This window comes from Aurantibacter sp. UH7 (genome assembly GCF_056839165.1).
In genome coordinates this window covers 3,560,933-3,618,603 of record NZ_CM166388.1, presented here as the reverse complement: position 1 = coordinate 3,618,603, position 57,671 = coordinate 3,560,933, and the positions used below count along the sequence as shown (strand labels likewise).

At 33.6% G+C, this 57,671-nt stretch carries 61 protein-coding genes and 1 other RNA gene (2 of these 62 running past the window's edge); 30 read left to right on the top strand and 32 right to left on the bottom strand.

Annotated elements, in window-relative coordinates; genetic code table 11:
* Together UH7x_RS15435 and UH7x_RS15430 are read left to right on the top strand one after the other, a co-directional pair.
* Nucleotides 1-436, top strand: the 3' portion of a protein-coding gene (locus UH7x_RS15435) for a WbqC family protein (RefSeq protein ID WP_482360817.1). The gene continues 197 nt to the left of window position 1, outside the view; only the last 436 of its 633 coding nucleotides appear in the window; its start codon lies beyond the left edge, outside the window; the stop codon is at nt 434-436.
* Nucleotides 429-740, top strand: a complete 312-nt coding sequence (locus UH7x_RS15430; protein ID WP_482360816.1) for a DUF6122 family protein — start codon at nt 429-431, stop codon at nt 738-740. Before UH7x_RS15435 ends, UH7x_RS15430 begins: the two co-directional genes overlap by 8 nt.
* On the opposite strand, the gene UH7x_RS15425 is transcribed toward UH7x_RS15430, so the two are convergent.
* The 7 genes from UH7x_RS15425 to UH7x_RS15395 form a co-directional block, all read right to left on the bottom strand.
* Entirely contained in the window at nt 732-1,760 is a 1,029-nt protein-coding gene (locus UH7x_RS15425; RefSeq protein ID WP_482360815.1) for an endonuclease/exonuclease/phosphatase family protein, read from the bottom strand. The two genes, UH7x_RS15430 and UH7x_RS15425, sit on opposite strands and share 9 nt — an antisense overlap.
* Nucleotides 1,761-1,764: 4 nt before the next feature.
* On the bottom strand, nt 1,765-2,646 hold the full coding sequence (locus tag UH7x_RS15420) for a rhomboid family intramembrane serine protease (RefSeq protein ID WP_482360814.1): 882 nt from the start codon (nt 2,644-2,646) through the stop codon (nt 1,765-1,767).
* Between the two features lie 63 nt (nt 2,647-2,709).
* The gene (locus tag UH7x_RS15415; RefSeq protein WP_482360813.1) at nt 2,710-3,459 is read right to left on the bottom strand and encodes a rhomboid family intramembrane serine protease; all 750 of its coding nucleotides are present in this window, start codon (nt 3,457-3,459) and stop codon (nt 2,710-2,712) included.
* A 3-nt stretch (nt 3,460-3,462) separates the two neighbouring features.
* The gene (gene mutL / locus UH7x_RS15410) at nt 3,463-5,304 is read right to left on the bottom strand and encodes a DNA mismatch repair endonuclease MutL (RefSeq protein WP_482360812.1); all 1,842 of its coding nucleotides are present in this window, start codon (nt 5,302-5,304) and stop codon (nt 3,463-3,465) included.
* Nucleotides 5,304-5,603, bottom strand: a complete 300-nt coding sequence (locus tag UH7x_RS15405; protein ID WP_482360811.1) for a riboflavin synthase subunit beta — start codon at nt 5,601-5,603, stop codon at nt 5,304-5,306. Before UH7x_RS15405 ends, mutL begins: the two co-directional genes overlap by 1 nt.
* Before the next feature lie 124 nt (nt 5,604-5,727).
* Complete coding sequence (gene ribH, locus UH7x_RS15400; RefSeq protein WP_482360810.1) at nt 5,728-6,207, bottom strand: 6,7-dimethyl-8-ribityllumazine synthase; 480 nt, start codon at nt 6,205-6,207, stop codon at nt 5,728-5,730.
* Between the two features lie 5 nt (nt 6,208-6,212).
* Entirely contained in the window at nt 6,213-6,980 is a 768-nt protein-coding gene (locus UH7x_RS15395; protein ID WP_482360809.1) for a tetratricopeptide repeat protein, read from the bottom strand.
* Between the two features lie 113 nt (nt 6,981-7,093).
* Here UH7x_RS15395 and recF point away from each other — a divergent pair, with 113 nt between their 5' ends.
* The 3 genes from recF to UH7x_RS15380 are packed head-to-tail and all read left to right on the top strand — an operon-like array spanning nt 7,094 to nt 8,902.
* Nucleotides 7,094-8,173: a DNA replication/repair protein RecF gene (gene recF / locus UH7x_RS15390; RefSeq protein WP_482360808.1), complete on the top strand. Its 1,080-nt coding sequence runs from the start codon at nt 7,094-7,096 to the stop codon at nt 8,171-8,173.
* Between the two features lies 1 nt (nt 8,174).
* Nucleotides 8,175-8,606: a hypothetical protein gene (locus UH7x_RS15385; RefSeq protein ID WP_482360807.1), complete on the top strand. Its 432-nt coding sequence runs from the start codon at nt 8,175-8,177 to the stop codon at nt 8,604-8,606.
* Nucleotides 8,606-8,902: a DciA family protein gene (locus UH7x_RS15380; protein ID WP_482360806.1), complete on the top strand. Its 297-nt coding sequence runs from the start codon at nt 8,606-8,608 to the stop codon at nt 8,900-8,902. The genes UH7x_RS15385 and UH7x_RS15380 overlap by 1 nt, the downstream gene beginning before the upstream one ends.
* Nucleotides 8,903-8,987: 85 nt before the next feature.
* Here UH7x_RS15380 and UH7x_RS15375 read toward each other — a convergent pair whose 3' ends face one another.
* Complete coding sequence (locus UH7x_RS15375; protein WP_482360805.1) at nt 8,988-9,407, bottom strand: nucleoside-diphosphate kinase; 420 nt, start codon at nt 9,405-9,407, stop codon at nt 8,988-8,990.
* Between the two features lie 177 nt (nt 9,408-9,584).
* On the opposite strand from UH7x_RS15375, the gene UH7x_RS15370 reads away from it, so the two are divergent.
* The 4 genes from UH7x_RS15370 (at nt 9,585) to UH7x_RS15355 (ending at nt 13,513) form a co-directional block, all read left to right on the top strand.
* On the top strand, nt 9,585-10,598 hold the full coding sequence (locus UH7x_RS15370) for a DHH family phosphoesterase (protein WP_482360804.1): 1,014 nt from the start codon (nt 9,585-9,587) through the stop codon (nt 10,596-10,598).
* Entirely contained in the window at nt 10,595-11,149 is a 555-nt protein-coding gene (gene gldI, locus UH7x_RS15365; RefSeq protein WP_482360803.1) for a gliding motility-associated peptidyl-prolyl isomerase GldI, read from the top strand. Before UH7x_RS15370 ends, gldI begins: the two co-directional genes overlap by 4 nt.
* 79 nt (nt 11,150-11,228) lie before the next feature.
* Complete coding sequence (locus UH7x_RS15360; protein ID WP_482360802.1) at nt 11,229-12,371, top strand: peptidylprolyl isomerase; 1,143 nt, start codon at nt 11,229-11,231, stop codon at nt 12,369-12,371.
* Nucleotides 12,372-12,445: 74 nt separating this feature from the next.
* Complete coding sequence (locus UH7x_RS15355) at nt 12,446-13,513, top strand: DUF3810 domain-containing protein (protein ID WP_482360801.1); 1,068 nt, start codon at nt 12,446-12,448, stop codon at nt 13,511-13,513.
* A 75-nt stretch (nt 13,514-13,588) separates the two neighbouring features.
* Here the strand turns inward: UH7x_RS15355 and UH7x_RS15350 are convergent, their stop codons facing one another.
* On the bottom strand, nt 13,589-14,599 hold the full coding sequence (locus tag UH7x_RS15350) for an XdhC family protein (protein ID WP_482360800.1): 1,011 nt from the start codon (nt 14,597-14,599) through the stop codon (nt 13,589-13,591).
* Between the two features lie 98 nt (nt 14,600-14,697).
* Here UH7x_RS15350 and moaA point away from each other — a divergent pair, with 98 nt between their 5' ends.
* Both moaA and UH7x_RS15340 read left to right on the top strand, forming a co-directional pair.
* Nucleotides 14,698-15,681: a GTP 3',8-cyclase MoaA gene (moaA, locus tag UH7x_RS15345; RefSeq protein WP_482360799.1), complete on the top strand. Its 984-nt coding sequence runs from the start codon at nt 14,698-14,700 to the stop codon at nt 15,679-15,681.
* Between the two features lies 1 nt (nt 15,682).
* A complete protein-coding gene (locus UH7x_RS15340; RefSeq protein ID WP_482360798.1) occupies nt 15,683-16,903 on the top strand; it encodes a molybdopterin molybdotransferase MoeA in 1,221 nt (406 codons plus the stop codon).
* Between the two features lie 4 nt (nt 16,904-16,907).
* Here UH7x_RS15340 and UH7x_RS15335 read toward each other — a convergent pair whose 3' ends face one another.
* The 8 genes from UH7x_RS15335 to UH7x_RS15300 are packed head-to-tail and all read right to left on the bottom strand — an operon-like array spanning nt 16,908 to nt 22,031.
* Nucleotides 16,908-17,687, bottom strand: coding sequence for a sulfite exporter TauE/SafE family protein (locus tag UH7x_RS15335; RefSeq protein ID WP_482360797.1), 780 nt, complete (start codon nt 17,685-17,687; stop codon nt 16,908-16,910).
* A complete protein-coding gene (locus UH7x_RS15330; protein WP_482360796.1) occupies nt 17,678-18,745 on the bottom strand; it encodes a ThiF family adenylyltransferase in 1,068 nt (355 codons plus the stop codon). The genes UH7x_RS15335 and UH7x_RS15330 overlap by 10 nt, the downstream gene beginning before the upstream one ends.
* Nucleotides 18,742-19,338 (bottom strand): NTP transferase domain-containing protein, encoded by a 597-nt coding sequence (locus tag UH7x_RS15325; protein WP_482360795.1) that lies wholly within the window; start codon nt 19,336-19,338, stop codon nt 18,742-18,744. The genes UH7x_RS15330 and UH7x_RS15325 overlap by 4 nt, the downstream gene beginning before the upstream one ends.
* Nucleotides 19,322-19,795, bottom strand: coding sequence for a cyclic pyranopterin monophosphate synthase MoaC (gene moaC / locus UH7x_RS15320; protein WP_482360794.1), 474 nt, complete (start codon nt 19,793-19,795; stop codon nt 19,322-19,324). Before moaC ends, UH7x_RS15325 begins: the two co-directional genes overlap by 17 nt.
* Before the next feature lie 11 nt (nt 19,796-19,806).
* Nucleotides 19,807-20,514, bottom strand: coding sequence for an aspartate/glutamate racemase family protein (locus UH7x_RS15315; RefSeq protein WP_482360793.1), 708 nt, complete (start codon nt 20,512-20,514; stop codon nt 19,807-19,809).
* A gap of 9 nt (nt 20,515-20,523) precedes the next feature.
* Complete coding sequence (locus UH7x_RS15310) at nt 20,524-20,943, bottom strand: molybdenum cofactor biosynthesis protein MoaE (protein WP_482360792.1); 420 nt, start codon at nt 20,941-20,943, stop codon at nt 20,524-20,526.
* The gene (locus UH7x_RS15305) at nt 20,943-21,185 is read right to left on the bottom strand and encodes a MoaD/ThiS family protein (RefSeq protein ID WP_482360791.1); all 243 of its coding nucleotides are present in this window, start codon (nt 21,183-21,185) and stop codon (nt 20,943-20,945) included. Before UH7x_RS15305 ends, UH7x_RS15310 begins: the two co-directional genes overlap by 1 nt.
* A 42-nt stretch (nt 21,186-21,227) precedes the next feature.
* Nucleotides 21,228-22,031 carry a DUF6503 family protein gene (locus UH7x_RS15300; RefSeq protein ID WP_482360790.1) on the bottom strand — a complete coding sequence of 268 codons (804 nt, stop codon included), beginning with the start codon at nt 22,029-22,031 and terminating at the stop codon, nt 21,228-21,230.
* A 62-nt stretch (nt 22,032-22,093) separates the two neighbouring features.
* Between UH7x_RS15300 and UH7x_RS15295 the strand changes: the two genes are divergently transcribed.
* The 5 genes from UH7x_RS15295 (at nt 22,094) to UH7x_RS15275 (ending at nt 28,318) form a co-directional block, all read left to right on the top strand.
* Nucleotides 22,094-22,903 carry a TrmH family RNA methyltransferase gene (locus tag UH7x_RS15295; protein WP_482360789.1) on the top strand — a complete coding sequence of 270 codons (810 nt, stop codon included), beginning with the start codon at nt 22,094-22,096 and terminating at the stop codon, nt 22,901-22,903.
* Nucleotides 22,904-22,931: 28 nt separating this feature from the next.
* Nucleotides 22,932-24,158, top strand: a complete 1,227-nt coding sequence (locus UH7x_RS15290; RefSeq protein WP_482360788.1) for a M48 family metallopeptidase — start codon at nt 22,932-22,934, stop codon at nt 24,156-24,158.
* A 99-nt stretch (nt 24,159-24,257) separates the two neighbouring features.
* On the top strand, nt 24,258-26,462 hold the full coding sequence (locus UH7x_RS15285; protein ID WP_482360787.1) for a RelA/SpoT family protein: 2,205 nt from the start codon (nt 24,258-24,260) through the stop codon (nt 26,460-26,462).
* A 115-nt stretch (nt 26,463-26,577) separates the two neighbouring features.
* Nucleotides 26,578-27,033 (top strand): Fur family transcriptional regulator, encoded by a 456-nt coding sequence (locus tag UH7x_RS15280; RefSeq protein WP_482360786.1) that lies wholly within the window; start codon nt 26,578-26,580, stop codon nt 27,031-27,033.
* A gap of 13 nt (nt 27,034-27,046) precedes the next feature.
* Complete coding sequence (locus tag UH7x_RS15275) at nt 27,047-28,318, top strand: adenylosuccinate synthase (protein WP_482360785.1); 1,272 nt, start codon at nt 27,047-27,049, stop codon at nt 28,316-28,318.
* 111 nt (nt 28,319-28,429) lie between these two features.
* Here UH7x_RS15275 and UH7x_RS15270 read toward each other — a convergent pair whose 3' ends face one another.
* The 5 genes from UH7x_RS15270 to UH7x_RS15250 form a co-directional block, all read right to left on the bottom strand.
* Entirely contained in the window at nt 28,430-28,849 is a 420-nt protein-coding gene (locus UH7x_RS15270) for a CBS domain-containing protein (RefSeq protein ID WP_482360784.1), read from the bottom strand.
* 137 nt (nt 28,850-28,986) lie between these two features.
* Nucleotides 28,987-30,555 (bottom strand): ribonuclease Y, encoded by a 1,569-nt coding sequence (gene rny / locus UH7x_RS15265; RefSeq protein WP_482360783.1) that lies wholly within the window; start codon nt 30,553-30,555, stop codon nt 28,987-28,989.
* 126 nt (nt 30,556-30,681) lie between these two features.
* Nucleotides 30,682-30,792, bottom strand: a non-coding RNA gene (gene ssrS, locus UH7x_RS15260) — 6S RNA.
* A 55-nt stretch (nt 30,793-30,847) separates the two neighbouring features.
* Nucleotides 30,848-31,144 carry a cell division protein ZapA gene (locus UH7x_RS15255; RefSeq protein WP_482360782.1) on the bottom strand — a complete coding sequence of 99 codons (297 nt, stop codon included), beginning with the start codon at nt 31,142-31,144 and terminating at the stop codon, nt 30,848-30,850.
* Between the two features lie 18 nt (nt 31,145-31,162).
* Nucleotides 31,163-31,453: a hypothetical protein gene (locus UH7x_RS15250; protein ID WP_482360781.1), complete on the bottom strand. Its 291-nt coding sequence runs from the start codon at nt 31,451-31,453 to the stop codon at nt 31,163-31,165.
* A 203-nt stretch (nt 31,454-31,656) separates the two neighbouring features.
* Between UH7x_RS15250 and UH7x_RS15245 the strand changes: the two genes are divergently transcribed.
* From UH7x_RS15245 to UH7x_RS15235, 3 genes are read left to right on the top strand one after another with little or no spacing between them, the layout of a single operon-like run.
* Entirely contained in the window at nt 31,657-33,348 is a 1,692-nt protein-coding gene (locus tag UH7x_RS15245) for a M23 family metallopeptidase (protein WP_482360780.1), read from the top strand.
* A 60-nt stretch (nt 33,349-33,408) separates the two neighbouring features.
* The gene (locus UH7x_RS15240; RefSeq protein WP_482360779.1) at nt 33,409-35,823 is read left to right on the top strand and encodes a carboxypeptidase-like regulatory domain-containing protein; all 2,415 of its coding nucleotides are present in this window, start codon (nt 33,409-33,411) and stop codon (nt 35,821-35,823) included.
* A gap of 22 nt (nt 35,824-35,845) precedes the next feature.
* Nucleotides 35,846-36,514, top strand: coding sequence for a hypothetical protein (locus UH7x_RS15235; RefSeq protein ID WP_482360778.1), 669 nt, complete (start codon nt 35,846-35,848; stop codon nt 36,512-36,514).
* A gap of 10 nt (nt 36,515-36,524) precedes the next feature.
* Here the strand turns inward: UH7x_RS15235 and UH7x_RS15230 are convergent, their stop codons facing one another.
* Nucleotides 36,525-37,673 (bottom strand): cysteine desulfurase family protein, encoded by a 1,149-nt coding sequence (locus UH7x_RS15230; protein ID WP_482360777.1) that lies wholly within the window; start codon nt 37,671-37,673, stop codon nt 36,525-36,527.
* A gap of 102 nt (nt 37,674-37,775) precedes the next feature.
* On the opposite strand from UH7x_RS15230, the gene UH7x_RS15225 reads away from it, so the two are divergent.
* Nucleotides 37,776-38,279: a hypothetical protein gene (locus UH7x_RS15225; protein ID WP_482360776.1), complete on the top strand. Its 504-nt coding sequence runs from the start codon at nt 37,776-37,778 to the stop codon at nt 38,277-38,279.
* A gap of 4 nt (nt 38,280-38,283) precedes the next feature.
* Here UH7x_RS15225 and UH7x_RS15220 read toward each other — a convergent pair whose 3' ends face one another.
* A complete protein-coding gene (locus tag UH7x_RS15220; protein WP_482360775.1) occupies nt 38,284-38,832 on the bottom strand; it encodes a Smr/MutS family protein in 549 nt (182 codons plus the stop codon).
* Between the two features lie 58 nt (nt 38,833-38,890).
* On the opposite strand from UH7x_RS15220, the gene UH7x_RS15215 reads away from it, so the two are divergent.
* Together UH7x_RS15215 and UH7x_RS15210 are read left to right on the top strand one after the other, a co-directional pair.
* Nucleotides 38,891-39,208: a DUF2752 domain-containing protein gene (locus UH7x_RS15215; RefSeq protein ID WP_482360774.1), complete on the top strand. Its 318-nt coding sequence runs from the start codon at nt 38,891-38,893 to the stop codon at nt 39,206-39,208.
* Between the two features lie 5 nt (nt 39,209-39,213).
* Nucleotides 39,214-39,546 (top strand): CCC motif membrane protein, encoded by a 333-nt coding sequence (locus tag UH7x_RS15210; RefSeq protein WP_482360773.1) that lies wholly within the window; start codon nt 39,214-39,216, stop codon nt 39,544-39,546.
* 80 nt (nt 39,547-39,626) lie between these two features.
* On the opposite strand, the gene rocD is transcribed toward UH7x_RS15210, so the two are convergent.
* Nucleotides 39,627-40,871: an ornithine--oxo-acid transaminase gene (gene rocD, locus UH7x_RS15205; RefSeq protein WP_482360772.1), complete on the bottom strand. Its 1,245-nt coding sequence runs from the start codon at nt 40,869-40,871 to the stop codon at nt 39,627-39,629.
* Nucleotides 40,872-41,129: 258 nt separating this feature from the next.
* On the opposite strand from rocD, the gene UH7x_RS15200 reads away from it, so the two are divergent.
* The 4 genes from UH7x_RS15200 (at nt 41,130) to UH7x_RS15185 (ending at nt 45,139) form a co-directional block, all read left to right on the top strand.
* Nucleotides 41,130-42,302 (top strand): mechanosensitive ion channel, encoded by a 1,173-nt coding sequence (locus UH7x_RS15200; protein ID WP_482360771.1) that lies wholly within the window; start codon nt 41,130-41,132, stop codon nt 42,300-42,302.
* 175 nt (nt 42,303-42,477) lie between these two features.
* Nucleotides 42,478-43,887 (top strand): 23S rRNA (uracil(1939)-C(5))-methyltransferase RlmD, encoded by a 1,410-nt coding sequence (gene rlmD / locus UH7x_RS15195; RefSeq protein WP_482360770.1) that lies wholly within the window; start codon nt 42,478-42,480, stop codon nt 43,885-43,887.
* A gap of 3 nt (nt 43,888-43,890) precedes the next feature.
* Nucleotides 43,891-44,388, top strand: a complete 498-nt coding sequence (locus tag UH7x_RS15190; RefSeq protein WP_482360769.1) for a DUF6452 family protein — start codon at nt 43,891-43,893, stop codon at nt 44,386-44,388.
* Nucleotides 44,369-45,139, top strand: coding sequence for a DUF6048 family protein (locus tag UH7x_RS15185; RefSeq protein WP_482360768.1), 771 nt, complete (start codon nt 44,369-44,371; stop codon nt 45,137-45,139). Before UH7x_RS15190 ends, UH7x_RS15185 begins: the two co-directional genes overlap by 20 nt.
* 16 nt (nt 45,140-45,155) lie before the next feature.
* Here UH7x_RS15185 and UH7x_RS15180 read toward each other — a convergent pair whose 3' ends face one another.
* Nucleotides 45,156-46,307 (bottom strand): THUMP domain-containing class I SAM-dependent RNA methyltransferase, encoded by a 1,152-nt coding sequence (locus UH7x_RS15180; protein ID WP_482360767.1) that lies wholly within the window; start codon nt 46,305-46,307, stop codon nt 45,156-45,158.
* A gap of 78 nt (nt 46,308-46,385) precedes the next feature.
* Here UH7x_RS15180 and UH7x_RS15175 point away from each other — a divergent pair, with 78 nt between their 5' ends.
* The gene (locus UH7x_RS15175) at nt 46,386-47,057 is read left to right on the top strand and encodes a ZIP family metal transporter (RefSeq protein ID WP_482360766.1); all 672 of its coding nucleotides are present in this window, start codon (nt 46,386-46,388) and stop codon (nt 47,055-47,057) included.
* On the top strand, nt 47,057-47,485 hold the full coding sequence (locus UH7x_RS15170; protein ID WP_482360765.1) for a DUF4268 domain-containing protein: 429 nt from the start codon (nt 47,057-47,059) through the stop codon (nt 47,483-47,485). The genes UH7x_RS15175 and UH7x_RS15170 overlap by 1 nt, the downstream gene beginning before the upstream one ends.
* A 105-nt stretch (nt 47,486-47,590) precedes the next feature.
* Here UH7x_RS15170 and UH7x_RS15165 read toward each other — a convergent pair whose 3' ends face one another.
* The 3 genes from UH7x_RS15165 to UH7x_RS15155 all read right to left on the bottom strand — a co-directional run bounded on the left by UH7x_RS15165 (nt 47,591) and on the right by UH7x_RS15155 (nt 51,695).
* Nucleotides 47,591-48,973 (bottom strand): putative oxidoreductase C-terminal domain-containing protein, encoded by a 1,383-nt coding sequence (locus UH7x_RS15165; protein ID WP_482360764.1) that lies wholly within the window; start codon nt 48,971-48,973, stop codon nt 47,591-47,593.
* A 97-nt stretch (nt 48,974-49,070) separates the two neighbouring features.
* The gene (locus tag UH7x_RS15160; RefSeq protein WP_482360763.1) at nt 49,071-50,447 is read right to left on the bottom strand and encodes a Gfo/Idh/MocA family protein; all 1,377 of its coding nucleotides are present in this window, start codon (nt 50,445-50,447) and stop codon (nt 49,071-49,073) included.
* Nucleotides 50,448-50,462: 15 nt separating this feature from the next.
* On the bottom strand, nt 50,463-51,695 hold the full coding sequence (locus tag UH7x_RS15155) for a DUF6807 domain-containing protein (protein ID WP_482360762.1): 1,233 nt from the start codon (nt 51,693-51,695) through the stop codon (nt 50,463-50,465).
* Nucleotides 51,696-51,831: 136 nt separating this feature from the next.
* Here UH7x_RS15155 and UH7x_RS15150 point away from each other — a divergent pair, with 136 nt between their 5' ends.
* Nucleotides 51,832-52,752, top strand: a complete 921-nt coding sequence (locus tag UH7x_RS15150) for a ThuA domain-containing protein (protein ID WP_482360761.1) — start codon at nt 51,832-51,834, stop codon at nt 52,750-52,752.
* Between the two features lie 33 nt (nt 52,753-52,785).
* Here the strand turns inward: UH7x_RS15150 and trhA are convergent, their stop codons facing one another.
* The 3 genes from trhA to UH7x_RS15135 are packed head-to-tail and all read right to left on the bottom strand — an operon-like array spanning nt 52,786 to nt 57,289.
* Nucleotides 52,786-53,418 (bottom strand): PAQR family membrane homeostasis protein TrhA, encoded by a 633-nt coding sequence (trhA, locus tag UH7x_RS15145; protein WP_482360760.1) that lies wholly within the window; start codon nt 53,416-53,418, stop codon nt 52,786-52,788.
* A gap of 28 nt (nt 53,419-53,446) precedes the next feature.
* A complete protein-coding gene (locus UH7x_RS15140; protein WP_482360759.1) occupies nt 53,447-55,393 on the bottom strand; it encodes a sulfocyanin-like copper-binding protein in 1,947 nt (648 codons plus the stop codon).
* An 18-nt stretch (nt 55,394-55,411) separates the two neighbouring features.
* The gene (locus UH7x_RS15135; RefSeq protein WP_482360758.1) at nt 55,412-57,289 is read right to left on the bottom strand and encodes a 3-keto-disaccharide hydrolase; all 1,878 of its coding nucleotides are present in this window, start codon (nt 57,287-57,289) and stop codon (nt 55,412-55,414) included.
* A gap of 208 nt (nt 57,290-57,497) precedes the next feature.
* On the opposite strand from UH7x_RS15135, the gene thrS reads away from it, so the two are divergent.
* On the top strand, nt 57,498-57,671 hold the beginning of the coding sequence (thrS, locus tag UH7x_RS15130; RefSeq protein ID WP_482360757.1) for a threonine--tRNA ligase. It continues 1,764 nt past the right edge of the window; only the first 174 of its 1,938 coding nucleotides appear in the window; the start codon lies at nt 57,498-57,500; its stop codon lies beyond the right edge, outside the window.

Sequence of the window (57,671 nt, the reverse complement as noted above, 5' to 3'; positions counted from 1 at the left end):
GAAATATAAGGACATAAAAATTGAAAATAGTTATGCTTGGCAAAGGCAACACTGGCGTACTTTACAAACCGCATATCGTACTTCTCCGTATTTCGAATTTTACGAAGATGATATTGCTCCGCTATACAACAATACCTTCAAATTTCTATTAGATTTTAATTTAAAGACTATCGATGCAATTTCGGAATGTTTACAAATTGAACCTTCAAAAAATAAAACCGAAAACTATAACAAAACACCTACTGATTACTTAGATGCAAGATCTTTAGTAAGCACTAAGTTAAAAATCGATTTTGATCAAAATGAATATGAACAAGTTTTTAGCGATAGACACAACTTTATTGCCAATACTAGTATAATCGATTTGCTTTTTAATGAAGGCCCTAATTCGGTTCAATATTTAAAATCGCAAAATTTAGGCTTTCTAAATGCTTAGGTTTATTCTACATTACGGTATTCACTTTTTAGTTCCGATAGCAATAGGATTTCTTTTTTTCAAAAAAGAAGAAAGGCTTAAAATCATATTAATTTTACTTTCTGGGATTTTAATAGATATTGATCACTTAGTTGCAAATCCGATATTTGACTCAAATAGATGTAGTATTGGTTTTCATCCACTGCACTCCTATTGGGCAATTACAGCTTATGTAATCTTATTATTTTTTAAGAAAACTAGAATTATTGGTTTGGCTTTAATAATTCATATTATAGCCGATATAACAGATTGTTGGCTAATTTGATTTTATTCGAAATGATGCCAATATAGGAAAGTGATCTGAATATACTTGATCAAAGTTTTTATGTGAAGTAACTTCAAAACTTGGTTCAACAAGCATAAAATCTATACGTACAGGAACACGATGAAAATTAAAGGTTCTTCCATATCCATAACCCTGCTCATCAAAACTATCGAGCCTATTCCCCTTTAATATATTATAAGTTCTTGAATATTGATTATTATTAAAATCGCCAGTAATAATCGTTTTATAGGCTGTGTTCTTACTATGATCAGCTATTAACTTAGCTTGTGTCTCTTGCTTATTAAATTTAGTAGTCAGTTTTTTGTAAAGTTTTTGAGAATCACTATTTCTTATTATTCCAGTACCAGGAGTAATACCCAAAGATTGCATATGAACATTGTATACCCTGATAGTGTCTTTGTCAATTAAAATATCCGCATAACAAGCATTATTAACCGATTTTTCAAAAAGAATTGTTTCAGCATTAATTATAGGATATTTTGAAAATATACTTAGTCTAGTTTTTATATAATCCTTATACCTCTCAGAAATATATTTATAAGGATAATCAAAAGATTTCATCTTATGTTTATTAGATGCTTCCTGAAAGCATATAATATCAGCTTTACTAGCTTCCACTAAATTCTTAATATCATCAAAAACTGTCTTACTCTCAAGGTTTTCATTCGAATTAAACTGTCTTACATTATAACTGAGAATAGTTAAATCATCTTCTAAAGCTTCATTTTCAGAATTGAATTGAATAAATGTACCAAGTGTAAAAAAACTACAAACTAATACAATTAAAGACAGTAAGAATTGTCTTTTACCCTTTAAAATCCAATAAAGAAAAAATACCAAATTAATTAAAACGAGCACAGGGGTTGCCAAAGCAAGGAAAGGTAAGAATGAAATAGTTGTGACATCTACATGCGGACTCAAATAAACAAAAAGTAATAAAAATGACACCAGTATATTAAAGGCATATATGATTTTGTTAAAAAAAGACAATTGCTTCATTGCATTAATCTTCTTTTCCAGCCTTGAATAAAAAATCTTTTTCAGCCTTTGATAAACTCTCATAGCCCGACTTGCTAATCTTGTCCAGGATAGAATCTATTTTACGTTGATGACTCTCCTTTTCATAATTAACAGGCCTTTTAGTATTCGATTTTGCTTGTTTTTTATAAACTGTCTTCAGAGGCCCTTTCTTTTCATTGCCTTTGAATAAGTTTGTTATACTATCAATAAACCTTGAAAAACCCGCTCCAATATCGCTACCCTTAGTTAATTGTCTCGCATACATGTATCCCAAAAGAGCACCTCCTAAATGCGCTATATGTCCGCCTGCATTTGTACCATATGGAATCTGAATTAAATCAGATAAAACAACGAAAGCCCCTAAATACCATAATTTTATGTTGAAGAAAACTACCCGTACTTCTTGATTCGGCATATAGGTGCAAATAAAAATAAGCACAGCAGTTACACCCGCTGAAGCGCCAATAATACCTGAAGTAGCAATATTTAAAAGACCAGGTAAAACATTATAACTAAACATAAATAATAATCCACCAGCGATTACCCCCAGAAAATAGACATTGATAAATTTTCGATCACCGAATAAGTTTAAGAATATTCTTCCAGAAAAATAAAGCAACAACATATTCCAAAATAGATGCATAAACCCACCATGAAAAAAAGAATAAGTTACTAACGACCAAGGTTGGGTAAGAAAATCAAAAAAGTCTTTAGGCAACTCAAACCATTTGTCAATAGCATTTTGAGATAATCCTAAAAGAAAAGGGATTAAAGCATTAAGAATAAAAATCACCACATTAATAGCAATTAACTTTTCTGCTATATTTAAAGTGGTGTATTTATATCGTAGTCCGCCTGTATTCATTTTATTACTATATGTTCTCTACACAAGAAATTTATACTTTTTTACTTACTGTTATTTTCTAACTCAACGATCCCAGCGCCTATCGTTAAAACTATTCTTTTTCCAATACCACATCATTATGGCTCCTATTATAGCACCGCCAACATGCGCCATGTAAGCTGTATTACTTGGACTGAAAAAAGATTGTCCAGTAACAGCAGAAATTACATCCAGTAAAATTATACCTGGAATAAAATATTTTGCTTTTATAGGAATGGGTAAAAATATCATCATCAATTCTGCATTCGGATTCATTATTCCGAAAGCAGCTAATATGCCCATTATACATCCTGAAGCTCCTACCATTGAAGCATTATAAATTGGGTAAAGTTCTTTTAAGTTCGCTAACTGATTTCCTACTAGTTCAATATTAGTTTGATTCGTAGTTATCATATCTACAATTTGAACACTAGACAAGCCAGAGCTAATCAATTCATCAAATAATGGTATGTAATTAAAATAATAATATCCTAATTGAAAAAGCACAGCTCCAAGACCTGCTGAGAAATACAAGAATAAAAATTTAGTTTTACCCAAATGCCTTTCTACAGGAACCCCAAACATCCACAGTCCAAACATGTTAAATAAAATATGTGTAAAACCCCCGTGCATAAACATATGTGTGGCTATTTGCCATATGCCAAAATTTGCATTTTTAGGAAACCAAAGTGCAAACCATTCATACATTTGATCACCATAAATCTGAGTGGCAATAAAAAATAGCACATTAATAATGAGTAAGTGTTTTACGCCATCTGTAATCTGAAAATTCATAGACTAAAATTTATTTGCGATATCGTTCTCAGTTATCGTGATATATATTCTTTTATTAAACGGGCTTATTGTAGCTTCCTTACAGGCAAACAAATCATTCACCAATGCTAATTGCGATTCTTGATCTAACCGATCTCCAGTTTTTATTGACAACGCTTTACATAACGATTTTGAAAGCCTGTCGGTTTGCGAAAAACTCTCACTAACTGTATTTTCTCGAAAATCATATAACAATTGCTCTAATACATTTGCCACATCACTTTCAGTCATAGACACAGGCACTCCTTTAATTTGTATAGATTCTTCATCTATTGCTCCAAAGGCAAAACCTAGCGCGTTTAAATCCTCTTTTATTTCTAATAAATCGTTTAATTCATTTTTATTAAAGCTTAATTTTAAAGGAAATAACAATTGCTGACTTACAGATTCTTGTGTTGTACCGTGTTTTAAAAAACGCTCATATAAAACACGCTGATGGGCTCTTCCTTGATCTATTATGAGCATTCCAGAACGAACAGTTGTAACCACATACTTTCCGTGCAATTGAAAAGTTGTACTGGCCATTTTTAACTCATCGTCTTCATTCTCAAAAACAGTACCTGTAATGGTTTCCGATTCAAAACTCAAACTACTAAAATCAACTTCTTTACCTACTTTAGACTCCAATCCAAGATAAAGATTTTCCCATCCTTTGGAAGATTTCTTACGTGGAGCCTGTATAGTACCTCCTTTGCTTTCCGCAAACGGATTAAATGTTCTATCCACTTCAACTTTTGGTTGTTCAGCTCCTTTATTGGTATAGGAATAAGGTACCTCTAAATTTTGATCTTGCTGAAAATCTAAGGCGGGAACCACACTAAATTGACCTAAACTATGTTTTATTGTAGATCTAATGATAGCATAAAGCGTATGCTCATCATCAAACTTTACTTCTGTTTTAGTTGGATGAATATTAATATCAATTGTACCCGGATCAACCTCTAAATATAAAAAATAACCAGGATGCGTTCCCGGTTTTATTAAACCTTCAAAAGCGGCTACTACTGCATGGTTTAAATAGCCGCTTTTAATGAAGCGATTATTTACAAAAAAATATTGTTCACCCCTACTCTTCTTTGCGAACTCAGGTTTTTTAATAAACCCTGAGATTTTCACAACTTGTGTTTCTTCTTCAACAGGAACTAATTTTTGATTTGTTTTCGAACCAAAAATGTTTACTATACGTTGTCTTAAATTGGAGTTGGGCAAATTAAATAACTCACTTCCATTGCTATAATACTGAAAAGATATCTTCGGATGTGCTAAAGCTACCCTATGAAACTCATCTGTAATATGTCTTAATTCAACTTGATTGGACTTCAAAAAATTACGTCGAGCAGGAATATTAAAAAAAAGATGCTTTACAGAAAGTGATGTCCCCTTGGGGGTAGCACAAGTTTCTTGAAAAATAATTTTACTTCCTTCAATTTTTATATGCGTACCAATCTCATTTTGTTCAGGCTTGGTTTGCATTTCTACATGAGCAATTGCTGCTATTGATGCTAATGCCTCACCACGAAAGCCTTTGGTACCTAATTTAAAAAGATCCTCAGCCTTTTGAATTTTTGAAGTGGCATGGCGCTCAAAGCTCAAACGAGCATCCGTAGTACTCATACCTATGCCATTATCAACAACTTGAATTAAAGTTTTACCGCCTTCTTTAACAATAAGCTTTATAGTAGTTGCTCCTGCATCAATTGCATTTTCTAACAATTCTTTTACCACAGAAGCCGGTCTCTGCACAACCTCTCCAGCTGCGATTTGATTAGCAACGTGGTCAGGTAATAGTTTTATGATATCTGCCATTATTGCGGAAAGAATATTGAAATGTCAAAATCGATGACATATAGAAAAGCAAAAAGTAAAATTGCAATAATTACTATCATTCGCAACCTCAGGTTTTTATCACCTTCTCTGCGCATATCTTCGATAGCATTACCAAATTTTCCCTTTAGACCTCTTGTAACATGAGCCGTTGTTCGGTATTTATCAAAACGATGTTCTAACTTGTACGGGCTACCTTCACCTTTATCGTCATAATAACGCGGTGAGTAATCGAACGTTTTGTTCTTGCCTAACTTCGTAAATTTTCTTAGAAAACTCATATCTTCAAAGTTAATTAAAATCAAAAAACATGCCGTATTTCAACAGCTAAATTTTGTTAAAGCATACTTTTACTTACGGAAATAAGAAAAAAAAGAGGATTTATAGATTTAAAGTAAAAAACAACTAGCCCAAAGTAGCCATTTTAATAGCTGCTATAGCAGCCTCCGCTCCTTTATTACCATGTTTGCCTCCACTGCGGTCTATAGCTTGCTGCATAGTGTTATCTGTAAGAACACAGAATATCACGGGGGTGTCATAATTCACATTCAAATCTTTAACGCCTTGTGCTACGCCACTACAAACAAAATCAAAATGTTTGGTTTCGCCTTGTATCACACTGCCAATAGCAATAACTGCATCAACCTCATTGGTGGTAATCATTTTTTTGCAACCAAAGGTCAGCTCAAAACTACCAGGCACATTCCATCGAATAATATTTTCTGAGAGCGCACCGCAATCTAAAAGAGCCGCTTCTGCTCCTGAATAAAGGCCTTCGGTAATTTCATCGTTCCATTCAGAAACAACAATTCCGAATCGAAGAGACTTCGCATTCGGAATATTATTTTTATCGTAAAATGATAAGTTTTTATTTGCTGTAGCCATTGGATTTATTTTCCACTTTTAGCCATACCTATAAAGGCATCTATTGTATTTGCTTCGTCAGATTCTGAAAATTCATTCTTTACTCTTTCAAAATATTGCAAAGCTTTATCTTTTTGACCCAATTCTAATGCTGCAACACCGGCTTTATATAAAAACTTAGGAGTTGTATAGTCATTGTTATTATGCTTTGCAGCACTCTCATAGTAACCCAAAGCATCTGCCGGCTGATTTAATTGCATAAAAGCATCACCTAATCCGCCTTTAGCTAAAGCACCTAAAATGGCATCTTCAGATGAAAAATCTTCTAAATGACTAACTGCCTCTTGATATTTCTGCATATTTAAATATGCCATACCAGCAGAATAATTTGCAAGATTGGCTGATTTTGTACCAGGGTACTCATCAATAATATCTAAAAAGCCATATTTTCCTTCAGCACCGTTTAAGGCTAAATTAAAAAGTGAATCTTTTGCAGTCGCATTATTTAATGCCTCATCGAAATACTGTTGCGGATAATACATTTCGTTAGCAGCACTTGCCTCTTTAGGCTCCTGTACAAGGTATTGAAATCCTAAATAACCTAAGACTCCAACAGCAATAACGCCAATTATACCTAAAATGTAGTTTTGATTTTTGGCAACCCACGCCTCAGTTTTAGAAGCACTCTCATCTAGTGTGCTAAAAACTTCAGCTGTTGTACTGTCTTGTGTATCAAACTGTTGTTCTTCAACTTTGTTTTTAGGTTTGTTCCCTCTTTTCTTGTATGTTGCCATCCTAATTATTAATTATCGCGCAAAAATAAAGTTTTTATCGAAAACCAGAGTTGAATTTATCCGTTATTTTTCGATAATTTGCACGTCCTTATCTTCGAAAAATACATAATAAAATGCACCTCGATAAACTTTCGCTACTTAATTATAAGAATTTCGACTCCTCAGATTTTGAGTTCGATGCGAAAATAAACTGTTTTGTAGGTGCAAATGGCATTGGCAAAACCAATATTTTAGACGCTGTTTATCATCTCGCATTTGGCAAAAGTTATTTTAACCCGGTAAGCAGTCAGAATATTAAACATGGAGAAGAATTCTTCGTTATTGATGGGGAATTCACAAAAAATGACCGTATTGAAAGAATAGTTTGCAGTTTAAAAAAAGGAGCCAAAAAAGCGATAAAAAGAAATGGTAAATTATACGATCGCCTTTCTGACCATATTGGCCTATTGCCTCTTGTAATCATTTCACCAGCAGACCGCGATCTTATAATTGAAGGTAGTGATACTAGAAGAAAGTTTATAGATGGCGTTATTTCGCAATCAGACAAATCTTATTTAGAAACGCTTTTAAAATACAATAAGGTTTTAGCACAACGTAATGCATTATTAAAATACTTTGCAGCAAATAGAACTTTTGATGCTGATGCTTTAGCAGTATACAATGAGCAGTTAAATGATTTTGGACAAGAAATTTTCGATAAGCGACAAGCTTTTATGACAATCTTTATTCCAATTTTCAAAAAGCAATACGAAGAAATTTCAGGCGGCAATGAAATAGTCTCGCTAAGTTATCAGAGTAAAGTTTCGAATGACACCATCCTCACTTTACTTGAAAAGAGCTTAGATAAAGACCGTGCGTTACAATACACTTCTGTCGGTATTCATAAAGACGATTTAAGTTTTGAAATTACAGGGCATCCTATTAAAAAATTTGGAAGTCAAGGACAGCAAAAATCATTTTTAATTGCATTGAAATTTGCACAATTTTATTTCATCAAAGAACAAGCGAAAGCTACGCCCATAATGTTATTAGATGATATTTTCGACAAATTAGACGAGCATAGAGTAGCCCATATTATTGCTTTGGTTGATAATGAGAATTTTGGGCAAATATTTCTTAGTGACACGCATGCTGATCGAACAGAAAACATAGTTAAAAATATACATCAATCTTATAAAATTTTTAAATTGTAGGATGAAAAAAATTGCGATTTTATTTTTGTTTATTGTCTGTGCTTGCAAAAATGAAGTACCTGAAAAAAATCTAACATTTTTGAATGGATATTGGGAGATTGAGGAGGTTATTTTCGCCGATGGAAGCAAAAAAGAATATGGTGTAAATACCAGTGTTGATTTTATAAAAATAGAAAATAGAAATGGGTTTCGTAAAAAAGTACAACCCAAATTAGATGGTACCTTTAACACTACTGATGATACAGATATAATTGTAATTACTGATAATGACGGACAATTTTCAATTAATTATACAAATGACACTCAAGAGGGTATAGCAGACCAGCGCACCGAATTGTTGGTAGAACTTACAGAAAACAAATACACGGTTCGTAATTTAGACGGATATACATATCAGTACAAGCGCTTTGAACCTTTTAATATTCAGAAATAATGGCCAAACGAAGAAATGAACATATAAACATGGGCCAGGCCTTAAACGAATTTATAAAGAAAAATAAGCTTGAAAAAGGAATGGAGAAGGTTGAAGCGAGGGATGCTTGGGTAAAATTAATGGGTAACGGAGTAAATAATTACACCACGTCTGTAGAATACAAAGACCACATATTATATGTTTCTCTTTCTTCATCGGTATTACGGGATGAATTAAGTATGGGAAAGTCAAAAATTGTTACAATGTTAAACGAAGAGCTTGGTAAAGATTTAGTTAGAAAGTTAATCTTACGATAACTAATTACGTATTACTGAAAAGTAAAAAAATCCGTCACATTTTAGGATGTAACGGATTTTAAATTTATTCCTTAATTGGAAATGTTTAGTATATTTCTCTTCCAGAAAAATGAAATGCACCTTCATTAGCTGCATTTTCATCACTATCAGAACCATGAACAGCATTTTCAGCTATATCGGTAGCGAATAACTTTCTGATAGTACCTTCTGCCGCCTCTGCTGGGTTGGTAGCACCGATTAGTGCACGAAAATCTTCTACAGCATTATCTTTTTCTAGAATTGCTGAAACAATTGGACCTCTAGTCATAAACTCAACCAATTCACCAAAAAACGGACGTTCTTTATGAATTGCATAAAATTCCTGAGCATCACGAAGGCTTAATTGAGTATATTTCAAAGCCACAATTTTAAATCCGGCTGAAGATATTTTTTCTAAAATAGCACCAATATGCCCATTTTCTACGGCATCTGGCTTAATCATTGTAAACGTTCTATTGGTAGTCATACTATAAAATTTTGGGCAAAAATACGGTTTTCAACAGAACCCACAACCTTTTCATATTATGCCTCGGTAAATAGTTTCCATAGAAGTGCGCACTTAAACGAAGCTATAATATTTGTAACAACTAGTTTTTTAAACACACCTATTTCTTAATATGTTTATAATTGTATCTTTGCGCCCATGAATTTAGAGGATATAAAAACAGTAAAAAAACTGCTATCAACTCCCCAAAAAATTGTGATTGTCCCACACAAAAATCCTGATGGCGATGCTATTGGATCTACAGTGGCCCTTTGGCATTATTTGAAAAATATGGGGCAAAGTGTAACAGTGGTCTCTCCAAATGACTTTCCCGATTTTTTAAAATGGATTCCGGGTAACGAGTATATTTTAAATTTTGAAAAAGAGAACTCCCAATCCAAAGATAAAATCGCTAACGCAACTATAATCTTTACATTAGACTTTAATCACCTTAGTAGAATAGGTCAAATGCAAGATTATTTAAGTGCTGCCAATGCTGACTTTATAATGATAGATCATCATCAGGCGCCATCAGATTATGCGAAAATCACCTATTCGGATGTGAGCATGAGTTCAACTTGTGAAATGATTTATAATTTCATGGAGTATCTTGATGATACGGATAAAATTACACCAGAAATCGCAACTTGTATTTATACCGGAATAATGACAGATACAGGCTCATTTAAATTTAGGTCCACAACAAGCAGAACACATCGTGTTATTGCTGAATTAATTGATAAAGGTGCTCAGAATACTGAAATTCATCATCAGATTTATGACACCAATAATTCCAGTAGATTAAAATTATTAGGGATTGCTTTAAATAATATGGTGATTTTAGAAGAGTATCATACTGCTTACATCACCTTATCTCAAGACGAACTTAATTCATGTAATTACAAAAAAGGTGATACCGAAGGTTTTGTCAATTATGGCTTAACCTTAAAAGGAATTAAATTTGCTGTAATTTTTATTGAAAACAGTGAAGAAGGAATTATTAAAATCTCTTTCAGGTCTGTGGGTGACTTTTCTGTAAATCAATTTGCTCGAAACCATTTTGAAGGTGGTGGTCATGATAATGCTGCTGGAGGAAAAAGTGATTTATCAATCAGTGAAACAACAGAAAGATTCACCAAACTACTAGAAAATTATAAAAAAGATTTACTATGAGAAATATAATAGCCGTGCTTCTCATACTACTAATGGTTATAAGTTGTGGAGATGGTCCAGAACCGAGGAAACCAGTAAAAGTTTCATCTGCAAATTTTTATAAAGAATCTGCAGAGCGTAGTAGAAAATTATTAGAAGCTGAAGAAAAATTAATTGAGAATTTAATTGCTTCTGATACAGCGAATACCTATGAGCATAGTGCTACCGGTTCTTGGTATACTTTTATTAAAAAAAACGAAGAAGACACAAATACAACACAAACCAACGATTTGGTAACCATGACCTATAATCTTATTTCGTTTGAAAACGACACTATTTATTCCATGCAGGATATAGGTATTATCACTTATAAAGTTGATAAACAAGATATGTTTCAAGGTCTTCGCGACGGCATAAAATTGATGAAAGAAAATGAAACTGCTACATTTTTATTTCCATCATCTTTGGCTTATGGATATCACGGAGATAATGATAAAATTGGCTCTAATATTCCATTAAAGTCGACGGTCGCCATTATAAAAGTTGAAAAACCAATAGATAGTATTCAATAATTATAATCATTGATTTAATCATATTTAACGATTAACACATCACAATTAAAACAAACAAATGATATTTAAACTTAGAAAAATGAATAGAATAATCTTTGCACTTGCCATAGCAATTGCATTTACAGGCTGTAAGAGTCAGTATGCCGATTTGGGAGATGGGCTTTTTGCTGATATACAAACTAATAAAGGAGAAATAATTGTAAAACTTGAGCAAGATTATACGCCAGTTACTGTTGCCAATTTTATTACACTAGCAGAAGGAACTAGCCCTTTTGTTAGTGAAGAATACAAGGATAAAAAATATTACGATGGCGTAATATTTCATAGAGTCATAAAAGATTTTATGATTCAAGGTGGCGACCCTACAGGTACTGGTTCTGGGAGTCCGGGCTATAAATTTGCTGATGAATTAACTGATTCATTACATCATGATAAAGCTGGAATTCTTTCTATGGCAAATGCAGGTTTTGAAACTAATGGTAGTCAATTTTTTATAACCCATAAGGCAACACCAAATTTAGATGGTTATCAGAATGGATTTAAAAAGCAATGTAAAAACCCAAGAGTAAGTTGCCATACTGTTTTTGGTGAAGTTGTTGAGGGTATGGATGTTGTAGATTCTATAGCTAATACTAAAACAGCAGCTGGAGATAAACCTATTGATCCTGTTACCATGAAAACCGTTTCAATCATTAGAAATGGTAAAGCCGCTAAACAATTTGATGCCGTCGAAGTAATGACAAATTATTTTGCTGCTGAGGAAGCTAAAATAGCTGCTTTTAATAAAATGAAAGCAGATTTTGTGACTGAGATAGCTGAGCAAAAAACAAAAGCTGAAGAATTACCATCTGGTTTATTGGTAATTAAGTTAAAGGAAGGCACAGGTGAAAAACCAAAATTAGGTCAGAATGTATTAGTGGATTATGCTGGATATTTAACCGATGGCACTTTGTTTGATAGTAGTTATGCTGAGGTTATGAAAAAATACGGCAATTACGACGAGAATAGTAACTATTCTCCATTACCTGTTGAATATAGCTCAGATGCTAGAATGATTGCTGGTTTTAAAGAAGCGGTATTAAGCATGAAAATTGGTGATAAGCTACGTGTTTTTATACCTCCTCATTTAGGATATGGTGCACAAGGTGCAGGAAATGTAATTCCACCAAACGCAGATTTAGTTTTTGATTTAGAACTCGTTGGGTTAAATCAAGCTGACTAAAACTAAATAACAGAAAGAGGTTTGTAAGGCAAACCTCTTTTTTTATACTGTATGTTTAGCTAAATGAATTCTCAATGAAATACTATTTAAAAAGTATACTAGCGTTTTCACTGCTTCCTCAAATTTTATTGGTGAAGTACTTAGCAAATAAACCTGATTGGATTGAAAAATATTACAGTAATGGACTCTATCCGTTTTTAAGTAATTTATTTAGAAAGTTTTTTGGTTGGTTACCATTCGCTGTAGGTGATGTTTTTTACACCCTCCTAATTCTTATAGCATTACGATATCTAATTCTAAATCGAAAGAAAATAAGATATAATATATATCCTTTTGTAAGAGATGTTATTATGGTTTTATCAATAGCCTATTTTACTTTTCATCTTTTATGGGGTTTAAATTATTATAGACAACCCATAAATCAACATTTAGGCCTAGAAGTTACCTACACTAAACCAGAATTAATTGCACTTACAAAATCGTTAATTCGCAAATCAAATGAAATCCATTTTCAGATTTCTGATGATACTGCCGAAATAGTGACTATCCCCTATTCGAAAAGTCAGATATTAAAAATGTCTAAAAACGGATATCAAAAACTTAGCATCATCTACCCTGAATGGAAATATGATTCGCCAAGTATTAAAAAATCATTATTCAGCACTGCACTTACTTATATGGGATATGGTGGTTATCTGAATCCGTTTACCAATGAAGCACAAGTTAATGGACGAATGCCAAAATTTAGAGACCCCTTTATAAGTAGTCATGAAATAGGCCATCAAATAGGGTATTCTGCGGAAAATGAAACAAATTTTATTGGTTATTTAGCGGCAATTAATAATGAAGATTTATACTTTCAATACTCAGCCTACACTTATGTAATCGGGTATTGTTTAAATGATATACAGGCCAACGATAAGGAGACATTTAATGAATTATATGGGCAATTAAATCCTGGAATTTTAAAGAACTATCAGGAGGTTACCGACTTCTGGATGGCGCATAAAAACCCTTTAGAGCCTGTTTTTAAATCTATTTTTAATTCATTTTTAAAAGCAAATAATCAGAAAGATGGAATCGAAAGTTATAGTAAAGTAGTAGCCTTGCTAGTTAATTATCATCAGAAATATCCTTTATAAAGATTACTCTTCAATTGAAGCATGTAGGGTTTAATATATTTTATTCTCAATCAAATAAAAATATTAGTATTCTTTTTAACTATGAATACCTCCAAATTTATCTTTTAATAACATCGGTTTCTGGTTACGTATAATTGATAATATTTCTGCCAGTATAGATACTGCTATTTCTTGTGCCGTTTCTGCTCCAATATTAAGACCAGCGGGGCCATATACTCTTTCTAAGAGCTCTTCATTTATATCTGGATATCGCTCAATTAGTTCGTTCAATAATTTCTCACGCCTTTTTGAAGGGCCCAGAATACCTAAATAAAAGGGTAGAGTGTCTTTTAATGCCAGTAAATATTTAAGGTCACGAACATAACTATGTGTCATCAAAATAACGGCAGTATTCTCATCAATTATATCAGCTGAAAATAATTCTGGTTCCACAGCAATCATTTGTTTTATTCCAGGGAAATCTTCTTTAGTCTTTTCTTCTGCTGCCGAAGCGATAACCGATACTTCCCATCCTGTGTTTGCCGCATAAATACCTAATTGTACAGCATCGTGTTCCGCTCCAACAATAACCAATTGGAAGCATGGTAATTTAATTTCCTCGAAAATCGAAAACTTTTTTTCTCTTTCAATAGCCTTATGAACTAGATAGTCCTTATCAGAAAAATTGAATAATGTACCTATCTTTTGATTTTCACCTTCTTCCTTAACATAATAAGAACTTACATTGAAATTTTTTCGTGTAGCTATTATTTTTTCAAATGCTAAAATGAATGATTCTGTTGGTTCAAAAGGTTCAATTAATATATATAGTATTCCCTCACAACCTAAACGATAACGACCATCATAAGTCATCATCTTCGCAATGCTTTTTTTAAAAACACTTTGCGATTGCTGCAGAATTTCTTTTTCAACACATCCACCACTAACTGCCCCGGTCATCTGTCCGTCTTGCCGAAGTAACATTCTTACTCCAGGCTTTCGATATGACGATCCATCTAAAGCTACAACAGTAGCTAATGCAGTTTTCAGATTTAATTTTTTTGCAACTAGAAAAGCCGCAACTATATTTTTAAGTTCATGAGTCATACCTAAGGCAAGTTATTAAAATAAAAGGTTTACAGTAGTAATTAACATGATGATTCTGTCGAAAGTTCGTAATTTGCACATTCAGAAATTAATAACAAGTGAACGATTCTTACAACAGGCAAATAGATTATGTTCGCATCGCCGTAACAGACCGATGTAATCTGCGCTGTTTCTATTGTATGCCAGCAGAGGGTATTATATATGAGCCAAAAAAAGAATTGCTGAGTTATGAAGAAATCACACGTATTTTAAAAGTTTTAGGCGGTATAGGGTTTAAAAAGGTACGATTTACTGGTGGTGAACCCTTTCTTCGTAAAGATTTTATGCAGCTATTAGAACATACGTCTTTAATAGAATCTTATGATTCCATTCATATAACTTCCAACGGTACACTTTTACAAAAACATATAAAACGGTTAAAAGAATTAGGCATAACTAAAATCAACCTAAGTATTGATTCGTTGAATGCAGAGCGCTTTCATAAAATTACACGTAGAGACGATTTTGAAAAAGTAATGCAGACTTTCCATTTATTAGTAGAAAATGGATTTTCAATCAAGCTTAATGCCGTAATTATGAAAGGTATTAACACCCAAGATATCATTGATCTTGCAGAACTTACCAAAGATTTTAAAGTCGATGTTCGGTTTATAGAAGAGATGCCTTTTAACGGAGGTTATAAAGAAAATCTTGAACTGTATTCTGCGAAAGATATTTATGCTGATTTAAAAGAGCATTTTCCAAAATTAAACGAATTACCTGGTAAACATGGTGATACGGCAAGTTTACTTTCCGTAGATGGTTACAAAGGTAATATTGGTGTGATTGCTGCATTCTCTAGGACTTTCTGTAACACTTGTAATAGATTACGTATTTCAGCTAAAGGTGAAATTAAAAGTTGCCTGTATGATGATGGCGTCTTTAATATTCGCGATTTTATTCGTTCTGGTGTTTCTGATGTCGAACTAGCAAATAAATTTTCTGAGATTATTCGATTGAAACCTAAGGATGGATTTGAAGCTGAAAAAATGCGCAAATCTCCTAAATCAGCATTGCAAAGTATGAGTAGTATTGGAGGATGATATGGAGAATACATTTATCACTTACGAAAAAGCACTTTCTATTCTAGATGAAAATACTAGTGTATTTAAAATAGAGAAAAGACAAATTCAAAATTGTATTGGTGCATACCTTGCTGAAGATTTAATTGCAGACCGACCCTTCCCTCCTTTTGACCGGGTTACCATGGATGGAATTGCGATTGTTTATGAACAATTTGAAAACGGGCAACGCGACTTTCTAATTGAGGCAACCGCTGCAGCTGGCACACCACAGAAAACATTAAAAGTACAAAACAGTTGTATTGAAGTTATGACTGGCGCTGTTTTACCTAAAGGTGTGGATACAGTTATTAGATATGAGGATCTAACTATCAATGAGGTAAACAATATTGCAACTGTAAATATTGATGCCTTAAAATTTAAACAAAACGTACATTTTAAGGGTATAGATATCGCTAAAGGAAATGTAATTGTTTCTAAAGGAAAGCAATTATCTAGTGCAGAAATAAACATAGCTGCTACTGTTGGTAAAGCTGAATTGAAAGTTTTTCAATTACCCAAAACTGTTATAATTTCTACTGGTGATGAACTGGTACCTGTAGAAGAAGTTCCTGAATTACACCAAATCCGAAAGTCTAATGTCTATGGAATTCAGGCAACTTTAAGAGAATGGGGTATTCTTGGTGAGCTTAAACATTTACCAGACAACAAGGAGGTAATGCTTAATACTATTGCTGATTTACTTGAGAATTTCGACGTACTTGTTTTTACCGGAGGAGTTTCTAAAGGCAAGTTTGATTATCTCCCCGAAGTTTTACAAGAATTAAAAGTCCAAAAACATTTTCACAAAATTCAACAGCGCCCAGGCAAGCCATTTTGGTTTGGGACAAATGAAGCTAACAAGAAAATTTTTGCTCTTCCAGGGAATCCTGTTTCGTCTTTTGTTTGCACCTATATTTATATTCAATATTGGCTTCAAAAATCTTTAGGTCTAAAAGAGAAAACACTTTATGTTCAATTAAAAAGTGACATTGAGTTTAAACCAAACCTTGTTTATTTCTTGGAGGCATCGCTTGAAAGCAACGCGCAAGGCATTTTATTAGCAGCCCCCATAAAAGGGAATGGTTCTGGTGATTTTGCCAATTTAACGAATACTGATGGCTTATTAATTCTTCCCCAAAACAAAAGTGACTTTAAAAAAGGTGAGGTTTATCCTTTTGTTCGCTTTCGGAATATTTTTTGAGAATTTAAAAAGTAAATTGCAATCCATTTATTAATAGTACCCGCACCCCAACCATTAATACCAAAGCAGCAGTAATTAATTTAATACTCTTACCAGTAAATTGATTCAAGCTCATTCGCACTCCTAACTGTCCTCCTATTAGTACTGCCACTATTAATGCTGTAGCTTCAATCCATGGTATTTCGAATGTACCCTTAGTTAATAAACCTCCAATACCCGAAATTGAATTTACTAGAATAAAAAAACTTGCCAAGGCCGCAATTTTTATAGATTTATCCCATTTCATATAATTAAGTATAGGAGCTAAAAATATACCACCACCTATACCAACTAATCCAGATAACAAACCAATACCAGCTCCTAATAAATACGTAACATACGATGGATAATTAGGATTAACCTCATCAGATGAATTAGCGGTTATCGATTGAAAAAATAATGCTACCGCCGAAATAATTAAAGCTGCACCAAGAATTATAAAGAAAATATGTTCTTGCAATTTAAAGCGAGCACCAATAAAAGCAAACGGAATACTGGCTAATATAAAGGGAAGAAACTTCTTAAAATCTATATAACCCTTTCTATAAAACAAATACGTACTACCTGAAACCACTATTAAATTACATACTAATGCAGTACTACGAATAGCGAAAAAGCTAGCAAAAACAAGTGTTAATATTGCCAAATAACTAGATCCACCACCGAAGCCAACTGAAGAGTATAATGTAGCAACGATAAAGAAACTTATTGCTAAAAAAATTAGTTCAGGTATGGTTAAGAGCATGTCGCCAAATACTGATTTAATCCACCCGAAACATTATAAAAAAATGTTTTAGGATATTCTTTTCGTAATCTTTTGAAAGCGATTTCACTTCGTTTTCCAGATTGACAAAGCAAATAAACTGGATTTGTAAAATCTATTTTATTTGAATTTTGCTCAATAGTATTTAAAGGAATATGTATACTTTCTGATAAGTGAAAATCTTCATACTCTTCAATGGTTCTTAAATCAATTATTTGAGCTTGCCTTGATATTAACTCTTGAATTTTATCAGCAGAAATCGATGGTATTATTTCACAAGGGTCTTGCCAATTATAAGAATCTTGTAATTTACAAATCAATAAGTTATCAGGGCGCGTCTTAAACTTGATCTTTTGATACGATTGCTCAAGTGCACTGAAAATCAATAATTTTCCAGATAAAACTTCTCCTATTCCTGTGAGTACTTTAATAGTTTCTAATGCTTGTAAATTTCCAATTATACCTGGTAAAATTCCAAGCACACCATGTTCATTACAATTTGGAACTTCATCTGCTTTTGGCATATCCGGAAAAAGGCAACGATATGTAGGTCCATCTTCGAAATTAAAAACACTTACTTGTCCTTCAAAACCATGTAAAGCTCCGTATACAAATGGCTTTTTTAAAATAACACAGGCGTCGTTCACCAAATAACGCGTTGGGAAATTATCAGATGCATCAACAACCACATCATAATCAGCAATTATTTTTAAGGCATTTTCTTTTACCAAAAAAGAATTATGCAATATTATTTTTGTGTTAGAATTCCGAGCTTTTAATTTTTCATAAATGGCCTTAATTTTTGGTCTCCCAATATCAGACTCCACATATATCACTTGTCGATGTAAATTACTTTCAGATACCACATCTTGCTCCACAATGCCCAAAGTACCAACTCCCATTGCATTTAAATAAGTTAAAACAGGAATTCCTAAACCACCTGCACCAATCACTAAAACTTTTGCATTAGTTAATTTTTGCTGTGCTTCAGGGCCAAAACCTTTTAAAATAGATTGTCTGTTGTACCTACCAGAATTCATGTTATTGAAATTTTTGCTAAAGCCACTTGATAGTCTTCCACTGAATTCGCATTCAGAATTACATTTTTATTTTCAGGAAAAACAAGTTTCGTATCGTTATTGATTAAAAATTTACGCGGACAACTACCATTACCTGCCTCTAAATATGTAATTGCCTTTTGAAGCGCTAAAGGCTCCCAAATAGCACAAAGTGGTTCCGGTAGAGGATCTTCATCATTAGCGAAAGCTGTTGCATATTTTTCAGGATTACGGCCTTCAATTAATTCTTTTAACGCAGGTAAATCTATTAAAGGTAAGTCGCACGCTAGAATTAACCATGCAGCATCCTTATCAAAATTGTGTGCTGATAAAATCCCATTAAATGGCCCTTTAAAATTATCTTCATCAGTTATAGTAGCAAATCCATAGGGTGCCTCTTTTTCTTGTTCAGCTCTTAGACTAATGAAAGTGTTTTCACATACTTCACTTAACAATTGATATAAATGCTCGCGTTGTGGCGTATTGTGATACTCTATAAGTCCTTTATCTGTTCCCATTCGGGTACTTTTCCCGCCAGATAAAACTAGTCCATTTAATTTAGCGATTGAAGTCATTTTTACCTCCTGATTTTTGTTCCAATTGTATTTCAGATATTGTAATATCATGCGATAGCGCCTTACACATATCATAGATAGTTAAGGCAGCAACAGAAACTCCTGTTAGTGCTTCCATTTCTACACCTGTCTGCTCATTACATTTTACATGACAAGTTATTTGCAATGCATTTTCTATCGGAGTAATATCAATTTTTATTTTTGATAGATTGATTTGATGACATAGCGGAATCAATTCTGACGTTTTCTTTACTGCTTGAATGCCGGCAATAACTGCGGTTTGAATTATACTTCCTTTATGACCAAGAAAGTCTTGACTAGCAAGCTTATCAAAAACATCAGCAGGAAATAGAACCTTCCCTGATGCAATGGCATTACGTGCGCTTGCCTGCTTATTAGAGACATCTACCATTGAGGCATTACCGGCCTCATCTACATGTGAAAGTTCTTTTGACATTTTTAAATCTATTAATTTACATCAACCGTATTCAAAGCAAAAGCTACAGCTTTTTCTGCATGAATTCGTGTGGTATCAAAAGTTGGAATAGAAACATGCTCGGGTTCTATTAAAAGTGGAATTTCTGTACAACCCAAAATAACTCCCTCTGCTCCTTCTTTTACAGCCTCATATATAATTCGAACATATTGCCCTCGAGAACCAGCATTAATCTTTCCCTGTACCAACTCCTCATAAATTACGTTGTGCGTGATTTCCCTATCTTCTTCATTTGGTATAAGCACTTCAATATTAAATTCTTGAGCAAGAATATTTCTAAAAAAATCTCTTTCCATAGTAAACTTAGTACCTAGTATAAGCACTTTACTTAACCCAGCATCTTTTATTTTCTCTCCAGTAGCTCTTGCAATATGCAGTATTGGTATGTCAACAGCATTGATTACAGCATCGCTGCTTAAATGCATAGTATTAGCACAAATAAGTAAAATTTCTGCCTTGGCATTCTTTAAGTTTGTGGCAGCCTCAACCATTTTTTCATCTAAGGCATCCCAATTATTTACCGCTTGCAAAGCATGTATTTCAGAAAAGTCTACGGATTCAATAGTACACTTTGCTGAGTGAAAGCCACCTGAAATCTCACGGACTTTTTCATTTATAATTTTATAATACATCTGGGTAGACTCCCAACTCATACCTCCAATCAATCCAATTTTCTTCATAATTAATTTTTAAGGATGTGCAGAAACCCAGACGGTTTTATTTTTGAAAACTTCTTTTTTCCAAATCGGAACCGTTTCTTTAAGTGTATCAATCATAAATCTACATGCGGTAAAACATGCATCTCTATGTCCTGATGAAGCACCAATAACCACTACTGGCTCTTCAACACCTTTGATTCCTACGGCATGACGAATAACAACTTTATTTAACTTCCACTTTTCTATAGCTTGATCTGCAATTTTTTGCATCTCTTTAATTGCCATAGCTTTATATGTTTCAAATTCTAGTGAAACAACTTCCTCATTATTCGTAAAATCGCGTACGGTACCAACAAAAACACAGATACCCCCACTTTTAGGGTCTGATAGTTCTTTATATACACCGTCAACATTTAATACATCGACTATTTCTATGATAGATTCTTGCATCAGCCTCCGCTTACTGGTGGAATAATTGCAATTTCGTCTCCTTCATTTAAAACTAAATCGTCAGCTGCATATTCGCTATTTACAGCTACGGCTAGCGATGATAGTTTTGAAAAATCTGGATACTCATTTGCTAAAAGTAATTTTACTTCTTGCACCGAATTAGGCATAACCAGTTCTTGCGATAAATCAATTGTAGATTTACCCACTATATCCTTAGCAATACCAAATAGCAACAATTCCATATGATTATAAAATAAGGCTCAATTTACTTAAAAAATACCGATTTACTTAGTCTTTGTGACCACTTTGGCATTTTCAGGAACTTCATAAAATTCACTTGGATTTGCATTTTTACTGATATTAACGTTTTCGAAATTCACCGTTTTTTGAGGCTCAGTCACCTTTTTATTTTCACTCCCATACCAAGTAATTGAGTTTGGCAGTGTCAAACCACCAACATTAGTCCAATCATTATATCGGATCCAACTAAAATTATCTGACTTTTCACCGCTTCTATAACTTACTGTATAACCTAACCAAACCATTTGAAACGTTTCTGGGTTATAATATAAACGATAATCATCTTTTGATGAAACACCAACACCATCATCAAAAGAAATTCCAATACCCGGATAACTATTGCCTTCAAATTCTAAATTTTCAATTTCTGAATAATTTATTCCATTATCACCAAAAACAAAAGGCATACTATAAAAATAAAACATCAAATTATGATAAAAAATTGGATCGCCTTTATAAGAATCACTTTCGTCTAATAGCCAAATATCTGTTCCATTTGAACCCATTGTCAATTTAGGAGTTTCAATTTTTTCTTTTCTAGAATATAAATCTATTGTCTGCGTTTCAGCATCATTTGGTTTTGGTAAGGTAAAGGTTAATGTTCTATAACTTTTCCACAAATTTAGTCCTCCATGCGCTTCAAAAACTTTCTGAATAGTGGTTAATGAGCTATTGGTTTTCTCTTTAATTGCTACACTTTTGTTCTCTTTACTATGTATTTCTTGTTTAGTACTTTCTTTGCAGCTCAAAAACATCAATACTACGATAATCGATAAAATTTTATTCATTTTTGATATTTAGATTGAATACCGTTGGTCGCTCCCCTTTACTTTTCTTTACATTTGTTCAGATGAGTGAAATTAAACAAATCAGTAGTATTCAAAATCCTTTAGTAAAGAAAGTTCTTTTACTGAAAGAAAAATCTCGTGAACGCAAAAAAAGTGGACTATTTGTTCTAGAAGGTTTACGAGAGTTGCAATTGGCACTCCACGGAAGTTATCAGATAAAAACCATACTATTTCAGGAAGGTTTAATTAACATTGAAGCTATAGCGAATTTGTTTGATAATGGAAGAATGCCTGAAATTATTTCAACTACAAAAGCTGTATATCAAAAATTAGCCTATAGAGAAACTACTGAAGGTATTATTGCAGTAGTTGAATCTAAGGATCACGGATTAAGTACTTTAAAGTTGGAAAAAGACAACCCATTAATACTTGTTCTTGAAGCCCCTGAAAAACCAGGAAATATTGGTGCCATGTTACGCACAGCTGATGCGGCAAATATAGATGCTGTTATAATTGCAGACCCAAAAGGTGATTTGTACAACCCCAATATAATTCGTTCGAGCGTCGGTTGCGTATTCACTAACACCATTGCGACAGCAACTTCACAAGAAGTTATTGATTTTTTAAAAGAAAGAAATATCGCAATTTATACAGCCTCATTACAAGCATCAAAAAACTATGTTACTATCGATTTTAAAGGCCCGACAGCCATCGTAATGGGTACAGAATCTACAGGATTAACAGCTACTTGGACAGACAATACCGACCAAAACCTAATTATTCCCATGAGTGGTCAAATAGACTCAATGAATGTATCGGTATCAGCAGCAATACTTATCTTTGAAGCGAAAAGACAGCGTAATTTTAACTAAACACTGCTTTCCCTCTTAAATCTAAAATTTGAACTACTTCTTCTACATTATTATTGCAATTTTAATTTTTCAATTCGCACTTGAAACAGTAATGAATTATTTAAATGCGAAACACTATGGAGACCCCGTACCAGAAGAATTGTCTGATGTTTTTGACGAAGAAGAATATCGTAAATCTCAGAATTATAAACAGACGAACTATAAGTTTGGAATCTTAAGTTCATCATTTTCTATTCTTTTGACTTTGGCATTTTTACTTTTTGGAGGCTTTGAATGGGTAGACCAGTTTGCACGTAGTATCACAGATAAACCAATTTTAATTGCCTTAATATTCTTCGGAATTATTATGATTGGAAGTTCTGTAATAACAACACCTTTTTCATATTATCAAACCTTTGTTATTGAAGAAAAATTCGGCTTCAATAAATCGACACCTAAACTTTTTTTTATTGATAAAGTAAAAGGATGGTTAATGCTTTCAGTTGTAGGTGGTGGAATTTTAGCACTTATTCTTTGGTTTTTTCAATGGGCAGGCAGTGATTTTTGGTTATATGCATGGGCGCTTGTTGCTGTGTTTTCAATATTTATGAATTTGTTTTATAGCCGATTAATTGTACCGCTTTTCAATAAACAAACTCCACTTGAGGAAGGTGAATTAAAAACAAAAATTACTACCTATGCAGAAAAAGTTGGTTTTGAACTGAATAATATATTTGTAATCGATGGTTCTAAAAGATCAACGAAAGCCAATGCATATTTCTCCGGTTTTGGGCGCGAAAAAAGAGTAACATTATATGACACCTTAATTAATGATTTAAATGAAGATGAAATTGTTGCAGTTCTTGCGCACGAAGTAGGACATTACAAAAGAAAACATATCATCTTTAATATGGGCGCTTCCCTTTTATTAACAGGGGTAACACTATTTGTACTTTCTCTATTCGTGAATAATCCTGATGTTTCTCACGCAATAGGGGTCTCGCAATCTAGTTTTCATGCTGCATTAATTGGCTTCGGAATTTTATACAGTCCCATTTCAGAATTAACAGGATTGATTATGAATTATCTCTCTCGTAAATTTGAATTTCAAGCAGATGATTATGCGAAAAACACCTTTACTAGTCAACCCCTAATCACTTCACTAAAGAAACTTTCTAAAAATAGTTTGAGTAATCTTACTCCACATCCGGCTTTTGTATTTATGCATTATTCTCATCCACCATTAATCGAAAGAATACGAAATCTGAAGTCATAATATGGCTTCAACATACCAGATTAACTTTTATCGTATTAAATTACAGTAGATGTAATTTTTGTTGTGTACTATCAAAGATCGGCGTATTTTTAATATAGTATGACGCAAACCGCTATAGAACAAGAGAATAAAGAAATTGCCAAGCAATACAAAGAATTGTTGGGCATCAGCTATCAGACGCTTTCTGAAGATGATAAAAAGCTGATACGCTCTGCATTTGAAGTTGCCGTTGATGGACACAAAAATCAACGCAGAAAATCAGGCGAAGCTTATGTGTTTCACCCTATTGCTGTTGCTAAAATTGTAGCTTCAGAAATTGGATTGGATGCAACTTCTATTGCTTCTGCGCTATTGCATGATGTTGTTGAAGACACCGAATATACGCTTGACGATATCGAAAGAATGTTTGGTGAAACCATTGCCAGAATAGTTGATGGATTAACCAAAATAGCCCACCTAAAAAAGGATACAAGCACCTCACAACAAGCAGAAAACTTCAGAAAAATGTTGCTTACTTTGAACGATGATGTTCGGGTAATTATCATTAAAATCGCAGACCGATATCATAACATGCTTACCATGGATGCCATGCCTGAACATAAGCAAGTTCAAATGGCTTCGGAGACGCTCTATATCTATGCACCGCTAGCGCATAGAATCGGACTTTATAATATTAAGACAGAACTTGAAGACCTAAGTTTAAAATACACGGAGCCTGATGTATATACAGATATTGCAAGTAAAATTGAAGAATCTAAAGAAGAACAACAGGCATATATTGATGCATTTTCGGGAATAATTGACGATTCATTAAAAAAGGAAAAACTCAACTATTACATCAAAGGCCGAATGAAATCAATTTTTTCCATTCGGAGAAAAATGAAAGCGCAAAATGTCAACTTCAATGAGATTTATGACAAATTTGCTATTCGAATTATTTATAAAGCAGATTCTCGGAATGAAAAATTTATTGCTTGGAAAATCTATTCTATTGTTACTGACCACTTCACTCCGAACCCTGTTCGTTTAAGAGATTGGATATCATCACCAAAATCTACAGGTTATGAAGCGCTTCATATAACTGTAATGGGACCCAAAGGGCGTTGGGTTGAAGTTCAAATTCGAAGTGAACGAATGCACGAAATTGCTGAAAAAGGTTACGCAGCACATTTTAAATATAAACATGGAGACCAAGGAGAAAAAGGCATAGAAATCTGGCTGAATAAATTACAAGAGGCTCTTGAAAGCTCAAATACGAATGCTGTAGATTTTGTTGAAGAATTTAAATTGAACCTGTATTCTAAAGAAATATTTGTTTTTACTCCAAAAGGGGAACTAAAATCTTTGCCTAAAGGAGCTACTCCTTTAGATTTTGCTTTTAATGTACATACCGAAGTTGGTCTCAGAACTAGAGGTGCAAAAGTTAATGGAAAACTTGTACCATTAAATACCACGCTTAATAGTGGAGATCAAGTAGAAATTATGACCTCTGATCAGGCGAAACCAAATCAGAACTGGTTAGATTATGCAACATCTGCCAGAGCACGGGCAAAAATAAAATCTTCCTTACGAGAAGAGAAAAAATCTATTTCCCTAGAAGGAAAAGAAACACTGCGGAGAAAATTAAAGTCTCAAAAAATAAAATTGAATGAAGATTCAATAAATAAAATGGTAGCCCATTTTAAGTTAAGTACTAGTCTTGATCTTTTCTACCGCATAGGCATTGGAGTTATTGACAATCAAATGATTAAAGATTTCGCGTCATCATATAACAATGCATTTATTAGTTTCTTCAAAAATAAAATGCGAAGAAGCCCTGTACAAGAAAACATTGACAAGGAGGAAATTACCTCTAAATATGATATGTTAGTTTTTGGTAAGGAGGAAGAAAAATTAGAATATACTTTATCTAAATGCTGTAACCCAATACCAGGAGATAATGTATTTGGATTTATAAGTGTGAACGAAGGAATAAAAGTACACAGCAAAAATTGTCCTAATGCCATTTCTTTACAAGCACATTACGCATATCGTATAATTAATGCACGTTGGATTGACTCATCACAAGAAGAATTCAAAGCTGTAATACAATTAACAGGTATCGATAATCTTGGACTTGTTAGTGAGATTACCGAAGTAATCTCCGACAATTTGCATGTAAATATGCGTAATTTAAATTTTAGTACAGATGGTGGAACCTTTACAGGTAAAATAACTGTTGTGGTTAAAAACAAAGCCATGATTAAAATTCTTACTGAGAAATTGAAAGATATTAACGGTATCGATAAGGTGCGAAGGCTCTAGTTTTAGGTAAACCCTATAAATTATACAATTTTACGTTGAAAACTTTCATATGCCCTCCCTAATCTATATTGAAATATAGCCGTACATTTACATCTTTGGCAGTATTTGTACTATCATGGCGAAAAACAAAAATCAAGAAATTGTAAAAAGTGTATTCACCTCCTTTCTAGGAGAAAACGGACATAGAAAAACTCCCGAACGATACGCTATACTTCAAGAAATTTACGAAAGCGACGATCATTTTGATATTGAGTCTTTGTATATTAAAATGAAGAATAAAAATTATAGGGTTAGTCGCGCTACCCTTTATAATACCATAGAACTTTTACTTGATTGCAAATTAGTACGCAAACATCAGTTTGGCAAGAATCAAGCGCAATATGAAAAATCATATTTTGACAGACAACATGACCATGTTATCCTAACGGATACTGGTGAAGTAATGGAGTTTTGCGATCCAAGAATACAATCCATAAAAAAAACAATAGAAGAAGTTTTCGATATAAAAATCAATAACCACTCGCTCTATTTTTACGGCACAAAAAATAAAGAAAAATCCACTAACCAATAATTGCATTTAATACATGGCGGTAGATCTACTGTTAGGCCTCCAATGGGGCGACGAAGGAAAAGGAAAAATTGTTGACGTACTTACTAAGAATTATGATATCATTGCCCGTTTTCAAGGCGGTCCTAATGCTGGACATACCCTAGAATTCGACGGAATTAAGCATGTTTTACATACTATTCCATCTGGTATTTTTCACGATAACGCGATAAACATTGTAGGTAACGGAGTCGTTATTGATCCTGTAATATTTAAGAAAGAACTAGACAACTTAAAAAAGTTTAATCTAGATATTAAATCGAAACTTTTCATATCAAGAAAAGCACATTTAATTTTGCCAACACATCGTTTGCTTGATGCTGCTTCTGAAGCTTCTAAAGGCAAAGCTAAGATTGGTTCTACCTTAAAAGGTATTGGTCCAACTTATATGGATAAAACAGGCAGAAATGGTATGCGTGTTGGCGATCTTGAACTTGATAACTGGAAAGACAAGTACAGAGCTTTAGCTGATAAGCACGAAAGTATGATTGACTATTATAATGTTGATCTAGAATATGACCTAAAAGATTTAGAAGTTGAATTTTACGAAGGTGTAGAAGAGCTTAAAAAACTAACTTTTATTGATAGTGAAGAATACCTACACCAAGCACAACGTGAAGGAAAAAAAATATTAGCAGAAGGAGCTCAAGGTTCTTTACTTGATATAGATTTTGGAACTTACCCATTTGTTACTTCATCAAATACAACTGCCGCTGGTGCTTGTACTGGCTTAGGAGTTCCTCCTAATAAAATTGGAAAAGTATTTGGAATTTTCAAGGCTTATACTACCCGTGTGGGTAGTGGTCCATTCCCTACCGAACTTTTTGATGAAGACGGTAAAATAATGGCTAAAGTTGGTAATGAATTCGGAGCAACCACTGGTCGTCCAAGAAGATGTGGATGGTTAGATTTAGTTGCACTAAAATATGCCGTTCAAGTTAATGGCGTTACTGACCTTATGATGATGAAAGGTGATGTTCTAAGTGGATTCAAAACATTGAAAATATGTACTTCTTATAATTATCAAGGAAAAGAAATTTCACATTTACCTTATAATATAGAGCCCGAAAATGTAACTCCAATCTTTACAGAAGTTAAAGGCTGGGAAGATGACTTAACTAAAATGAGTTCTGATAATGAATTGCCAGCGACTCTTAATTCTTATATCGATTTCTTAGAAAAAGAATTGGAAGTGCCAATTAAAATAGTTTCTGTCGGACCGGATAGAACTCAAACAATTCATAGATAAAATCTCTACAAATTTTATTAAAAGCCCTTTATTTAAATATAAATAAAGGGCTATTTTATTTTAATGCATTACTGATGTTCCGCATAGTCTAGCTGAGAAACAATAATACTTTTAAAACTGTTCTATTAGATAATTAATTAAATCGGTAGTGGTAACAATACCACTTATTTCTCCATTATCAATTACAGGAATTGCATGAAATTCTCTTTTGGATAATATATGAGCAACTTCTTTAACTGTTGCTGTAGATGGCACACTAATTAAATTCTTAGCCATAACCTGTTCAATTGTAAACATATTGTAAACAATCGTCTCTACAGACTCGTCTTCTTCATCTGCTGCATCAGCGAAACTTATGCGTAGTAAATCTGTAAGACTCAACATTCCAATGACTTCTTTTCCCGAGACTACAGGAATATGCCTAATCTTATTCTTTTTAAATAAGCGTTCTGCAGTATCCAAATCATCAGTTGTATTTAACGTTATGACATTCTTAGTCATAATCTCAGAAATTGGTGTACGTTTTTTCATGTCGATATAATTTTAAATTATACTTAAAACTACAAACAAAAATGCACCTAAATCATGATAATAATCATACAAAATTGTAATACTCAAAAAAAAAGCGGGGCTATAAAGCCCCGCTAAAAAATGTTGTATTACTTTATTTACCTCGCGACATTCACAGCACGCGTTTCGCGAATAACCGTTACTTTCACTTGTCCTGGATACGTCATATCCGTTTGTATTTTTTGTGAAATTTCAAAAGATAATTGTGAAGCTTTTTCATCAGTTACTTTTTCACTTTCAACTATAACCCTAAGTTCTCTACCTGCTTGTATAGCATAAGCTTTTTGAACGCCAGGAAAGCCAAAGGCCACTTCTTCTAAATCTTTTAAACGTTGTATATACGAATCTAGAACTTGTCTTCTTGCACCTGGCCTTGCTCCACTAATCGCATCACAAACTTGTACTATAGGAGAAATTAAGTTTGTCATTTCAATCTCGTCGTGGTGCGCACCTATGGCATTACATACATCTGCTTTTTCACCATACTTCTCCGCCCATTGCATTCCGAGTATTGCATGTGGCGTTTCAATTTCCGCTTCAGTATTAGGAACCTTACCAATATCATGTAAGAGTCCCGCACGCTTAGCTATTTTTGGATTCAACCCTAGTTCCGCAGCCATAATTCCACACAACTTAGAAACTTCTCTTGAGTGTTGTAATAGGTTCTGTCCGTAAGACGAACGATACTTCATTCTACCTACTGCACGTACCAATTCGGGATGTAAACCGTGAATTCCCAAATCAATAATTGCACGCTTACCAACCTCAACTATTTCTTGTTCAATTTGCTTTTCTGTCTTTTTTACAATCTCTTCAATTCTTGCAGGATGTATTCTACCATCTGTAACTAACTTATGCAAAGACAAACGAGCTACCTCTCTTCGAACAGAGTCGAAACAAGAAAGAATAATTGCCTCCGGCGTATCATCCACAATAATTTCTACTCCCGTAGCAGATTCTAAGGCTCTAATGTTACGCCCTTCTCTACCAATAATTCTACCCTTAACGTCGTCTGATTCAATATTAAAAACAGAAACACAATTTTCTACTGCCTCTTCTGTTCCAACTCTTTGTATGGTATTAATAACAATTTTTCTAGCTTCTTGCTGTGCCGTAAGCTTTGCTTCTTCGACTGTAGTTTGAATGAACGCCATTGCCTCTGTTTTCGCCGTTTCTTTCAACGACTCCATTAACTGCCCTTTTGCGTCATCGGCCGATAAACCAGATATAACTTCTAATTGTTGTACTTTACTTGAGTGCAATTTTTCTAGCTCAGTCTGCTTCTTACCTAAAAAATCATTTTTATGCTCAACTTCCTTAAGTTTATGGCCCAGTTGATCATTCAATTTTTTACTTTTCGCTAGCTCACTGCTAATTTGAGATTCTTTATCTCGCGTGCGTTTTTCAGCTTCATTTATCTTCTTATCCTTATTATTTATAACTTTTTCATGTTCAGCCTTTAGTTCAAGAAATTTTTCTTTTGCCTGAAAAATCTTGTCCTTTTTAATACTCTCCGCTTCTAATTTTGCGTCTTTTAAAATGCTATTTGCATCATTCTTTGCATTAGCAATAGTCTTGGAGGCTTTGCCTTTTTCCATAACCTTTGCTATTATAAAACCTACTGCTAGGCCTACAACGGCCGCAACCGCTATTGTGATATTATCCATATGATTAGATTTAAGTACTGCTTTAGAATTGTCTAAAGTTTTGATTCTGATACACGACCTCTTAGTCGTATTAGCAAAACCATAAGTTTTGCGTAAAAAAAAGCCCACATTGGAGAAGTTTTGTACAAACTCCAGTAAACAGGTTTAGGGCTACCAAGCTGATCAAGAATCCTTATACAAGTAAGGCCTGCTTTTACAACTTAAACTCACCCTTTTTAAACAAAATTAATGTTGAGTTTGTCAAAAGATATTACCAATGTGGGCAGTAACTAATGTATTTTAAAGAACGTATTTATTTTAAACCAAGCTTTGAACTTACCAAATCATCAAGTGCGGATAAGCGATCTATCGCTTCTTGTGTACCCGATGAACTATCAATACCACGCTGTTCTATTTTAGAGGCAAATTGAAGTGCGCACATGGCTAACACATCTTGCTTATCTCGAACGGCATAATTTTGTTCAAACTTTTTTGCCAACTGTTCAATATTTTTAGCGGCTTTGCGTAAACCTTCTTCTTGACTTGGGTCAATCGTTAGAGGGTATACTCTATCTGCAATCGAAAGCTTTATTTTTAGCTTTTCCGCCATTATTATATTAACTATTTATTATTCAGCCAGTTGGGCAATGCAATGATCCAATTCTCGAATCAGTGTATTTATTTTAAGCTTAGCTTCTGTTTTATTTGTATTACTGCCTAGCATTGAGTTTGCTAACACCAGCGATTTGTACTTCTCTTCCCATTCAGAGACAGAGTTTTGCACACTTTGGTGATTATTTTTAATGGAGTTTAGCTCATGTTCCAACTTACTATTAGCCTGATTTAAAAGCTCTAGCTTATGTAACAATTTACTAATCTTGTTCTCCAGTGAGTCAACAATTTTGACCAATTCGCTCATTTACTAAACTCAATGCGTTATACACAAAGTTAACATACATCTTACGATTTAGCAATGCTTTTTACAAATTTTCTTAAAGTAATACTTTAACTAGGCAACAGGTTTAGGTATTTTTCGTTAAAAACATGGGCGAAAAATTATTTTGAGCGACTTTTTTTGAAGTCGATGTGTTTAATTACCTTCGCTTTACCTTGATCTTAATTATGAGAAAAGCCACATTTGGTTTACTATTTTTATTGTGTACTGTTGTTTTTGCACAAGATAAATATCCCAAGGATGCCTTTAGGTCTCCTATGGATATACCGTTAATTCTGGCCGGTTCGTTTGGCGAACTAAGGTCAAATCATTTTCATTCTGGTATCGATATTAAAACCCAACAAAGGCAAGGCTTGCCAATATATGCAATTGGTGATGGTACCGTAACACGAATTAAAATTGCACATTGGGGTTATGGCAAAGTAATTTACATTGCTCACCCTAATGGTTATACTTCAGTTTATGGCCATTTGCAAAAATTTTCACCTGAAATAGAAGAATATATTAAAAAAGCACAGTATAAAAAAAGATCCTACGAGGTTGAAGTTTTTCCAGATTTTGGCGAAGTGAAAATTGAGAAAGGCCAAGTTATCGCCTACGGCGGAAATACTGGTAGCTCTTCCGGACCTCACTTACATTTCGAAATTAGGAGTAGTGTTAGTGAAAAACCTACAAATCCGCTTTTTTATGGTCTAGAAGTACTTGATGCCACAAACCCTAGTTTAGTGAAACTTTTTGGTTACCCCCTATCAGAAGATTCACAAATAAACCAAGGCAATACTAGAACAGCGATAAACTTTAAAAGACAAAAAGATGGCACTTTTAAAGCGGATGACGTTACGGCAATAGGTACAATTGGATTTGGAATGGTAGCTTTTGACAGACAAGATTTAGCTGCTAACAAAAATGGATTGTACGCTGCTACACAAATTGTAAATGGAAAAATCTATTCTGAATACGACTTTGAAACTTTCTCTTTTACAGAATCTAGATACATCAATACCTTAATTGATTACGACTATTACGGAAAGTATCGCCAAAAAATTCAAAAGCTTTTTAAGACACCTAGTAATAAGCTAAGTATTTATAATCAATTACATAACAATGGTAAAATTGTTATTAAGGAAGGGTTAGATTACAATGTTGAAGTTTTACTCAAAGATTTTGAAGGAAACAAAGTAAAGGCAATTATACCTGTACATGGTAAAAAAGAAGTTTTGAAAAATATCAAAAAAGCTGAAAAGACAGAAAACTACATCGTAGCTAAAAAGCCAAACAATTTCGATTTAGGTGCAGCAAACGTATATTTTCCAACCAATACTTTTTACGATAATTTTTATATCGACTTAAAAAAAGGAAAAGATACAGTTACAATACATAACAGTCGTGTGGCAGCACATAGAAATTTTACTATAACTTTTGACGTTACAAAATATTCTGATCAAGAACGCAAACAACTTTTTATTGCCCGTTTAGGTAAGAATAACAAACCCAGTTATGCATCAACTTATAAAAGAGGAGAAACATTTACTACGCGTACTAGAAATTTAGGCACTTACACTTTGGCTAAAGATACCGAAGCGCCAAAAATTAAGGCTTCAAATTTTAAAGAAAAGCAATGGTTAAACAATTACAGTTATCTTAGATTACGTATTTCAGATGACCTAAGCGGCATAAATACTTATTCTGCAACTTTGAATGGAGAATGGATTTTAATGGAATACGAACCCAAAAAAAGTACTCTTACTTACAATTTTGATGATAAAATTCTTGATAAAAAAGATTGCATTCTAAAAGTTGAAGTAACTGACAATGTAGGAAATACGTCTACCTTTACGAGTACATTCTACAGAAAATAAAACGGTTTGAAGTGTTTAAAAACCATTTTAATTATCCTTCTCTTTTTTCAATCAATACAAATGATTGGACAAACTGCTTCTATAACAGGGGTTGTTCTCAATGAAAAAAATGAACCTATTGCCAAAGTAAATATTAAAACTACCGGTGGTGGCACTTTTACAGATGAAAATGGTTTTTACCTACTAAAATTAATAGCGGACAAAGAAACATCAATTACTTTTTCATTTTTAGGATTAAAAAATATTATGGTTGAAAATCTTATTCTAAATACGAATGAGATTTTTGAATTCAATCCAATCATGAAAGCTGATGCTATTCAGGTAGACGGTGTAACGGTTACCCCTACTGGAGAGAAAAATGTAGAAGGTGTTACGACTGTACCCCCAAATCTAGTCCGTCGAATTCCAGGTGCAAATGCAGGTGTTGAGAATATTTTAAAATTACTACCTGGTGTTTCTTCTAATAATGAGCTTAGTACACAGTACTCTGTTAGAGGAGGTAATTATGATGAAAATTTAGTTTATATAAATGAAATTGAGGTGTATCGCCCATTTTTAATTCGTGCTGCACAACAAGAAGGTTTGAGTTTCGTGAATAGTAACCTAACACAAAATGTAAAATTTTCGCCTGGAGGTTTTCAAGCTAAATATGGAGATAAATTATCTTCTGTTCTAGATATCACATATAAAAATCCAACTAATTTTGAAGTACAATTAGACCTCAGTTTTTTGGGGGCTAGCGCCGCTATAGAAACACTTTCTAAAAATAAAAAATTCGGAAATATTACCGGTATGCGCTACAGAAACAATAGCCTTTTGGTTAACAGCCAACAAACCAAAACAAATTTCAATCCGGTTTTTGTTGATTTACAGAGTTACTCAACCTATCGCTTTTCGAACAAGTTCGATTTAGGATTTTTGGGTAACATTTCTGTTAATGACTATCAAAACGAACCTTTAAATAGAGAAACAACTTTTGGAACTTTAAATCAACCTAGAACACTTTCTGTATTTTATCAAGGCAATGAAAATAATAGATATAGCACTGTATTTGGCGCCTTAAAAGGTACTTATCATTTAAATGACAGACTAGATCTTAAATTAATTTCGTCTTTATACCATACTACAGAAGAAGAATACTCAGATATAATTGCTACGTATGAACTGAGTGGTGTAGACACTAGTTTAAACGAAAATTTCTTAGGAGACCCTGTAGCATCTAGAGGACTAGGATCACAATTTAATCGAACTAGAAATGACCTCGATGCGCTTATTTTCAATTTACAACACAAAGGTATTTACCGAAATAATGATACAAAACTAGAATGGGGAACTAAATTTACACATGAAGATATTCGAGACCAATTAAGAGAATCTGAATTTATCGATTCTATTGGTTTTAGTATTCGCCCTCCAATAACGGAGTTTGCGAATGACGAACCGTATGAATCTTTTGATGAAGAACTTGTTCCTTACACTAGTTTGTATGCAACCAATTTTGTTAAAACAAATAGGTTTACAGCTTTTGCTCAAATTAGTGAAAGAGACCAATATGGAGAGACAGATATTTACTATAACCTTGGTATAAGAGGACATCTCTGGACGGTAAGTGGCAAAGATATACCTAAAGTTAGACAGAGTGTTGTTAGTCCAAGAGCGCAATTTGCATTAAAACCCAATTGGGAAAAAGACATAATTTTTCGATTATCAGGCGGCCTATATCATCAACCGCCATTCTACCGTGAACTGCGTGATAATACAGGAACTATACAATCTGATGTAGCGGCGCAAAATGCAATTCACGCAGTACTAGGAACAGAATATAGTTTTTTACTGTGGGAACGCCCTTTTAATCTTACCGGTGAACTTTACTATAAAGACTTGAATAATGTAAATTCTTACACATTAGACGATGTACGTATTCGGTATAGCGCAAACAATAACACTATTGGCTATGTATACGGTGCAGAACTTAGAATGAATGGTGCATTTGTACCTGGCACAGAATCTTGGGTAAGTATTGGATATTTACAGACAGAAGAAAATATTGATTCAAAAGGTTTTATTGCTAGACCTACAGACCAACGTCTAAAAGTTGCACTTTTGTTTCAAGACTATATTCCTAACATTCCGAATTTAAAAATGTACTTAAACTTAGTTTACAATACCGGCGTACCTGGCGGGTCTCCAAGTTATGCTGATCCTTATATTTTTCAGAATAGATTAAATGATTACAAACGCGCTGATTTAGGAATTTCATATATTTTTGTAGACGCTGATAAAAATTATCCAAAAAAGCATTGGTTGAATAAAATTAAAGACCTTAGCATGGGAATTGAAATATTCAATATGTTTAACAATCAAAATTCAATTACCAATACTTGGGTGCGCGATGTAGATAGTAAAAATGAATATGCTATTCCGAATTATATGACCAGTAGAGTATTAAATTTAAGATTGAAAATGCGCTTTTAAAATGTATAACAAAATAAGTCTCATGAAAAAATTAATTTTTCCATTATTGCTAATGGTAACTTTTGCAATTAAGGCGCAAAAGAATATTTATGAGAATAATAAATTTGATGAATTAGCTGAAGAGCAGCAAACCTTAGCCATTTTACCTTTCCTTACCAATCTCGACTTAGACGAAAAACTCTCTAAACAAGAGTTGAATGCATTAGAAGAAAGAGAAGGTTATGCCGTACAAAACGCTTTAGAAACATATTTTTCTAAAAGAAGAGAAAAGAAAAAATTTGTAGTTGACTTTCAAAATGCTAAAGATACTAAAGCCATATTAGCACAGAATAAAGTTGACTATGAAAATATGGACATTTATACGACAAAACAACTATCAGAAATGTTAGGTGTTGATGGCGTAATAAGTGGGAATATCGACCTTACTATTTTATTATCTGAAGGAATACCGACAGATTTTAGTATTCTAGATTATTTTTCAGGAGCGTCTGACTACGGAAGGATTGGCATAAAAATAAGTGATGGCAAAACCGGAAAACTACTTTGGAAATACGAAAAGAAAATAAATAAGAAAACTGGTAAAAATACGATGGATCTTATTGATCAGATGATGAAACAGGCCGCAAGAAAATTTCCCTACGATAGAGAACGCAAAAAAGACAGAAAAAAACGCGAAGAAGCTAATAGATAATTTGTAACAGTTATTGTGCTACAAATTCCTTTAAAACAGAAACTGTATAATCTAATTCTTCTTTAGTATTATAAATTGAAAATGAAAAGCGAATGGATGGCTTTTGTAATTCTTTATCAGTTAGCACTTCATTTAAAACATGTGAACCCAAGTTACTTCCAGATTGACAAGCGCTCCCTTTTGAGCAGGCAATTCCTTTTACGTCTAGATTAAACAAAAGCATTAATGCTTTTTCTGGAGTGACCGGCAAATTAACGTTTACAAGTGTATAAGTACTATTTGCACTATCCGCAGAATGTCCATTGAATTTCACTCCTGGTATTTCTTCCTTTAATCGTTTGATAAAATGGTTTTTCAAGGCTAAAACCTTCGAACTTTCAAAGGCTAGATTATCATAAGATTGCACAAATGCTTCTTCTAGTCCTATTATATTATGATACGATTCTGTACCTGCTCTAAAGCCACGTTCTTGTGAACCGCCGGAAATCATGGGCTTTAGACCACTATTTCTTCGTAAATACGCAAATCCTATTCCTTTAGGACCATGAAATTTATGTGCAGCAGCAGTCATGAAATCTATAGGCGTATTTTGAACATCCCAAGTATAATGACCAATAGATTGTACTGTATCAGAATGTATTAACGCACTATTTTCTTTACATAATGCACATACTGCATCAATATCAATTTTATTTCCTATTTCATTATTTACGTGCATTAAACTCACCAACTTTTTTGAGTCATCTTGCAGCAATAAGGATTTTAAATGTTCTAAATCTGGATTACCGTATTCATCTAAATCAACATAATGCACCGTGATTTTGCCCTCTTTCTCTAAATCTTCAACGGTATGTAAAACTGCATGATGCTCAATTTTAGTAGTTATTATAGTTTTCACTTCTAAATCTCGTACTGCACAACGTAAAATCATATTATCAGCCTCCGTTCCTCCAGATGTGAAAATTATTTCAGAAGGATGCGCATTTAAATACTTTGCAATCGTCTTTCTAGCGGTTTCTATGGCCGTTTTTGCCGTTCGACCAAAACTGTGTGTTGATGAAGGGTTTCCATAGCATTCAGCAAGTGCTTTTTGCATCTTTTCAATTACCTCTGGTCTTACACAGGTAGTTGCGGCGTTATCTAAATAAACTTTGTCCATTTGTCTACTGTACTATATTAATCATGCAAAAATAATTTAATTAACGTTAATTTCTCCCCAAAACGCGTTAAAACAAAGCTAGAAGTTCATTAAATTTGGAGCATGCAAAAAACCCTTTTTCTTGGTCTACTTTTTTTAATTCTATCTTGTGATGATGGTGATATAGAGATTGAAACCATTGACTTTGACAGTTATGACATTGAGACTTGTGAGACGGGATCTATTGACACCAATTTATTCTTCAAAATTAATGATGATGAGTCTTTAATTTTAGAGTTGGAAGATGGAAAACTATTAAATGAAGCATCTGTTGAGGAAATAGAAAGTACAATAGGTTCAGGCTCAACCCTAACCTATCGCTTGTTTTCCGGAACAGTAAGCAAAACATATTTCTGTAATGACGTTCCCGTTACAGATCCTCAAGCGATTAGTGAAATTGTAGCAATAAATGGCAAGGTGTTAATTAATACTATAGAAATCGACTCAATTACGTTTGAGCATACATTGCAACTAACAGATGTTACTTTTGAAACTGAGTCTGATAGCCGAATAACTGACCTAACTATTAACGATTTCGGAACATTTACGACTATAAAATCAGAATAATCCGCTAAGAATTCTGATATAAGTATACTTCCGTTGCTCCTGTACCATATTTCTTATATTCTGCATCGTAGTATTTTAAATTCTCATATCTGCGAAACATAGTATACAACTCTTCTTTTAGAACCCCCTCACCTACACCATGTATAAATACTATTTTTTGAATGCGGTTACGAATTGCAAAATCTAATTGCCGCTTGGCCGTTTCTAATTGAATATTCAACATATCAAAATTAGACATGCCTTTAGGTGATTTAACCAATTGATTAATGTGAAGGTCTACTTCCATTTTTGGAGCATTTCGTTCCTTCTTACTCATTACTTGTGCTTTTCTCTTTTTAGGCAATTCTTTTTCGGCTTTAGCCCTAGAAATATCTGAACTACTAATTCGCATAGCGTCATTTTTTACAACTTTTACCAATTCTTTAGCAGAAAAAGTCATTTCAAAACCCTCATTAGATTCAATTTCTATATCACTTCCATTAATAGCAATAACCACCCCAGAAATAGTATCATCTAACACTTCAACCTTATCACCCAATTGAAAAACAGTCATGTTTGTAGTATATTTTATCAAAAATAATGCTAATTTTCAGCTTGCAATTAATGTTAAGATGAAAATACCGTTAGTACCGCTTTTAGTTTCTATTGAAGATTTTATGCTCCCTTGCATGAATAAGGAACTTTTTGGAATCGATTGCCCAGGTTGTGGTATGCAACGTTCTGCTGTTCATCTTGTTAAAGGCGAATTTGGCGCTGCCTTTGATATGTACCCGGCTATTTATGGCTTGGTTGCTCTTGTTTTCTTTGTAATAGCCAGTCAATTTATAAAATTTCGCTTCGAGACACAGATAAAAATATTCCTTGGCGTTGTAACCGGAGCTACTATTCTAATAAATTATATATTAAAAATGAATAACCTAATCCACTAAAAACTATGGAACAACAAAAACTACCTAATGCTACACTTATTCTTGTATTCGGAATTCTTTCGATTGTCACTTGCTGCTGTTATGGCGTACTTGGCCTTATCTTCGGAATTATCGCCGTTGTAATGGCTAACAAAGCAACAGCTTTATACAATCAAAACCCTGAAATGTATACTGATTTTGGAAATGTAAAAACTGGTAAAGTTTTAGCATACATCGGAATTGCACTTAGTGCGATTTATTTACTCATGTCTGTATGGGCTGTATCTACTTTTGGTATAGATGCATTACAGGATCAAGAATTAATGCAAGAAAAAATTGAAGAAATGTTGGGTGAATAATTAGATCCTTAACTATAAATCAATACATAATGTTAAGATAATAGCCAGCCCTTTAAAATAAAAGGCTGGCTTTATTTTATTTACTTCTCAAACTGCACTAAAGTGTTTGTAATAATTGAAACACAATCTAACAATTGCTCCTTATTCATTACTAACGGTGGGGCAAATCGAATAATATTACCATGTGTTGGTTTTGCTAGCAGTCCATTTTCTTTCAGAGCCATACAAATATCCCAAGCTGTAGAACTTTCCTCAGTATCATTTATTAAAATAGCATTAAGTAAACCTTTACCACGTACCTTTTTAACAATTGTTGAATTTGAAATAAACGCATTCATTTCATTTCTAAATAACTCACCAAGTTCTAGTGCATTCTGAGCTAATTGCTCATCTTCAATCACTTTTAATGCAGCCATTGCTACTGCCGCAGCAATAGGATTTCCACCAAAAGTACTACCATGATTTCCAGGATTAATTACATCCATTATCTCATTATTTGCTAAGACAGCAGAAACCGGATAAACACCACCCGATAATGCCTTACCTAAAATAAGAATATCTGGTTTTACATTTTCATGATCAACCGCAAGCATTTTACCTGTTCTAGCAATACCTGTTTGAACTTCATCGGCGATAAAAAGTACATTATGTTTTTCGCACAACGCCTTTGCATTTGTCAAATAGTTCTCAGATGGTACGTAAACACCGGCCTCACCTTGTATTGGCTCAACCAAAAATCCAGCTATATTAGAATTGTTTTCTAATGCGGTTTCTAATGCTTTAAGATTATTGTATTCAATTTTGATAAACCCATCGGTAAAAGGTCCGAAATTTTCACGAGCAACAGGATCATTGGAAAATGAAATGATAGTAGTGGTACGCCCATGAAAATTATTTTCACAAACTACAATCTGTGCTTTGTTTTCAGCAATACCCTTTTTCTCATATGCCCATTTTCTGCATACTTTTAAAGCGGTCTCAACTGCTTCTGCACCAGTGTTCATTGGCAATAACTTATCAAATCCAAAGATTTTACAAGCATATTCCTCATACTTACCAAGCATATCATTATGAAATGCTCTCGATGTCAAGGTCAATTTTTTAGATTGATTAATTAACGCATCCACAATTTTTGGATGGCAATGCCCTTGATTAATTGCGGAATAAGCTGAAAGAAAATCATAATATTTTCTATCCTCCAAATCCCAAACAAATACTCCTTCACCCCTATTTAAGACTACTGGTAAGGGATGGTAATTGTGTGCTCCGTACTTTTCTTCTAATGCTATCGCATCAGTAGATGACATTTTTTCTAAAATTGACATGATGTAAATTACTTTAATATAAAACTTCAGTAATTCCTTCTATACCTTTTTCCTTTCGAAGATTCGAAAATTCAGCGTAGGAGAGAAATCATCCTTGTAGAGCAACAAATCTAATAAATCTTAGGCAATTGACATTCTTACTTCCATTACATTTCGATTAAGTGGCACTTGCTAAATCAACTTTATTAAAAAAATTGTGACTTATCCATTTATTCTGTGTCATAACTATAGACACTAACCATTTTTATATTTCACTATATGGAATTTCTACAAAATATTACAGACAGCTTATCTAATTCTATTGGAGGTTACCTTCCAAATACCTTAGCTGCACTCGCTATCCTAATTATTGGATGGATAGTTGCGGGATTCCTAAAAAGATTAATAACCAAGCTTATTAAAAGAACTAAAGTTGACGATAAGTTAGGTACAGATAAAATTACCTTATCAAAATTTATTGGAAAGCTTCTTTATTTCCTTATTATGATCTTCGTTTTTATGTTGGTTTTAGAAAAATTAGGCATGACAAACGTTTTAGACCCTGTAAAGAATTTACTAAATAGCTTTTTAACCTTTATACCAAATATTATAGGTGCCGGCTTAGTGGCTTATATAGGGTATATGTTGGCAACTATAGTTTCTGAATTAGTAGGACTTTCAGGCGATACTATTCAAAAATTCGTGCCGAAATTAAAGTTGCCTGAAAATATGAATTTGGTATCTATACTTAAAAAAATAGTTTTCATATTCATCTTTATACCCCTATTAATTGCGGCCCTGAACATATTAAATATGGATGCCATTTCATTGCCGGCAACTAATATGTTAGAACAATTTTTCGCAGCAATACCTAAAATTCTAGTTGCGGTGGTTATTATCATATTCTTCGCAGTTGGTGGAAGATTCGTAACTCAATTATTAAAAGACTTACTAAACACTTTAAAATTAGACCAGTTATTAAAGAATATGAATCTTGGTAGCCTTTCAGAAAAAGTTCACTTATCGAATGTAATCGGAGATATTTGCTTTTTCTTTATTATGGTATTTGGCATTATGACTGCTATAGAAAAACTAGAATTTGTTAGACTTACTGAAATACTAAATACGATAATTAATATTTCTGGCAATATTTTATTCGGATTAATAATCCTAATTATAGGGAATTGGGTTTCTACAATAGCACAAAACAGTATCGCTAAAACAAATGATAATAAATTTATAGCCTCTATTGCAAGAATATGTGTATTAGCAATATTCTTAGCTATGGGACTTAAAACAATGGGTATTGGTGATGAAATAATAAATATGGCCTTCGGTATTACACTAGGCACAGTAGCGGTAACGATTGCTCTTTCTTTCGGACTGGGTGGTAGAGAAGCCGCTGGAAGGCAAATGGGAAGAATTTTAGAAAAATTCAATTCTCAAAAATAAAATATAAGATTAGTTTGGTTAGGTTGTTTGTATGGAAAGGGTTCGTCGGAAGATGGGCCTTTTTCTATTAAATACTTTTCTCTTTACACACCTAGAAAAATAGATTTAACTTTTTTTAATAGTATCACCTCTAAATTTAGCTCCTAGAATACTTTACTATTCTTATTTTTGACCCATGCGAAAAAAGAGAAGACGTCAGGTTTTTGAGAATGTTGAAGTTGTCGATGCTGGAGCCAAAGGTAAAACTATAGGCAAAGCTCCGGACGGTAGGGTTATTTTTTTAAGTAATACCGTACCGGGTGATGTAGTTGATGTACAAACTACCAAGAAGCGCAAATCCTATTTTGAAGGCGTTGCAACAAATTTCCATACACTTTCTAATAAAAGAGTTGAACCAGTTTGTCAGCATTTTGGAGTTTGCGGAGGTTGTAAATGGCAAGATATGGGCTATGAACATCAACTATTCTACAAACAAAAAGAGGTTGAAAATAACCTTAGACGAATAGGTCATCTAGATTTACCTGAAGTATTGCCAATACTAGGTTCTAAAGAGCAATACTTTTATAGAAATAAGATGGAATTCTCATTTTCTGATAGCCGTTGGTTAACTTTAGAAGAATTACGATCTGACACCATATTTGAAGATAAAAATGCGCTTGGCTTTCATATTCCTGGCATGTGGGATAAAATTCTGCATATCGAAAAATGTCATTTGCAAGCAGACCCATCCAATGCCATTAGAAATGAAATAAAAGACTTTTCTGAGAAAAACGGACTTACGTTTTTTAACCCGAGAAACCAATATGGACTGTTACGCACTTTAATGATTCGCACCTCCTCAACAGGCGAAATTATGGTAATGATTCAATTCTATGAAGATGACAAGGAAAAAAGAGAATTATTATTAAATCATGTGGCTAAGACTTTTAAAGATATTACGTCACTTCAATATGTTGTAAATCAAAAGCAAAATGATACCATATACGACCAAGAAATAGTATGCTTTGCTGGCCGAGACCATATTTTTGAGGAAATGGAAGGATTGAGATTTAAGATAAATGCTAAATCATTCTATCAAACCAATTCTAATCAGGCATATGAATTATATAAAATTACGAGAGATTTTGCTGGGTTATCTAAAAATGAGCTTGTTTACGATTTGTATACAGGGACCGGTACTATAGCTCAGTTTGTTGCTAGAAAAGTTAAAAAAGTTATAGGAATAGAAGCTGTTCCTGAAGCCATTATTGATGCAAAAGAAAATGCACTTAGAAATGAAATTGATAATGCCGATTTCTTCGTTGGTGATATTAAAAACGTATTTAACGAAGTTTTTATTTCTACTCATGGCAAACCTGATGTTATTATTACGGATCCACCAAGGGACGGAATGCACAAAGATGTGGTGCAACAAATTTTAAATATTTCACCCAAGAAAATAGTTTATGTTAGTTGTAATAGCGCTACACAGGCTAGAGATTTACAATTAATGGATGCTGACTACGTAATTAAAAAAGTGCAACCCGTAGACATGTTTCCACAAACGCACCATGTTGAAAATGTTGTACTTTTGGAAAAGCGATAACCTATGAAAAAAATTGCTTTGGTTTTTGGTATACTTTCTGTAATCATATTTTTTTCTGGATGCGAAAAAGATGATATCTGTATTGATGCTGCTACGCCACAATTGGTTGTTCGTTTTTATGACTTTTTTGATACGACTGCTCTTAAAGAAGTTAGTGAACTTAAAGTCCAAGGCGTTATTGGCGACTCAGTTTACGCTGTTATTACAAACGTATCTACATCCGAAATCCTGCTTCCTCTAAGAGCTGATACTATAGCTACATCTTTTCTTATTACTAGGAATCTTGACCCCGAAGATGAAACCACTGCCGATATTGATACTTTGTTGTTAAATTATTCTCTTGCAACTGAGTTTAAATCACGTGCTTGTGGGTATGTTATAAATTTTGAAAATATTGAAGGAACAATTCCATTAGAAAATAATTGGATGAAAGGAATAGAAATTGTTAATTCAACACTAACCGTAACAGATACCATCGCCGATGTCAAAATATTTCATTAGCATATGTTTCTTTTGGTTTTTTACGATTGGGTTCGGTCAGTCCGATACGCTTTCAATTGAAAAAAAAGATACTACAACTGTTTACAAGCAGAAATATGGTATTCGCTTTGGTGTGGACCTAAGCAGACCAATCACTAAGTTTTTAGCAACAGGATATAGCGGTATTGAATTCGTAGGTGATTACCGACTAAATTATAAGTTGTATATCGCTGGTGAATTTGGAAATGAGAAAAAAACAAAACAGGAAAGCTTATATAATTTTACTGCTTCTGGTAGTTATATAAAATTAGGTGTAGATTATAATACATATGCCAATTGGTACGGAGAACAAAATTCGATATATGTTGGTGGTCGTTATGCTTTTGGCTCATACAGTCAGACTCTCAATAGTTACCAACCCTACGATGCTGAACGTTATTGGAATGCTTCAGATTTCCCACAAGGCAGTACGGAACCGCTAGAATTTGGGGGTCGTACAGCATCATGGCTGGAAGGCGTAGTTGGAGTTAAGGGAGAATTATTTGCAAATATCTACTTGGGGTTTAGTGCTAGAATTGGGTTTTTGCTATCCAATGCTAATCGCGATTCAAATTTCCACGACCTATTTATTCCTGGATTTAATAAGGTAACTGATGGAAGCAAATTTGGTGTTGGTTACAACTACACTTTAACTTATTTTTTACCACTCTACAAAAAAACCAAAAAGCCTAAAAAAGTAAAAGAAAAACCAGAACCTGAATTAGAAGAATAATATATTTTTCTAATTTCTAATCTTTCCTTTTTCTGCTTCCTTCGTACATTTCGTATTTTACAAAACGAGACTCTAAATGGCTATTAAAAACTTTTATTTTCTTAGAAGTACGTAACCCTACGTATTTTAAAGCCTCCATATTTGAAGTAATTAACCATGCATTTGTGCCAGGATAACCTTGTTTTAATGTATCACCTATAGAAGAATAAAATTCCTCCATATCAAGATTTAATCGTTCTCCATAAGGCGGATTAAAAACCATGTGCAATGGCCCTTCTGTATACTTTTCAGTTTTAAAGAAATTCTTACGTTCTATCGTAATATAGTCCTCTAAATTTGCGTTTTCTACATTATCACCAGCTTTACGAACCGCCGATGGAGCCTTATCATAACCAATAATTTTATGCTTAAATTCTTGGGTTTTATTCAAACTAACTTCTACAATTTTATCGAAAAGGTCTTCATCAAAATCATGCCATTTTTCAAATGCGAACCCTTTACGATTAATATTTGCGGGAATATTACATGCAATCATCGCTGCCTCCGTTAAAAAAGTACCACTACCGCACATGGGATCCATAAAATCAGATTGTCCTCGCCAACCGCTCATTAACAATAACCCCGAAGCCAAAACCTCATTAATCGGAGCAATATTTGTTGCCGTACGATAACCACGTTGATGCAATGACCGCCCTGAGCTATCAATAGAAACATTACAGTGTTCTTTTTGTATATGGATGTTTATCCGTAAGTCTGGATTTTTAACATCTACATCGGGTCGTTTACCATCTGTGCTTCTAAATTTATCTACTATCGCATCTTTAACCTTTTGCGAAACATACAATGAATGTGTGAAATTATCAGAGTTTACGGTGGTGTCAATGGCAAATGTCATATCTATTGCAAGATACTCTGTCCAATCCATGGCATAGATATTCCGATATAGTTCATTCTCATTTCTAACTGTAAATGAATGAATTGGTTTAATAATTTTTATTGCTGTTCTCGCACAAAGATTAGCTTTGTACATAAACCCTGTATCACCTTCAAAGGATACACTCCTTACTCCAGCAACAACATTTCCGCCACCTAAATTGCGTATTTCTTTGGCTAAAATCTCTTCAAAACCAAAAAGGGTCTTTGCGACCATTTTAAAATTATTGTTCATACCCACGATAAATTGTGCCGCAAAAATACAGTATTTTTGCGCCTTGACACTCAATTTACTAGAAAGCCAATTTACTTAATGATTTATTTATCACCCATTCTTGCAGTTTTGCTCAGTTATGTATTAGTCCTAGTTACTAGGCTAAAGAATAAAAGCAACTTTAAGCTCGTGCTCGCGTTTAGTGGTGGTTTTCTATTAGCACTTACTATTTTTGAATTATTACCTGAAGTTTATGAGCAGTCTGATTCTAAAACGGTTGGATTATTTATAATGTCGGGAATATTGTTGCAAATATTTCTTGAGTTTTTCTCTAAAGGTGCCGAACATGGTCATGTACATATTGATAGTGAAAAAAGTAATTTCCCAATATTATTATTTATTAGTCTTTGCATTCATTCGCTATTAGAAGGTTTCCCCATAGACCATGATGGCAGTATTATCTATGGAATTTTAATTCATAAAGTGCCAATTGCGATAATCTTAAGCATTTTCTTACTAAATTCAAAAATCTCGCGTTCAAACGCTGTTTTGTTCATAGTGCTTTTTTCAATGATGACTCCACTTGGCACGTACATTGCTGCCAATTTTGACGCTATTGGAAAATACCATGTACCTATTACGGCCTTAGTAATTGGTGTCTTTCTCCATATTTCTACAGTTATACTTTTCGAAAGCTCTGAAGGTCACAGTTTTAATCTTAGAAAATTAGCCGTTATTATCTTAGGTATATTAATTGCATATTTTGTTTAATGTTTAGTAAAGAAGAATCTAAAAAGCTACGACAAGATTTCTGGATTGCCTTTGGCAAATCATATCCTCATAAATGGATTTTATACAATACTAAAATAAAAGGACTACTACTGAAATTCGATTTTGATGTGAAAAAAGCGAGAGTTTCTATGGATGTAGATATTGATAATCTGGAGAAAAGAATTTCACTCTGGGAGAAATTAGTTTCTTTAAAATCGATTTTGAAAGATGAATATTGGCCAGATGTTATTTATGATGATTCCTATTTTCTTGAAAATGGAAAAGAAATTTCAAGAGTATATTTAGAATTACATAATGTATCTATTCACAATAAAAACACATGGCAAGAAACCATGCAATTTCTTGATAAAAACATGAAACAACTGGAAGAATTTTTCTTCGAATACAAAGATATCATCGACTCCTAATTAATCAATCCAAAAGTTCTAGGCATCCAAAGTGATACTTATAGGAATAAATTATGTTTATAAAAATGAGCAAACTGATTGTTACAGTTTATATTTTCTCAAAGATTACTTCTCAAGCGCCAATTTATAAGCTTCAATTGTAGTATAATATTTTGCAATCATATTAGGAACTTCCCACTCCGGTAATTTTCCCGCTTCTAAATATCTCAAATAATTTGCTGTTACCTGGCCAAAATGAGCCTCATGTCCTATTTTAAATTCATCTGGAATATTAATTCGCCATGTACCGTCTTTCATTAATTCGGATGTAGTTCCTTTAAAATGTGATTGTACTTCACTATCAACTACTGCTTTTATTAGTTCATCAAAACCTTCCTTATTTTTTGGTCGCACATATAAAACAGGTTTGTAATTTTCACCATGCCCCTGCTTGATAATCAAATCACTCTTTGTACCTCTCATTATACTAAAATGAGTATCACCTGTACCTTCGGGCGCTTGATAATTCCAAATTACTGAAACCTTAGCATACTTATCCTTTATTTTATATGTCATTTCGCCATTGCAAAAAACATTTAGTTTTCCATCAACCAAATCCTTTTGAAGATAATCAGGAAATTCACTTAAACCTGTAACCCCATTAAATTCTTCAGCTGTCAGAATTGTTGGCCAACGTCTAGCATTCACTATTTCTATCGCAGTAGTATCTATTACCTGATTCGGATATGCTTCCCATTGCACTAGATCTACCAAATGTGTAGTAACATCCACAATGCCCTCTCCTTCTTCATTAACATCAAAAAACCATGGTGGTCGAACAAGTGCTTGTCCTGAGACATATTTAAAAAAGTGATGCACACTTTCTTTTACAATTGCTGGATCATCTGGAGTTCCTTCTACTAAATCACCGAATACCGAAGGCATTGACGAAAACAATTTCTGCATCATGGTTGTTGACTCAAAACGTTCCGTCATAATATCATAAATGAGAACATTCTTCTCCTTAGCCAATTGAAAAGCTTTTTTCAATTTCTCATAACCCTCAGAATTAATTACTAATGGTTTGTCTGCATACACATTAAGTCCTGCCTGAACTGCTGCCAAAATGTAATCGATTTTTTTAGAGTTCTTTCCAGCAACAATCATAACATTTCCAGGCTTCTCAGAAACCATCGTATTCAAATATTCATCTGAAACACTTTTAATTACCTTCCAATCGGTAGGTTCATTATCTCTAGAATTATACGATTCTATTTTTTTTAAAAAGCCATGAACTTCAGGTCCTTCTGGAGCAAAGACATAAATGGTAGAATCAACTTGTGGATACATTTCTTTATGCACCAAGGCGGCGTGAAAATGACCTGGATCCAGAGTCATCAATTTTACCTTTTCAACTTTTTCTTTTTCCATACTTTTTTCAGCAGACTTTTTTTCTCCACACGAAACAAAAAATAAAAGAGTAAGTACTGTGGCAATCGTATATTTCATTATTTAATTAATTTAAGAAACTCATTCAAAGTTTTAAAATGACATAAAAGTTTAAATGAGCTCAATTTTTACAACACCTAAAAGTAACTAAATAATTTTATCCTTTAACATAATCTGTACCATAAGGTTTACGCTGTTCACGACGTAATAAAGCATTAGCCTCATCGTCATTTACAAACATCTCAGTATCAGGATTCCAATCTAATTTTCTGTCGAATTGCATGGCAATATCACTAATTAAACAAACTGTACAGGCTTTGTGACCTTTTTCAATAGGTGATATCGGCTGCTTTCTAGTTTTAATACAGTCTAGCCAATTTCCATGCTGATCATCTATCTTCTCTAAATGAATTTCGTTTTCACCAATTACGCTTTCCAAGATTTTTGGGTCAGAGGCATTAAGTGCTTTAGAACTTTTTTCTTTATCAACTGGATCACTGGCAGACGCAGTATAGGAGCCACGTGAAACAAATATCCATCCATCTTCACCTATATATTTAATGCCATTGGTATATCCACCACTAGTATAAACTGTAATACCATTTGCATATTCATGTTTCACAAAAAAGTCGCCATGAACATTCCATAATCCAGATTTTGGAAATTCAGCTAAGGCTTCTACCGAAATGGGACCGGATAATTCCGTATCCATTCCCCATGCAGCTGAATCGTAATGGTGTTGACCCCAACCCGTAATCATTCCTGCACCATAATTTCTTGAACGCAACCATCCAGGTCTACTGTAATCATTTTGAGGATGCACACCAATTTCCGTATAATCTACTTCTGGTGTAGACCCCAACCACATATCAAAATTCAAATTACTAGGTATTGGCATTGCAGGAGCCTCTGGACCTGCAGGGTCACCCGGTAAGCCTATCTTAACAGTATGTACTTTTCCTATTCTACCATTTCTTACTAATTCTGCAGCAACCCTAAATTGTGGCATTGCTCTTTGTTGCGTTCCAACTTGAAGAATTACATTATTCTTTTGAACAGCTTCCCGCAATTGTTGTCCTTCGCGAACCGTTAAAGAGGTTGGCTTTTGTACATAGATATCCTTTCCAGCTATTGCCGCTTCCATTGCCGGTTGAGAATGCCAATGATCAGGCGTACTAATCACAACGGCATCTATATCTTTATTCAGTAACATCTCGCGATAATCGCCATAAACCTTTGTGTTCATGTATTTGCTTTTACCAGTCTTCTCTTTGTAAAAAGTGTCTACCAAAACTTTGGCATCAGCTGCGCGTTTCGAATCAAGGTCACAAACTGCAACGTAATGCGCTTGATCAAATCGAATAGTATCATGAATATCATGATCCCTGGCAATTCTTCCACAACCTATTTGTCCTATGTTAATTTTGTTACTTGGCGCATCCTTCCCTAAAACATGAGCTGGTACAATAGTTGGAAAACCAACTGCTGCTACAGTGCCTAGAGCTGTTTTATTAATAAAATTTCTTCTTTTCATGTTGTATAAATTGAGTTATTTAGTTTGTTCTATTTTTATAGGATTAGCAAATGTTTGCCAATAAGATTCTGCTTCCTCGGCATTTAACTTACCATCAAAGACTACCATTCTATATTTTAAGTCGTACGATTTATTCCGTTCTATTTTCCATTCTTCATGTCGAATTGGACAAAATTCAAAAAACATATCACCACGACCACCATTACTATCTATTGGCCAAATTCGCATCGGTTCTGGGTGCATTCGGTTTGTAGGATGGCTCATAAATAATATTCCACTTGTACCTTTTCCATCTGTTGATTCTCCAGTGACAATACACCATTTTGCACCTGTACCATCGGCTGTTAATCGATCATTACCTTCAGATGTCAATACTGAAGTGTTATCAGCCTTGTAACGTTCATTAAAACGCATACCAATACCCCCACCATATCTATATTGTTCAAACAAAATGCCGTTTTCCAACGGTGTGGTAAACGAAGAAACGTAATCAAACATATACCTATCTTCATGATTAAGATTCCATAATCGCACCTGCAAATCTTCATTTAATGCTATTTGTGGTTCAGCTTGAGTTTTAAAATCAATGTGCTCTTGTTCAACTACAAATGAATTAAAAACAGCTCCTTCTTGGGTATCTTTAAAATCGTTAAAAAGTACCGATCCCATACCCTCACCTAAATTCCAAAAATCTACTCTTGTAGTGTCAATTCTAGTATGCGTCCATGGCCCCCATAAACCGTAATGATGATAGTGATCAGGTGGTTGAATTCTCGATAAAGTATCTCCTTTTAGTGTTATTATTGGATGTATATATCCTGATTTTTTAAAAATCGAATCTATGCCCACCGGAGGATACTTCATTTCGTAACGATATGAAAGCAATGGTTTTTGACCATGTTTTATATGTAAGCTTCCATTTTCCTTTTCAACTTCCCTTTTATTTAAGTTTGAACCAGCCAACTTATTTTCATTTTCCTTAAAACTATATGTATTTCCATTTTTAGGATTATGTATGAACCAAATTTTTTCCCCATCTAATTGATAACTTATTTCAATTTCATTTTGCAACAGTTTGTATTGTTCTATATTTTTTCCAATCAAAATATCCGTATTTACGGAAACAGGAATTACGTTCAAATCGTATTCGGGATTTTCTACAGCAAACGAAATCTCATCGTTTTGTTTACAAGACACCATTGAAACCAAAAAATAAAGTAGAAATATATTTCCTTTTTTCAAACGCATTAACTTGGTTTTAGTCTTCAAAAGAATACCTTAAATTGATGTAATTATTCCGTAATTTACAATTACTTTTGACAAAATAGAAAAACAGTGCAACAAAAACGTTAACGTTCACGATAAATAGCAAAAAGTTACAACTATGACCAGAATTATAACTTCCTTAATATTATTTTTATTTATTAATACTATTAAAGCTCAGGGCTTAGACCCAATAAAGATTACAGATGAATGGCTTGCTAAAATAGAAAAGCTTGCTCCTTCTGAACCTACAGTTAAAAATGTTAGTAAAAAGAAAATATTAGTTTTTTCGAAAGCTACCGGATTTGATCATTGGACTATTCCACATAATATTGAGTTGCTGAAAATAATTGCAAAAAAGTCGAACATATTTGAAGTACATGTTGGTTTTGACATAGAACAATTTGAAAAGAAAAATCTTAAAAAATATGATGCTGTAATTTTAAATAATTCTAACCCTAGTGGACCGGATCGTGATCTATTTAATGATTTGCTAAGTCAAAACACCTCATTAAGTGATATTGAAATAAAAACTAAGGCTGCTATTTATGAGCAGAATTTCATGAATTATATTGCTAAAGGTGGTGGATTAATGTTGCTACATGGTGCTATTACTATTCAAAATAACTCGATGCCATTTAGTAGGTTAACAGGTGGTAGTTTTGATTATCACCCAAAACAACAAGAAATTCATGTAAAAGAAGTAGACCCCAATCACCCCATGGTACAAGCCTTTAAAGGTAATGGTCTTACTCATGTTGATGAACCGTACTTTTTTAAAAATGCATATTCAGAGTTTAATTTTCGACCATTATTATATATGGAAGTTGATAAGATTGAAGGGCAGAAAAAGGAAGTGAAAGATAAAATTATTTATGTTTCGTGGATAAAAAAATATGGTAAAGGAAGAGTCTTCTATACATCGCCTTCACATAATGCGCAAAGTTTGGACAACCCGGAACTAATGCAATTTTTCTTAGATGGAATGCAGTATGTTGTCGGTGATTTAAAATGTGATGATTCGCCTATTGGTAATCTTTAATATATAATATTATGCACCGCTCCTTAACAAGGGTCAGACAACAGTTAAATAAATCATTAACCAATGACTTACAGCTCCACCTAAGACGAACAAGTGCCATATAAAATGATTGTTCGGAATCCGTCTAATTGCATAAAAAAGAATTCCTAGTGTATAAAATGCTCCGCCTAACCATAATAGATGCATTCCGGATTTCGGCATTGCATTTGACAAATTATCAATATCAATAACAATCAACCACCCCATTACGGCATATAGTAACAAGGATAAAAATTCAAACTTACCTGTATAGTATATTTTAAAGAAAGTGCCAAAAATTGCAAAGGCCCAAACTGCATAAAATATCACCCAACCATTACCATTAATTAGTGTAATTAATGCTACTGGCGTATACGTGCCGGCAATTAAAAAGTAGATATTAATATGATCTAATATTCGTAATTTCTTTTTTAAAATAGGATTTTTAGAATAGTGATATAGGGTGGACACTCCAAACATAGATATTAATGTTAAGCTATAGACAACAATACTTGCCGTGGAAAAATCAGATTTTTTTGAATTTTGCAGCAACAAAAAAATCATTCCTAAAATCGCCAAAACAAAACCTATACCATGAGAAATGGTATTTAATCTTTCTTCATTTTCTATTTCTGTATTCAGATGCATTTGAAATTGAACCATTTACCCTTAAATCCTACTTTATAATCAACTTAATACGCATAGAAGTTGCGTGACCAGGAAAGGTACAAACAATCCAGTATTGGCCTGGAGTTTTTGGTGTTTGAAAATAAATCTTTTCAGAAGATTCCGGCTCAAGTATACCACTATGCGCAATTACCAAATCTGTTGTTGGGACATAATTCATATCTGGACCGTCCAATCCTAATTTTAATGCTAATTGTGCAACTTCATCAATTGCATTATCCTTTTGTGTAATAACCAGATTATGCATCATATCATCATTATTATTAAAAGTAATTTCAACTTTACTACTAGCCTCCAATTCCAAAACTTCAATATCATATTTTAGTCCCGGTTTTGTGCTTATTATAACTTGTCTATCAACTCCATTTGTCCAAGTAAGTGGCATGATATTAACTCTTTTTTCCTGAACTACACCTTTAGCTACATTGGTCATACTTTCTGTAGGTAGTGATTTCAATTCACCACCCGGAACCTCATTTAAGGTATAATAACCTGTATCATGTAATAATTCTTCACCATTGCTTGCTTTCAGTTCCGGTACTTTAAGTTGATGTATAAAACCTAGACGCATACCATCTACAGTTAACCTAACACTTAGGCCATCTTCAGAAACTTTTGCATTTTTAACCAATCCCTTTTGTTGTCCAACAATTGGGCTACCATAATTATAATGGTACTTATAATTGAAACTTGTGATCTGATAGCTTTCTATTTTAGCCGCAAGTAACCTATTTACTGGTTTAGTAAATTCCAATTCAAAACCATCTGCAAGAGCCTTCATTGTTTTAATTTCAAAAGGAGTTTTTCCATTCCATATTAAACGTTGCAAACCAAATTCTGAGCCTCCTGTCGACCTCCAACCCCTACTGGTCATACCAACAAACATACTTTGATCACTACCCCATATCATTCGAAGAATCCCAGACGAAAATCCTTCAACAAAATTAAAAGAAGCTCCTTGATAGACACCATTAACTTTTTCCATGAAAACGCGCATTATTTTGCTATGTCCCTGATCACCAACGAACATTTGACCTTCAAACGGACCAAATTTACCGCCAGTGGTATCATACAAAATATCAGAAGTAGAAATACCCTGTATAGTATGCGGAAACCAAATTGCCGGAGCTTTTAATTCTGGCACCTTTTTGGAATACTCATATAGACTAAGCCCTGATTCTCTTTCGATATCATCCATCTTAAGCTTTAATGGAGATTGCTCATCATCGGACCAAACTAAGCCTTCAGGGTTACCAGCAAAATCTCCTTTTTCCAAATGAGTCATTCTGCCTGAACCTACCCAATCACCTTGGTTTTCCGTGTAAAAAATATCTCCTTCGGCGTTAATCTCAAATCCTGATGGAGAACGCAAACCAGTCGCAAATGGTGTCATTCTCCCTTCTGGTGTAATTCTCAACATCCATCCTCTCCATTTTGCAAGACTTGCTCCATGGCCAATCCAAGATAAATTTAAAGTAACCAACATATCACCATTATCTAAAAATTTCGGTCCGTATGAATAGTCGTGATAATTACCAGAAAGTGGCCAAGAATAAATAGTTTTATAACTATCGGCTTTATCATCTCCGTTGTTATCTGTTAAACGTGTTAATTCACCTCTTTGTGACAAATAAAAACTACCATCTTTATAATTTAAACCCAATGGTTCATGAAGACCTTGAGCAAAACGAGTATAAGTAGGTTTTTGACTATATGGCTTATCAATTAACCAAACATCTCCACGTCTTGTGGAAACTCCCAATTTATCTTTGTCTGTAAGTACTAATCCACCAACCTCAAGTTTTATATCATCTGGAATCGGCACATCAACTATCTTGTAATACTTCGATTCTTTTTTAGCCAAATCCGATTGCTTTTGGGCATAACTAACATTTGCAAATCCTAATAATATAAATACTAATATTAGTTTCTTCATAATTCTCATATTCATATTTTACCAGATAATATTATATTCAATTAACTGTTCTCCAGCCGGAATTTCAATTAACAACTGATCCATTCCTTCGCTATTTCGTATTATCGGCTTCACTGAATCTTCTACATCAAAAGCTATAAAATAACTCTCGTCATTAACAAGGTATGTGCCATCAGGCAGAGCAACTATTGATTCTCCTGATGCAATTTTATGCCAAATTTCTTCATCACCTTTTATATTAATAATTCGTTTTATGGCACGTTGCTTGTTAGATGGTATCATTTTATCAGAAATAACACTATTCCCTATTTGCGATAAAAATGTTGGTATCCTATTACCGTCTAACTCATAGCCCATTTGCTTTCTATTTACATTCCCTTCCATTGGCCAAATGGCATTCTTGTTTTCTAGTTTATAAAATGCTAAATCTCCATCAAAAGAAACGGTAAAACCAGCAGGAAGAGCTAATTGTTCTTGTCCCCTACTATGCCACATTGGTGTAGCATCTAAGAATCTTCCGCTCCACACTTTCAATAATGCTCCTAAGTTTAAATCATAGGCATAATTAATTTTTTCTGGTGTGCCAACTGAAATGCAATGTGTCCTTTTATTTCCATTATGCATTAAAAAACTACGTTGTGTAATAGTTTCATCCAAAACGTCAACATTCATGCTTTCTGTCGGTTTATTCTTTGATAAATCTAGAGATTTATAAGCTTGTAAAGCGCTCTTCTGTAATCCTGGACCCTCTACTTCTAAACTAAAACCTTTTACCCAAGGATTGTGCTTGTTATATATAAGAGTAAATGGTGTTAGGCCTGTTTTCAAATTGACGGTTGCCAATCCTAAAGAATCCAAATAATAATTACCATTTAAGTTAATTAGTGTGTCGGAATTAACGATAAATTGAGCGCCACCTTGATTAACTTTTAAATCAAATAGATACTCACCGTTGCTAGGTATTTGTAATTCACCTGTAAACTTTAAAATTCTTTGAGTTCGAACGCCACTTACCATTTGAGCAGAAATAGAATCTATAACTATTTCTCTAATTGGCACTAAACTATCTATGTTAGGCATTAATTGTTCCTTATTCTCATATTCAATCATTTTCAAATTCGAAAGTGAAACACTTTTATCATCGTATAATTTATAGCTGATATTCTTAAGTGCAACGGGACCATGATCGCCCTGTATCATAAGCGGTCCTCTCTTCTGCTCATTTTTAAAAGCGGACGCTCTCGTAGGAGAGGTAACTTCAGCATTCTCATGAATTAACACCCCATTTAACCAAACTTTCTCAAATTTTGCATTCTTTATTTTATTGCCCGAATCATCAAATTTTGGCGCATGAAAAATTATTTTGAAATGTTGCCAGAGTCCAGGTGCTTTAGCGGCATTAATATTTGGTGCCTGCCCGTCAAATCCTTTTACGCCTTCATATTCATCACCTTCATAAATTCCACCAATATCCGTAAAGGTTGGATTTTCAACTCCCCAACTATCAAAAAGTTGAATTTCATAGCGACCCTGAAAGTATATCCCTGAATTCGAGTTTTTAGGCATCATAACGTCTACTTCCAACTCTATGTCACCATGTTCAAATTTAGTAAAGAGATTACCCATTCTACCGTCCTCAGGTTTATTAACTAACACTCCCTTTCCTTCAGCTGAAGTAATAGTCTTATCTTCAGCCCTATCTACATAAGTACTTGCTGCTATTGTCCAATTCTCAGAAACTTGTTCGAAATCGGACAAATTTTCCAATTTAATCTTTTCAAAAGGTAAATAATCAACAGGAGTGACTTCTTCCTGATTCGATTGAACATCAACAGGTTTATCTCCGCAAGAATAAAAGAAAAGTGCAGTAAAAATTAGGCAAATAAAAATCCTCATAAATCAAATATTATTAAAAAGGGGAGGTTAAAAACTCGGTGAATATACGAGAAAACCAAATAAATTTAAACTTCGTTAGTATTTACACCGGATTGCATTAAATCTAAAAATTATTAAATCATAGTTACCATCTAAAAAGTAGCGCCTTAAGTATATATTAGTAGGCTTGAGTTCATTATCTTTGCCATCTTATTTTGAGAATTAGAATATGATTAAAATTACATTACCAGACGGAAGTATAAAAGAATACGATAAAGGTGTTACACCTTTTGATGTTGCAAGAAGTATTAGTGAAGGATTAGCAAGAAATGTTATCTCTGCGAAATTTGACGATACTATTGTGGAAACCACTACTCCACTGGAAAGTGATGGGTCGCTTGTA

Excerpts from the sequence above, each read along its gene's own strand:
- UH7x_RS15430 (WP_482360816.1), top strand. The coding sequence starts at position 429 with ATGCTTAGGTTTATTCTACATTACGGTATTCACTTTTTAGTTCCGATA.
- UH7x_RS15425 (WP_482360815.1), bottom strand. The coding sequence starts at position 1,760 with ATGAAGCAATTGTCTTTTTTTAACAAAATCATATATGCCTTTAATATA.
- UH7x_RS15420 (WP_482360814.1), bottom strand. The coding sequence starts at position 2,646 with ATGAATACAGGCGGACTACGATATAAATACACCACTTTAAATATAGCA.
- UH7x_RS15415 (WP_482360813.1), bottom strand. The coding sequence starts at position 3,459 with ATGAATTTTCAGATTACAGATGGCGTAAAACACTTACTCATTATTAAT.
- mutL (WP_482360812.1), bottom strand. The coding sequence starts at position 5,304 with ATGGCAGATATCATAAAACTATTACCTGACCACGTTGCTAATCAAATC.
- UH7x_RS15405 (WP_482360811.1), bottom strand. The coding sequence starts at position 5,603 with ATGAGTTTTCTAAGAAAATTTACGAAGTTAGGCAAGAACAAAACGTTC.
- ribH (WP_482360810.1), bottom strand. The coding sequence starts at position 6,207 with ATGGCTACAGCAAATAAAAACTTATCATTTTACGATAAAAATAATATT.
- UH7x_RS15395 (WP_482360809.1), bottom strand. The coding sequence starts at position 6,980 with ATGGCAACATACAAGAAAAGAGGGAACAAACCTAAAAACAAAGTTGAA.
- recF (WP_482360808.1), top strand. The coding sequence starts at position 7,094 with ATGCACCTCGATAAACTTTCGCTACTTAATTATAAGAATTTCGACTCC.
- UH7x_RS15385 (WP_482360807.1), top strand. The coding sequence starts at position 8,175 with ATGAAAAAAATTGCGATTTTATTTTTGTTTATTGTCTGTGCTTGCAAA.
- UH7x_RS15380 (WP_482360806.1), top strand. The coding sequence starts at position 8,606 with ATGGCCAAACGAAGAAATGAACATATAAACATGGGCCAGGCCTTAAAC.
- UH7x_RS15375 (WP_482360805.1), bottom strand. The coding sequence starts at position 9,407 with ATGACTACCAATAGAACGTTTACAATGATTAAGCCAGATGCCGTAGAA.
- UH7x_RS15370 (WP_482360804.1), top strand. The coding sequence starts at position 9,585 with ATGAATTTAGAGGATATAAAAACAGTAAAAAAACTGCTATCAACTCCC.
- gldI (WP_482360803.1), top strand. The coding sequence starts at position 10,595 with ATGAGAAATATAATAGCCGTGCTTCTCATACTACTAATGGTTATAAGT.
- UH7x_RS15360 (WP_482360802.1), top strand. The coding sequence starts at position 11,229 with ATGAATAGAATAATCTTTGCACTTGCCATAGCAATTGCATTTACAGGC.
- UH7x_RS15355 (WP_482360801.1), top strand. The coding sequence starts at position 12,446 with ATGAAATACTATTTAAAAAGTATACTAGCGTTTTCACTGCTTCCTCAA.
- UH7x_RS15350 (WP_482360800.1), bottom strand. The coding sequence starts at position 14,599 with ATGACTCATGAACTTAAAAATATAGTTGCGGCTTTTCTAGTTGCAAAA.
- UH7x_RS15340 (WP_482360798.1), top strand. The coding sequence starts at position 15,683 with ATGGAGAATACATTTATCACTTACGAAAAAGCACTTTCTATTCTAGAT.
- UH7x_RS15335 (WP_482360797.1), bottom strand. The coding sequence starts at position 17,687 with ATGCTCTTAACCATACCTGAACTAATTTTTTTAGCAATAAGTTTCTTT.
- UH7x_RS15330 (WP_482360796.1), bottom strand. The coding sequence starts at position 18,745 with ATGAATTCTGGTAGGTACAACAGACAATCTATTTTAAAAGGTTTTGGC.
- UH7x_RS15325 (WP_482360795.1), bottom strand. The coding sequence starts at position 19,338 with ATGACTTCAATCGCTAAATTAAATGGACTAGTTTTATCTGGCGGGAAA.
- moaC (WP_482360794.1), bottom strand. The coding sequence starts at position 19,795 with ATGTCAAAAGAACTTTCACATGTAGATGAGGCCGGTAATGCCTCAATG.
- UH7x_RS15315 (WP_482360793.1), bottom strand. The coding sequence starts at position 20,514 with ATGAAGAAAATTGGATTGATTGGAGGTATGAGTTGGGAGTCTACCCAG.
- UH7x_RS15310 (WP_482360792.1), bottom strand. The coding sequence starts at position 20,943 with ATGCAAGAATCTATCATAGAAATAGTCGATGTATTAAATGTTGACGGT.
- UH7x_RS15305 (WP_482360791.1), bottom strand. The coding sequence starts at position 21,185 with ATGGAATTGTTGCTATTTGGTATTGCTAAGGATATAGTGGGTAAATCT.
- UH7x_RS15300 (WP_482360790.1), bottom strand. The coding sequence starts at position 22,031 with ATGAATAAAATTTTATCGATTATCGTAGTATTGATGTTTTTGAGCTGC.
- UH7x_RS15295 (WP_482360789.1), top strand. The coding sequence starts at position 22,094 with ATGAGTGAAATTAAACAAATCAGTAGTATTCAAAATCCTTTAGTAAAG.
- UH7x_RS15285 (WP_482360787.1), top strand. The coding sequence starts at position 24,258 with ATGACGCAAACCGCTATAGAACAAGAGAATAAAGAAATTGCCAAGCAA.
- UH7x_RS15280 (WP_482360786.1), top strand. The coding sequence starts at position 26,578 with ATGGCGAAAAACAAAAATCAAGAAATTGTAAAAAGTGTATTCACCTCC.
- UH7x_RS15275 (WP_482360785.1), top strand. The coding sequence starts at position 27,047 with ATGGCGGTAGATCTACTGTTAGGCCTCCAATGGGGCGACGAAGGAAAA.
- UH7x_RS15270 (WP_482360784.1), bottom strand. The coding sequence starts at position 28,849 with ATGAAAAAACGTACACCAATTTCTGAGATTATGACTAAGAATGTCATA.
- rny (WP_482360783.1), bottom strand. The coding sequence starts at position 30,555 with ATGGATAATATCACAATAGCGGTTGCGGCCGTTGTAGGCCTAGCAGTA.
- UH7x_RS15255 (WP_482360782.1), bottom strand. The coding sequence starts at position 31,144 with ATGGCGGAAAAGCTAAAAATAAAGCTTTCGATTGCAGATAGAGTATAC.
- UH7x_RS15250 (WP_482360781.1), bottom strand. The coding sequence starts at position 31,453 with ATGAGCGAATTGGTCAAAATTGTTGACTCACTGGAGAACAAGATTAGT.
- UH7x_RS15245 (WP_482360780.1), top strand. The coding sequence starts at position 31,657 with ATGAGAAAAGCCACATTTGGTTTACTATTTTTATTGTGTACTGTTGTT.
- UH7x_RS15240 (WP_482360779.1), top strand. The coding sequence starts at position 33,409 with ATGATTGGACAAACTGCTTCTATAACAGGGGTTGTTCTCAATGAAAAA.
- UH7x_RS15235 (WP_482360778.1), top strand. The coding sequence starts at position 35,846 with ATGAAAAAATTAATTTTTCCATTATTGCTAATGGTAACTTTTGCAATT.
- UH7x_RS15230 (WP_482360777.1), bottom strand. The coding sequence starts at position 37,673 with ATGGACAAAGTTTATTTAGATAACGCCGCAACTACCTGTGTAAGACCA.
- UH7x_RS15225 (WP_482360776.1), top strand. The coding sequence starts at position 37,776 with ATGCAAAAAACCCTTTTTCTTGGTCTACTTTTTTTAATTCTATCTTGT.
- UH7x_RS15220 (WP_482360775.1), bottom strand. The coding sequence starts at position 38,832 with ATGACTGTTTTTCAATTGGGTGATAAGGTTGAAGTGTTAGATGATACT.
- UH7x_RS15215 (WP_482360774.1), top strand. The coding sequence starts at position 38,891 with ATGAAAATACCGTTAGTACCGCTTTTAGTTTCTATTGAAGATTTTATG.
- UH7x_RS15210 (WP_482360773.1), top strand. The coding sequence starts at position 39,214 with ATGGAACAACAAAAACTACCTAATGCTACACTTATTCTTGTATTCGGA.
- rocD (WP_482360772.1), bottom strand. The coding sequence starts at position 40,871 with ATGTCAATTTTAGAAAAAATGTCATCTACTGATGCGATAGCATTAGAA.
- UH7x_RS15200 (WP_482360771.1), top strand. The coding sequence starts at position 41,130 with ATGGAATTTCTACAAAATATTACAGACAGCTTATCTAATTCTATTGGA.
- rlmD (WP_482360770.1), top strand. The coding sequence starts at position 42,478 with ATGCGAAAAAAGAGAAGACGTCAGGTTTTTGAGAATGTTGAAGTTGTC.
- UH7x_RS15190 (WP_482360769.1), top strand. The coding sequence starts at position 43,891 with ATGAAAAAAATTGCTTTGGTTTTTGGTATACTTTCTGTAATCATATTT.
- UH7x_RS15185 (WP_482360768.1), top strand. The coding sequence starts at position 44,369 with ATGTCAAAATATTTCATTAGCATATGTTTCTTTTGGTTTTTTACGATT.
- UH7x_RS15180 (WP_482360767.1), bottom strand. The coding sequence starts at position 46,307 with ATGAACAATAATTTTAAAATGGTCGCAAAGACCCTTTTTGGTTTTGAA.
- UH7x_RS15175 (WP_482360766.1), top strand. The coding sequence starts at position 46,386 with ATGATTTATTTATCACCCATTCTTGCAGTTTTGCTCAGTTATGTATTA.
- UH7x_RS15170 (WP_482360765.1), top strand. The coding sequence starts at position 47,057 with ATGTTTAGTAAAGAAGAATCTAAAAAGCTACGACAAGATTTCTGGATT.
- UH7x_RS15165 (WP_482360764.1), bottom strand. The coding sequence starts at position 48,973 with ATGAAATATACGATTGCCACAGTACTTACTCTTTTATTTTTTGTTTCG.
- UH7x_RS15160 (WP_482360763.1), bottom strand. The coding sequence starts at position 50,447 with ATGAAAAGAAGAAATTTTATTAATAAAACAGCTCTAGGCACTGTAGCA.
- UH7x_RS15155 (WP_482360762.1), bottom strand. The coding sequence starts at position 51,695 with ATGCGTTTGAAAAAAGGAAATATATTTCTACTTTATTTTTTGGTTTCA.
- UH7x_RS15150 (WP_482360761.1), top strand. The coding sequence starts at position 51,832 with ATGACCAGAATTATAACTTCCTTAATATTATTTTTATTTATTAATACT.
- trhA (WP_482360760.1), bottom strand. The coding sequence starts at position 53,418 with ATGCATCTGAATACAGAAATAGAAAATGAAGAAAGATTAAATACCATT.
- UH7x_RS15140 (WP_482360759.1), bottom strand. The coding sequence starts at position 55,393 with ATGAAGAAACTAATATTAGTATTTATATTATTAGGATTTGCAAATGTT.
- UH7x_RS15135 (WP_482360758.1), bottom strand. The coding sequence starts at position 57,289 with ATGAGGATTTTTATTTGCCTAATTTTTACTGCACTTTTCTTTTATTCT.